A 57,671-nucleotide genomic window follows, 5' to 3' on the forward strand; every position below is an offset into this window, starting at 1 on the left:
GTCGATGGTGGTGGTGAACTGCGGCCAGCAGTTGAGCTGTGCCTCGGCGGCGCGCCAGTCGTAGGTGTGGCGCCAGTGGTGGACCAGCTCACGCAGATAGGCCGCCGGCACGCCGTAGGCCCAGCCGGTGCCGGGCAGCTCGTCCGGCCAGCGGGTCCGGTCGAGGCGGTCGTGCAGGTCGTCGAGGTCGCGCTGAGGGATGTCGAGGCGGAAGGGGCGGACCGCGTCCGGGGCCGTGCCCGTGTCCGTGCGGGATGACGTCATGTGCGGAGCCTAGAGGGGTACGGCGGCAGGGCCGTCTGGATTAATCGGCCGCCCCACCGATGAGTTCCGTGCCGAGGATCGGTCGACAGAGGTGAACGAGTTCCCACCCCAGGAGGTACCTCATGACCACCGACGGATTCACCACGTGTCTCTGGTTCGACGGCCAGGCCGAGGAGGCCGCGCACTACTACGTCTCGGTCTTCAAGAACGCCGGCGTCGGCCGCGTCGGCCGCAACGTCGAGGGGGGAGCGGGCCCGGCCGGTTCCGTGTTGGCCGTGGAGTTCACGGCCAACGGCCAGAAGTTCGTCGCGCTGAACGGCGGACCGCAGTTCAAGTTCAACGAGGCGGTCTCGTTCCAGATCTTCTGCAAGGACCAGGAGGAGATCGACTACTACTGGACCAGGCTCACCGAGGGCGGCGGCGAGCCCGGCCCGTGCGGCTGGCTCAAGGACAGGTACGGGCTGTCCTGGCAGGTCGTACCGGACAAGCTCATCGACATGATCAGCGACGCGGACCAGGAGAAGGCCGCGCGCACCACCAAGGCGTTCATGGCGATGGGCAAGTTCGACATCGCCGCTCTGGAGCGGGCCTACGCGGGCGAGTGACTGCCTGCGGCCCACATCCCGGGTCGCGGCCGGTCCGCCTTCCGCAGGGGAGAGGACGGACCGGCCGCGGCGCCTCGTCCGCTACGAGGAGGAGGCCGCCGCCAGCGCCGCCACCTCGGCACCGCTCAGCGCCCTGCCGTAGACCCGGAAGTCGTCCACCGCTCCCTTGAGGTACGGGTCGGCGTACTGCGACCTGCCGACGTACCCGGCACGGATGTGATTGCCGAAGTGCCGCGGCTCCACGGTGACGTTGGCGTTCCGGCCCGCCTCGGTGCCGTCGACGTACAGGACGGCGCTTCCGCCGCCGTACGTCACGGCCACATGCACCCAGCGGTCGGTGGGCAACGGCTCGGTGTCGATGCGCTGTTCGCCGCCCGCGCCGCCGGCGGTGATCGCGTAGCGCAGTGTGCCGTCGCCGCTGAGGGGGGTCAGGAACAGATTGGCGGTGACGCCGGTGCCGACGTCGAAGATCCGGCTCCAGGTCGCCGGCTTCCCGTCCAGCCGCACCCATGCGGCGAGGGAGTACGCGGACGCCCCGGCCAACAGGTCCTCGGCGAGGGCGACATGGCCGTCCGTGCCGTCCAGGGCGACCGCCCCGCCGATCCGCCCCGACGCCCACCACGAGGCTCCGCCTGCCAGTTGGGCCGCCTTGCCGTTGCCGGTCGCGTCCCCCGCAGTGGTGCCCGACGTCTCGTCGAAGCGGTGCCAGGCGGCGAACTCCGGCGGAGGGGGCGGGGGTTCGCCGGTGAGCCAGTACACCGAGTAGTGCTGGTGGTGGACCCGGGCGATCGGCAGCAAGGTCACGTCCTCGCCGTCGGCGCGCGCGGTGAAGCGCAGAGTGCTGCCGGACTGCTGCCGCACGGAGGCGGTGTCGAGCCGGGGCAGCCAGGGGTTCGTCCGGTCGCCGTACGTCCCGGCGAGCACCACCGGGCCGTGCAGCACCGCCTGCACGTCGGGGTCGTCAGGGGTCGCCTCGACGACCGTGCGCATCGGCAGGGACACCTCGACCCGGTCGCCGGTGCGCCAGTCGCGGTGCAGGGTGAGCAGGCTGCCGGGGGCCGGACGGTCGGGCAGCGTACGGCCGTTGAGGGTGGCGCGGGCGCCGGAGGTCCAGGACGGGATGCGGATGCGCAGCCGGTGGGTGGCACGCCCGGCGGTCACCGTCAGCGTGGTCGAGGAGCGGTCCGGGAAGCCGGTGGTCTGCCGCCAGGTGATGCCCTGCTCGCGCCAGACGACCTGGGACGGCACGAACAGGTTGACCAGCAGGTCGCGGTCGTCGTGCGTGTAGATCGTGTCGGCGAACTTGGCCTGCGTCTCCATGCCCGTGCCGTGGTCGCAGGAGAAGTTGTCGTAGTCGGTGGAGTAGACGTTCGGGTCGGTGCCCATGAAGGACGGCTGGCGCTTGAACGAGCCGGGTGCCAGACCGGTGTAGTAGATGTTGAAGCCGTGCGCGGAGTCCGGGTCCTGCTCGCCCAGCATCTGGTTGAACAGGGTGCGCTCGTAGTGGTCGAGCAGGTCGGTGCGCTCCGGAGCGTGGAAGTGCAGCAGCCGGGTCAGCTTCAGCATGTTGTAGCTGTTGCAGTTCTCGCAGGTGTTGTCCGACAACTGGCCCGCGACGACGTCCGGTTCGTGGAACGCCTCGCCGTTGCTGTTGCCGCCTATGACGTACGAGTGGTGGTCGGTGACGATCTGCCAGAAGTTGGCGGCGATGGTGCGGTAGCGCTCGGGCAGACCCTCCTCCCACAGCCTGAGGGCGCCCACCATCTTGGGTATCTGGGTGTTGGCGTGCAGTCCGGCGAGCCGGTCCTCGCCCCGGGCCAGCGGGTCGAAGACCCGGGCGTGCGTGAAGCGTTCGGCGACGTCGAGCCACCTGCCGTCACCGGTGAGGGCGTGCAGATCGGCGAGCACGTCGTTCATCCCGCCGAACTCGGTCTCCAGCACCCGCTGCATCTGCTCGTACGACAGCTTCGAGGTGCGCAGGTCGACCCACCGCGCCTGCTGGAGCACCACGTTCAGGGCCTGGTCGTTCCCGGCCAGACGGTACTGCTCGACCAGTCCGGCCATGATCTTGTGGATCGTGTAGTACGGCGCCCACACGCCGGTCCCGGCCTCCAGCCGGTCGAAGAAGCTCTCCGGGAAGGCGGACAGATAGCCCTTGTTGAAGCCGGCGGCCGGTGAGGCGGCCTGGCACTTGGCGAGTTCGGCTACGAGGGTGCGGCCCCTGTCGCGCAGGGCCCGCTCGCCGGTGTTGGCGTAAGCGAGGGCGAGGCCGGAGAGGAGATGGCCGGTGGAGTGGCCGCGCAGCTCGACGTCCGGCGCCTCCCAGCCGCCGCAGGGCTGGGCGCTGCTGGGCAGGCCGACGTTGGTGCGGAAGGTGTGCAGCAGCCGGTCGAGGTCGACGAAGCGCAGATAGGCGGAGTTGCGTCGCTGGTTGTCGCGGAAGGGGCTGTCGAGCAGGGTCACCGCGGTGAGCGGGAACGGCCGCACCTGCGGTGTCGCGGCCGGGGCGGCGCCGGGGGTCGCGGCGTGTGCCTGGCCTCCGCCCGCGAGGGCCAGGGCCGCCGAGGCGGTTCCGGTGGCGGCGATGAAATGGCGTCTGCCGAGGGGTGGGGTCATGACCGATGTCCTTCGCATGTCGAGGAGCCGGGGCGGTGGTGTCCCTCCACCGCTCCGCTCTTGTTCGAGATACCGAATGTTGTGCGACATGCTGTGCGCAGGACACGCTATGCGCCCGTTGCGTGATGTCAACAGCGCCTGGTGAGACGGAAGTGGCAATGCCCACGTCGGCGCGGGCTCGTGCGAAGCGAGGATGCCGCGTACATCGCACAGGCCCGCGCCGCGCGTGAGCGTGGGCGGTCAGACCCGGTCGGCGGCGATCAGCAGATACTGGAAGCTGCCGTTCTTGTACGCGGTCAGGAACGTGTCCTCGATGCCCGTGACCAGATGGTCGGCCTGCTTGCGCAACTCCCAGTAGGGGATGGCCTCGGAGGTCAGGTCCTCGACATGGACCGGGACGAGGCGGTTGCGGGCCATCGCGCGGAAGTACTCCGAGCGCGGGTGGATGTCGCAGATGTAGTGGGCATTGATCAGCGACACCTCGCGGGACGCCTGTCCGTAGGTGTCGTTGTAGCAGCCGGTGATCACCACATAGCGTCCGCCGCGGCGCAGCAGCCGGGCGTGCTCGGCGAACAGCAGGTCCAGCTCGACGTACATGGACGACTCGTTGTTCCATGACGCCGCGTACGCGCCGGTCTCGAAACCGGTGTCGAGCATGTTGCGGTGGTGGTAGCGCACATGGCCGTCGATGCCTCGCTTGCGCGCCTGCTCGTTGGCGAACGCGGCCTGCTTGGCGGAGATCGTCACGCCGTCGGCGTGGCAGCCGTGGCGCAGATGGGCCACGACGCTGCCGCCGCCGCGTCCGCAGCCCGCGTCGAAGACACGGTCGGTGGGGGAGAGCGGGCCGAGCCGGCCGGCCAGGAGTTCGGCCTGGGCGTGTTCCAGACGGTGCAGTTCGGCGGTGATCCGCTTCTGCCGCCGTACGGGATCGGGCTCGTCGAGCACGCTGTGGTCCGCGTCACCGATGCCGTAGTGATGGTGGTAGAGATCGTCGATCTTGCCGAGTTCGAGATTGACCGGGTTCTCCTCGGCGTTCCAGTACTCCGCGACGCGGTTCTGGTACGTGGACTGGGTCGGCACCGGTGCCGAAGTGGTGTCGGCGTCGGGGGCGATCGTCAACTATGACTCCTTGTGCTGTGCCTGACGAAGCGTCAGTAGTGCTGGATCTACCAGTAGTTGGGCAGGGAGTAGCGGTGGGTGTTGGTCGCGTGCCACTCGTGGTTGCCGGCGACCCAGTCGGACAGGCCCTGGGCGTAGCGCTCCACGAGGGGCGAGGTGGCGGACAGCAGGGCGGACTCGTCCTCGAAGGCGGTCATGATCCCGTTGTGGATCTCGACCGCCTTGAGGTAGGCGGCCTTCAGGCCGCACCGCTCGTTGGCGGCGACGACCTGCGGCAGATTGAGATGGGTGGGGTCGCTCGCCAGCTCCTTGGTGAAGGAGTACAGGTCGTTGACGATGGTGGTGGCGTTGCAGGCGAGCGCGGTGATGCGCTGGATCTCCGGGCGGGCGTAGACCGCCTCGGGCAGCTCGTAGCCGTCCACGGCGTCGACGATCGACAGACACGGGCGGAAGTTGTTGAACTGCCGCATCACCAAGTACTCCCAGACCTGCGGCACATGGCGGGTCTCCGCCCACGCCGCCTCGGCGAGATAACCGAGGTGCAGCCGGGCGATGTCGTGCACGAACCGGTCCGTCTGGCTGGGGGTGGCGAAGGCGGCGTAGTCCTTGAGCGCCCAGTGGTACGAGCGCAGCGGACCGTCGGCCTGCACACCGCGCGCCCACTGCTCCTGCAGTACGGGGGTGCCGTGGTACGGGTCGATCGCCGACTGGGCCAGGATCAGCCGGCCGCCCAGACCGCGGCGGGCGCCGCCCCTGCCCTCGTCCTCCTCGCAGTAGCAGCTGTCGACGAGGTTCTCGGCCAGCAGCAGCTTGCCCGCGGCGGTCAGCCGCTCCAGGTCGGCCGCCGCCGGATGCTGCAGGACCACGGCCCGGCCGAACTGGAAGCCGGAGAAGTCCCCCGACCAGGCCTTCGGGAACAGATCGAGACCGTGGGCCCAGGCTTCCAGGCGGCGGTCGACCTCCTCGACCCTGGCCGGGTCGGCGGGGGCGACGGCCCGGTGTCTGAGGCCGGGGATCGCCCCGGTGCGGCGGGCGCGCACGGTGCGGGCGAGGTTCGGTGGCCCCGGCAGCGGGGCCGGGGAAGCGGGCGCACTCATCGCGTACTCCACCCTCAGTCGGCCGTACGGCCGAGCTGGACGTTCTCCAGAATCCCGGCCGCGTCCGGCACGAGGATGGCCAGTGAGTAGTAGGCGGTCACCAGGTAGCGGACGATCGCGGCCGTGTCGATGCCCATGAACCGCACGTTCAGGCTCGGCTGGTACTCCTCGGGGATGCCCGTCTGGTGCAGGCCGATCACCCCCTGATCGGACTCGCCGACGCGCAGCGCGATGATGCTGCTGGTGTGCTGGGGGCTGATGGGGATCTTGTTGCAGGGGAAGATCGGGACCCCACGCCAGGCGGGGATCTCATGCCCCTCGACGGTCGCCGTACCCGGCACCAGGCCGCGCCGGTTGCACTGCCGGAAGAACGCGGCGATCGCCTTGGGATGAGCCAGGAACACCTTGGTCTTGCGTCGCATGGCGAGCAGTTCGTCCATGTCGTCCGGCGTCGGCGGGCCGGTGAAGGTGCTGACCCGCTGGCCGTAGTCCACGTTGTGCAGAAGACCGAACTCCCGGTTGTTGACCAGCTCCCACTCCTGGCGTTCGCGGATCTCCTCGACGGTCAGCCGCAGTTGCTGCTCGGTCTGGTTCATCGGGTCGTTGTAGAGATCGGCGACCCGGGTGTGCACCCGCAGCACGGTCTGTGTGAGCGACAACTCGTACTCGCGCGGGGCGAGTTCGTAGTTCACGAAGCCGCCGCCGATGGTCGGCTCGCCGACATGGCCGGCCTGCACGGGCACGTCGGCCTCGCCCTTGCGGTTCATCGGCAGCTTCTGCCGCTCCGCGAACGCCGCCAGGTGCGCGGCGAGGGACGGCACCCGGTCGGTGAACTCCGTGACCACGTCCCAGGGCAGCACCAGCAGCACCCCGGACGTCTCCGCCCGCACCGAGGTCAGCCACAGCGGATCCGGCTGCCCGATGGCCTCGTCGCCCAACTGGTCGCCGTCGGTGACCACCCCGACGATCTCCTCCTCGCCGTACTTGCCGGCGGCGAAGCGGGTGAACCTGCCGTGCACGACGAGAAAGGCCTCCGTGACCCGCTGCCCGGCCTCGTACAACACCTGCCCGGCCCGCACATGGCGGACCCGGAACCGGGTGGCGATCTCCTTGAGCACATCGGTGTCGGAGTAGCCGCGCAGCACCGGCAGTTCGGTGAGCGTCTGCGGGATCACCTTGATGTCGTCGGCGCCGTTCTGCTCGAACTGCACCCGCCCCCGGCCGATACGCAGCTGAAGACGCCGGTTGACCCGGTAGGTGCCGCCCTTGACGTCCACCCAGGGCAACGCCCGCAGCAGCCAGCGCGAGCTGATCGCCTGCATCTGCGGTTCGGACTTGGTCGTGGTGGTGAGCTGGCGCGCCGCCAGCGTGCTCAGACTGGTCGGCTGTGCCTGGCCGTCGGATGCGGGCAGGGGCTCGTCGGTGGCGGGTCCGGAGGCGCTTTCGGGCGCGGACACATTCCCTCCCTGGGGGTGGCTGACAGATACGCACCGCGTGTACAAGGCAAACAGCCGCGGCGAGGCGCCGGTACGGCGTGAAGGGGGCGACTTGACGATGCGGAGGCGCAAACTCCGCGGCCGAGGCAGTGCGCCGCCGGCGAAGTGATCGCACGCCGGTAACGGCACCCGAGTGCTCCCCGCGCCGGCCCGCTCAGGACAGGTCGTTCACCAGCACCGCCGCGCCGTCGAAGCGCCCTGCCTCGAGGTCCCGCAGCGCCTCGTCGGCCCGCGAGAGCGGATACGTGTGCGTGGTGGCCCGCACGTCATGCCGGGCCGCCAGCGCCAGGAACTCCCGTGCGTCCGCGCGGGTGTTGGAGGTGACGCTGCGCACCTGCTTCTCGTAGAAGAGCTCGCTCTCGTAGTGCAGCGGGGGAGTGTCGCTGAGGTGGATGCCGGCGATGGACAGCGTCCCGCCCCGGTCCAGGGCGCGCAGCGCGACCGGCACCAGGTCCCCGACCGGCGCGAACAGGATCGCGCTGTCCAGCGGCTCCGGCGGCATCGCGTACGCGTCCTGCGCGGAGGCAGCCCCCAGTTCGAGCGCCAGTCGCCGCGCCGCCGCCCCACGTGTGAGGACATGCACCCTAGCGCCCTCGGCCAGCGCCAGTTGCGCACACAGATGGGCGCTGCCCCCGAACCCGTACAGACCGAGCCGTCCGCCCGGCGGCAGCGCCGCCCGCCGCAGCGCGCGGTAGCCGATGATCCCGGCGCACAGCAGGGGCGCGAGCGCCACCTCGTCCAGGGAGGGCGGCAGCCGGTGGGCGAAGTCCGCGGGCACCGTCGTGTACTCCGCGTAACCGCCGTCCGCGTCCCAGCCGGTGTACCGGGAGGCCGGACAGAGGTTCTCGGCCCCGCGCGAGCAGTACCCGCAGGTGCCGTCCGTGTGCCGCAGCCACGCCACGCCCACCCGGTCACCGACGGCGAAGCCCTCCGCCCGCGCGCCGAGCCCGGCCACGACGCCCACCACCTCGTGCCCCGGCGTCACCCCGGCCAGGTGCACCGGCAGGTCCCCCTCAGTGACATGCAGATCGGTGCGGCACACCCCGCAGGCGCGCACATGCACCAGCAGCTCGTCGTCCGCCGGCACCGGAACCGCCTTCTCGACGAAGCGCAGGCCCCCCGTTCCGACCGGCCCGGGCCGCACCACCGACCATGCCCGCATGGTCCCTTCCGCCATCGCGCACCCCGTCCCGTCGCCGTCCGTCTCCCGCGCCCCCCGTACGCCGAAGCCCCTCTTTCCAGTGTGAAACGGACCCCCGCGTTCGGCGCGCGCTTCGACGGCGGGATGACTAGCGTGAGGAAACGGACCATCCACCTATTCGGGAGAGGGCCGAGTCATGGCCGTGCAACCTGAGGGAACTCCCTGCTGGGCCGATGCGATGTTCAGTGACGTCGAGGGAGCGAAGAGCTTCTACGGCGACGTCCTCGGCTGGACCTTCGGCGAGTCGTCGTCGGAGTACGGCAACTACACCCAGGCGTACGCGGACGGCAAGGCCGTCGCCGCCGTCGTACCGCCGATGCCCGGCCAGGAGGGGCACTCCCAGTGGTGCCTCTACTTCGCGTCGCCGGACGCGGCGGCGACCGTCGGCAGGATTCGTGAAAAGGGCGGCGAGGTGCTGATGGAGCCGATGCGGATCGGCGATTTCGGCATCATGTGCCTGGCCCGCGACCCCAGCGGTGTGGTCTTCGGCGTGTGGCAGGGGGGCCGTCACGAGGGGTTCGAGGCGTCGCCGCAGCAGACCGGCGCCTACTGCTGGGCCGAGGTCTTCACCCGCGCACCCGAGAAGTCCGACACCTTCTTCACCTCGGTCTTCTCGTACAAGGCGAAGCAACTGCAGGACGACGCGGTCGACTTCCGTATGTTCGAGCTCGGCGGCAACACCGTTCTCGGCAGGATGAAGATGACCGACGACTTTCCGCCCGAGGTGCCGCCGTACATCAACGTCTACTTCACCGTCGACAACTGCGACGACGCCGTCGCCCGCGCGACCAAGCTCGGCGGTGTGCTGCGGTTCGGGCCGATGGACAGCCCGTTCGGCCGGTTCGCCGCGATCAGCGACCCGCAGGGCGCGAACTTCTCGGTGATCGACCTCACGACGACCGCCGGAGAGATGCCGCAGACCACCGACGCCTCCTGAACCCGGGCCGGGCGGCCCGCACGGCCATGGCATGATCGGGCGCATGCGTGAACGTGTTGTGGCCGCGTGCGACGGGGCTTCGAAGGGAAACCCCGGGCCGGCGGCCTGGGCCTGGGTCATCGCGGACGGCTCGGAGAACCCGGCCCGCTGGGAGGCGGGACCGCTCGGCAAGGCGACCAACAACGTCGCCGAACTCACCGCCCTGGAACGGCTGTTGACGGCGACCGACCCGGACGTACCGCTCGAGGTCCGGATGGACTCCCAGTACGCCATGAAGGCGGTCACCACCTGGCTGCCCGGCTGGAAGCGCAACGGCTGGAAGACGTCCGCCGGAAAACCGGTCGCCAACCAGGAACTGGTCGTGCGCATCGACGCGCTGCTCGACGGCCGCTCGGTCGACTTCCGCTACGTCCCCGCCCACCAGGTCGACGGCGACCCGCTGAACGACTTCGCCGACCGCGCGGCCAGCCAGGCGGCGAAGGTCCAGGAGCCCGCGGGCAGCGCCCTCGGATCTGCCGAGCCGCCGCCCTCCCCGGACACCCCGAAGGCGGGCTCCGCGACCTCGGGCGGCGCCAAGTCGGGCGGCGCGCGCCGCAAGTCCGCGGGGGCACGGCAGGGCGGGGCCCCGTCGTCCCGCACCATCAAGGCGAAGTTCCCGGGCCGCTGCCTGTGCGGCCGGTCCTACGGCGCGGGCGAGCCCATCGCGAAGAACGCACAGGGCTGGGGACACCCGGAGTGCCGGACGGCGGAGGCGGCGGGTTAGCACCGCGCACACCGTACGTCCCCGCCCATCACCGTCACGCCGTGCCCGTGGAAAGGAATTGGGTGAATGGCTATTCACTGAGTAAGGTGAATAGGAATTCACCCCTTCTTCACATGCACGCGGGAGCGTCGATGGATCAGCCGGGCCCGATACCCCGCACCGCCGCGGCGGTGCCCCTGCGCGACCGGCTCACGATTCCGGTGCTGGCGTTCGGCGGCATCCTCATGGCCGTCATGCAGACCGTCGTCGTGCCGCTGCTGCCGGATCTGCCGCGGCTGACGGGCGCCTCCCCGGGCGCGGTCTCCTGGACGGTCACGGCGACTCTGCTGTCGGGCGCCGTGCTCACCCCGGTCCTCGGCAGGGCCGGCGACATGTACGGCAAGCGCAGGGTGCTGACGTCGGCGCTCGTCCTGATGACCATCGGCTCGGTGATGTGCGCCCTGTCGTCCGACATCACCGTGCTCATCACGGCACGCGCGCTGCAGGGCGCCGCCGCCTCCGTGGTGCCACTGTCGATCAGCATCCTGCGCGACGAACTGCCCCCGGAGCGCCGGGGTTCCGCGGTGGCCCTGATGAGCTCCACCGTCGGCATCGGCGCCGCCCTCGGCCTGCCGCTGGCCGCGCTGGTCGTGCAGTACTACGACTGGCACACCATGTTCTGGCTGACCAGCGCCCTCGGCGTGCTGGGCGTGTCGGCGGTGTGGTGGGCGGTCAAGGAGTCGCCCGTGCGCGAGCCCGGACGCTTCGACGTGCTCGGCGCGCTGGGGCTGGCCGCCGGTCTCGTGTGCCTGCTCCTCGGGGTGTCGCAGGGCGGCCAGTGGGGCTGGGGCAGCGCGCGGATCCTCGGCCTGTTCGCCGCCACCGTCGTGATCCTGGCCCTGTGGTGGTGGCAGCAGCTGCGCACCGCGAAGCCGCTGGTCGACCTGCGGCTGGTGTCGCGGCCGCGGGTGGGCCTGTCCCATGTGGCGGCCATGCTCACCGGCTTCGCGTTCTACGCCAACTCGCTGGTGACGGCCCAGCTGGTGCAGGCGCCGAAGGCCACCGGCTACGGCCTCGGACTGTCGATCGTGGAGACCGGTCTGTGCCTGCTGCCCGGCGGCATCACCATGCTGCTGTTCTCGCCCCTGTCGGCCCGGATCTCCGCGGCGCGCGGGCCGCGGATCACGCTCGCCCTCGGGGCCGCGGTCATCGCCTGCGGCTACGCCGTGCGCATCGCCGACAGCCGCGACCTGTGGATGATCATCGTCGGCGCGACGGTGGTGTCGACCGGCACCACGCTCGCCTACTCGGCCCTGCCGACCCTGATCCTGCGTGCCGTCCCGGCCGAGCAGACCGCCTCCGCCAACGGCGTCAACGTACTGATGCGCACCATCGGTCAGGCCACCTCCAGCGCCGCCGTGGCCGCCGTCCTCGTGCACCACACCAGCCTGGTCGGTGGTGCCCCCGTGGCCACCCTGCACGGCTATCTGCTCGCCTTCGGAATGGCCGGCGCGGTCGCCCTGGTGGCCTGCGCCGCCTCCCTGAGCATCCCCGGCGACCCCACCACGGGCGCGACACGCCGGGCCCGCGGCGCCTCCCGGGACAGCCGGGACGAAGCAATGGAGGGAGCATGAGTGCCGTGAGCACTCCTCCCACCGCGTCGAGTTCCACCGCGCCTGGTTCCAGCGCGTCGAGCTCCACCACCTCGCCCTCCACCGCGTCCGCACCCGTCCGCCGTGACGCCGAGGCGACCAAGGCGGCGATCCTCAGGGCCGCCCGCCATCTGCTGGCCCGGCACGCGCACGCCGACATCACGCTCAAGGCGGTGGCCGAACGCGCCGGTGTCAGCGCGCCGTTGATCCTGAAGTACTTCGGGAACAAGGACACCCTCTTCGCCCGCGTCATGTCCTTCGAGGCCGACGCCGACGCCCTGCTGGACGCCCCGCTGGACGCACTCGGCCGGCACATGGTGCGGCATGTACTGGTCAGCCAGACGCGGCAGGGTGCCGACCCGCTTTTGCGTATCGTGTTCGCGCCGCTGCACGGCGAACAGGGCGACATCCTGCGCGCCAACTTCCGCACCCAGGTCACCGAACGCCTCACCGCGCGCCTGGACGGCCCCGACGCGGGCCTGCGCGCGGAACTGGCCGTCGCCGGACTGCTCGGCCTCGGCGTGATGTTCGGCATCGCACGCACCGCCCATGTGCGCGGTGCCGCGCTGGAGGAGATCGTGGACCGGTACGCGCCCACGGTGCAGGCGCAGCTCACCCCCGGCGACGCCGGATGACAGACTGACGCCATGGAAGAGCGCACTTTCGGTAGGTCGGAGCAGCACGCGTCCGTGATCGGGCTCGGCACATGGCAGCTGGGCGCGGACTGGGGAGACGTGGACGACAAGCAGGCCCTGTCGGTCCTGGAGACGGCGGCCGAGGCGGGGGTCACCTTCTTCGACACCGCGGACGTGTACGGCGACGGGCGCAGCGAGCAGACCATCGCCGCGTTCCTCGCGGGACGGCCCGACCTGCATGTGCTGGTCGCCACCAAGATGGGCCGCCGGGTCGAGCAGATCCCGGAGAACTACGTCCTCGACAACTTCCGCGCCTGGAACGACCGTTCGCGGCGCAACCTCGGCGTCGACCGCATCGACCTCGTACAGCTGCACTGCCCGCCCACGCCCGTCTACTCCACCGACGAGGTGTTCGACGCCCTCGACACCCTGGTCGAGGAGGAGCGCATCGCGGCCTACGGAGTCAGCGTGGAGACCTGCGCGGAGGCCCTCACCGCGATCGCCCGGCCGAACGTGGCGAGCGTGCAGACCATCTTCAACCCGTTCCGGATGAAGCCGCTGCGCGAGGTCCTGCCCGCCGCGCGGGAGGCCGGAGTCGGCATCATCGCCCGCGTCCCGCTCGCCTCGGGCCTGCTCTCGGGCAAGTACACCAAGGACACCGTCTTCCCCGCCAACGACCACCGCACCTACAACCGGCACGGCGAGTCCTTCGACGTGGGGGAGACCTTCTCGGGCGTGGACTACACGACGGGCGTCGAGGCGGCCGCCGAGTTCGCCGCCCTCGCGCCCGAGGGATACACCCCGGCCCAGCTCGCCCTGCGCTGGATCGTCGAACAGCCCGGCGTGACCAGCGTGATCCCCGGAGCCCGCTCGCCCGAGCAGGCCCGCGCCAACGCGGCCGCCGCCCGGCTCCCGCGGCTGGACGACGGCACGCACGCCGCGATCCGCGACCTCTACGACCGCCGCGTCAAGGACCAGGTCGAGGGCCGCTGGTAACGCCGCCGGCCGCGCGGACCCGGTCCGCTCACGGCTCCAGGAGCAGCTGCCACTCCTGCTCCTGGTCGCCGGAGACCGAACCCTGGTCCTGCGCCGAGAAGGCCTGCGTGAGCGTGTCGCGTGCCGCCGCCACCGCCTCCGGCGAACCCTGCACGGTCAGCGTCACCGCGCCGGACAGGTGCCCGGCGCCGCGAGCGGGCCCGGACGGCCGGTGCTCCGGATCGTGCGCGAACCGCGCCGTGTGGACGGTGACGTCGTCGGCGGCGGGAAGGTCGTCCTGCGGCCTGCCGAAAGCGGGCTCCAGGACCTGCACCACCGCACGCGCGTCGGCGGCCGTGCCGCCGCTGACGGTGACCGTGAGCTCGGTGGCGGACACGGGCGGCTGGTTGCTCGAGTCGTCGTCATTCACCATGCGCTCCGTGTAACCGCCTCCTCATCGCCCAAACTGCCACTGATTCGCATGCGGACCGGTCGATCGGGCGCGGACGGGGAACACGGACCGCAAGGACATCGGGGACGACGCAAACCGGGAGGTTGCCGTGCCGGCCACGGACAAGGACGCGGGACTGAGCGAGTGGGGACGGCACGAGACCGAGGAAGAGCGCGCCGACCGGAAGTGGGGCGAGCTGATCCAGGAGGTCAGGGTCGCCCAGACAGGGGTGCAGATCCTGTTCGGCTTCCTGCTCACCGTGGTCTTTCAGCAGAAGTACAACTCGCTGGAGGACACCGACAAGACCATCTACATCGTGACGGTCGTCCTGGGCGCCGCCGCGACCGGAGCGCTCATCGGACCCGTCTCCCTGCACCGCCTGGTGTCCGGGCGGCGGGTCAAGGCCCAGGCCGTCGAATGGGCCTCCCGGTTGACCTTCGTCGGCCTGGCGCTGCTGTTCGCCACTATGGCCTGCGCACTCCTGCTGGTCCTGCGGGTCGCGACCCACAACGAGGCCGTGCCCTGGATCGTCGCGGGAGTCGTCCTGTGGTACGCGCTGTGCTGGTACGTCATCCCGCTGTGGACCCGGCACCGCGGTACCGAGAAGTGACGCCGAGCGCGTCGAGCTGCCGGTCGTGCGCGCGCGACAGCACCAGCACCGAGACCGTCGCTCCGATCAGCGCGCAGAACATGTCCCACTGCGTGTCCCAGACATCGCCCTGCGTGGCCAGGAACGCGTCCGCGGAGTGCCCGCCGACCACCGCGGCCAGCCACTCCAGCATCTCGAAGACGGCACTGAAGGCGAGGCACGCGCACACGGTCAGGGGGGCGAGCCAGCGACTGCCGCGCAACGGCGAGGTGCGGACGAGCAACTCCCGTACCAGCACCGCCGGGACGAAGCCCTGCATCAGATGGCCGAAGCGGTCGTAGGGGTTGCGGTCGAGATCGAAGGTGTCGCGCACCCAGTCGCCCACGGGCACCTGTGCGTAGGTGTAGTGACCGCCCACCGCCAGGACGAGCGCATGCACGGCCAGCAGAGCGCACAGCAGATTCGTCAGCGGGAACCGCCGCCACGTGAACAGCACCAGCGGCAGCCCGACCAACACCCACACCGTCTCCAGCAGCCAGGTGGTGCGCTCGCGCGGCGCCCACGCCGACACCGCGAGCCCCACAACCACGACGACGGCGAGCGCGGCGGGCAGCCGTCGTCGCGGGACGGCGGGGTGGACTGCAGCAGTCATGGGGACTCCTTCTCGTGGAGCCCCCATGCTGATCGCCCCGGTGGGCGGCGGCATGAGTACGCCTACTCAGCCCGGCCGGGTCGGCGGGCTCAGCCCCGGGTTCCGCGCAGCGCGGTCAGACAGCCGGCGATCGCCTGCTGGAGCTCCTCCAGGCGCTGCACCATGTCGTCCTCGACGAAGTCCTCCACATCGTCGAAGGTCAGCTCCTCGAACGCCTTGGTCGCCCGCTGAATGCTGCTGTAGAACTTGCTGCGCCGCTCCTGGACACGCAGTTCGGGGTCGGCCTCCACGGCCTCGGCGACCAGGGACTTCATGGTGTCGTAGGCCTCGGTGGCCCACTCGCCCGCGTTCTCCTCCTCGTCGAGCTCGTCGAGCAGGGACAGATGCCGTTCGGCTTCCTGGCGCAGGTCGACCGGCGCGTCGATGGTCTGCCCCGCGGGCGTCTTCACCTGGCCCGACTCGGCGATCTGGCGCACGTAGCCCATCCGGTCCGCCGACCGGCTCTCGGTCGCGACCGCCTTCTTCAGGCGGTCGCTCCGTACCACGTCGCGCGCCAACTCCGCCTGCAGGTCCGGGTCTTCACGGACGCGGTCGAGGAGCGCCTGGCGCGCCGCGCGGGCGGTGGAGGGGTCGGCGAGGATCGCGGCGCGCAGGGCCGTGGGGTTCTCGGCGACCTCCAGCGCCTTCGTCGGGCGGATGCCCTCGGCCTCGGCGGCCTCGGAGATGGCCGTGCCGCGCTCCGAGGTGGCGCTGTTGCGCGAGACGTAGTAGCTCAGCCACACGTCCGCGTCGGGCAGCTCCACCTCCTGGCCGGGGGCGAGGGCCTCGAAGTGCGGGACCATGCCGTCGTCGGCCGCCCGGTCCCAGGCCTTGTAGTAGCGCATGACGCGGTCCGGGGAGCAGCCCGCCAGCTCCGCGAATTCCTTCGCGGACACCTTCGGCGTCTCCTGCGCGCCCTGGCCACCGGGCCGAACGCTGCGCGCCACCATCAGGCCGAAGGCCCATCCTCCGGTCCGCGCGTAGACCCCGAACTCGCGTGCGTCCCGCGCGACGAGGTCGGACAGCGGGGCGGGGGACGGCTCGGACGGGACGATCGCTACGGTCACGGACGACTCTCCTGTGCGGGGCTGGTCGGGCTGCGAAAGTGCAGACGGGCAGCCTATCCGGACCCCGCCCGGCCGAGGATGCCGCTCCCGGTCAGCCGAAGGCGTCCCGCAGCGCGGGCAGCAATGTCTTCTCCGCCCAGTCCAGATACGCCATCTGCGACCCGCCGCCGATCTGCACGAGCGCGATCTCGCCGAACCCCGCTTCCGCATAGGGGCGTACGGCCTCCACGAAGTCGTCGGGGTCGTCGCCGCAGGGGATCGACGCGGCGACGTCCTCGGGCGTGACGAACTGGGTCGTCTGCTCGAACGAATCGGGGTGCGGCAGCTCGGAGTTGACCTTCCAGCCGTTGCCGAACCAGCGGAACTGCTCGTGCGCGCGCCGCACGGCCGCGTCCCGGTCGGGGTCGTGGCAGACGGGCAGCTGGCCCACCCGGGGCTTGCCCGCGCCGCCGTGCCGGTCGAAGGAGTCCAGCAGCTGCGCCTTGGGCTCCGTGGCGATGACGAGGTCCGCGAGGCGGCCCGCCAGCGCGCAGGAGCGCTCGCCCGAGACGGCGATGCCGATGGGCGGCGGCTCGTCCGGGAGGTCCCACAGCCGCGCCGACTCCACGTCGAAGTGCGTACCACGGCGGGTCACATGGCCGCCCTCGAACAAGTCCCGGATGATCTCCACCGCCTCTTCGAGCATCTCGTGACGTACGTCGACCGAGGGCCAACCGCCGCCCACCACATGCTCGTTGAGGTTCTCTCCGGAGCCGAGGCCGAGCCGGAAGCGGCCCTCGGAGAGCAACTGCATCGTCGCGGCCTTCTGTGCGACGACCGCCGGATGGTAGCGGGCGGTCGGGCAGGTCACGTACGTCATCAGCGGAATGCGCGAGGTCGCCTGGGCCGCGGCGCCCAGCACGCTCCACGCGTACGGCGAGTGCCCCTGCGAGCGCAGCCACGGAAAGTAGTGGTCCGAGGTCACCGAGAAGTCGTATCCGGCCTGCTCGGCGCGCACCACATGGTCGACCAGCTCACGCGGTCCGGCCTGCTCGGTCATCATCGTGTATCCGATTTGCACCATAGGGGGCGAGTCCCCGGTACGGGCGGCGGAAAACGGCGTGGACCGAGCGTGGATCCACCGTGGATCGACCGGGGATCACCGGGGGAGGATGCCTGCATGGATGCTCGTCCGCTGCCCTCCAGCGACCCCGCGGCCCAGGGCGTCGACGCCACCGGCGTCCACGCCTTCCTCGACGCCCTCGAAGCCGCCCCCGACATCGAGCCGCACAGCCTGATGATCCTGCGGCACGGCCGTCTGGTGGTCTCGGGCTGGTGGGAGCCGTACACCCCCGCACGCCCCCACCTGCTGTACTCCCTCAGCAAGAGCTTCACGGCGACGGCCGCCGCGCTGGCCGCGGCGGAGGGGCTGCTGCGCTTCGACGACCCCGTGCTCTCCTACTTCCCGGAGTTCGAGGCCGACATCACCGACCCGCGCAGCCGCGCGATGCTGGTACGGCACGTGGCGTCGATGGCGAGTGGACACGAGGCCGAGACGCTCGACCGAGCGCTCACCGCCGACCGCGCGGAGCTGGTGCGCGGCTTCCTGCTGGTCCCGCCGGAGCGGGACCCGGGGACCGTCTTCGCCTACAACCAGCCCACGACCTACAGCCTCGCTGCGATCGTCCAGCGCGTCACGGGCCGGCCGCTGACCTCGTATCTCCGCCCGCGCCTGTTCGACCCGCTCGGCATCGGGGAGGCGGCCTGGCTGCGCGACCGGTCCGGACGCGAACTGGGCTTCAGCGGGCTGCACGCCGCCACCGACGCCGTCGCCCGGCTGGGGCAGCTCTATCTGCAGGACGGCGTGTGGGAGGGCGAGCGGCTGCTGCCCGAGGGATGGGTGGCCGAGGCCACGCGCCCGCACATCGACAACGGCGACGGCACGCCGCAGGGCGCCCTCTCGGACTGGCAGCAGGGCTACGGCTTCCAGTTCTGGATGTCCCGGTACGGCTTCCGCGGCGATGGTGCGTTCGGCCAGTTCTGTCTGGTGCTGCCCGAGCACGACGCCGTGATCGCCACGACCGCGGCGACGGAGCGGATGCAGGAGATGCTGAACCTGGTCTGGGAGCATTTGCTGCCCGCGTTCGGGCCGCGACCGCTGCCCGGCCGGCAGGACGAGGACACGGCGCTGCGCGAGCGCATGGCCGCACTCACCCTCCCGCCGGCGCCCGGCAAGGCCGCACCGCCGCAGGGGGCCGGTGACTGGTCGGGTGCCGCGTTCACCCCGTACGGAGATGGCTGCGCGGACCAGCCCAAGCTGACCGGGGTCGTGGTGAGTGAGGGTGCGGACGGCTGGGGACTGCGGCTCACCGAGGACGGTCACGACCTGAACTTGCCGGTGGGGGACGGCGGTTGGACCGTGACCGAGGAGCCGCTGCCCGCCGCGGTCAGCGGCGGCTGGGCCGACGCGGACACCCTCGCCGTGGACATCCTGTTCCTGGAGACACCGCACCGGATGACCGTGACCTGCTCGCTGCCCGACCGGACGTTCACGGCGAAGTGGCACACGAGGCCCCTGCACAGCCCTCCGTTGAGGGCGATGCGCGCACCCCGGGCCTCAGTGTGACGACGGCCGGAACGTCCGCAGGAACGTCTGCAGGGCCTGCCGGTTCACGGAGTCGTTCCAGTCGTCGGCAGGCGTCGTCCAGCGCAGCGAGAAGCCACGGCCGCCGCCCAGCAAAAATCCGCGTCCGAACGTGCGCACCCGGGTGCCGTCGACATCGCTGAACCACTGCATGTCGGCGGCCTTGTGGCCCTGGTACGTCGTCGCCTCGATCTCGCCGATCCGCCGGAAGCCGTCCTCCTCGCGCAGCGTGGGCTCCACGTCGTCGCGCCATACGGCGACCGGGTCCGGGCCGACGACGGTGCTGTAGGTGATCGCGAGGGCACGGGGATCGTGGTGCGCGCCGAAGGTCACGCGGTACGAACGGTTGGCGGCCCGCGTGGTGTCCACCCGCTTCCAGCCCTCGGGCAGAGCGACGGAGAAGCCCTCGGGCGCCGTGTAGCGGGCGAAGCCCTGCGGGAGGGCATTGCCCGAGGGAGAGGGCTTCGCCGACGGTGAGGACGTCCGTGACGTGGTGGGCGAGGGGGATGACGACGGTGTGGAGTTGCCGCCGTCGGGGCGGCCGGCCGGTGGCGTGGCGGCCGCGGTCGGCCGGGGCCCGGCGTCGTTCGACGACGTCCCGGTGCCGGGCAGACGGCCGGTGGCGGCGAGCGCAGCGACCACCACGGTGACGACCGCCAGGGCCGTCCCGGCGGCCATCGTGCGCCGGGACCAGTTCGGGGCGGAATGCCAGGCGGCGGTGTAGACGCCACGCAGCCGGGGCCCGGGCACGCTGCCCATTGCTGCGGCGGGGTCCTCCGTGAGGGCCCGGGTGAGTGCCTCCCTGACCACCTGCCGGGTCAGCCGCTCCCTGGAGTTCTTGCGCAGCAGACCCTGCACGGTCTGGGTGAGCGGACCCGCCCGCACCGGCGTGCGCAGCGGCAGCCGGTCCACGCCCTTCAGGGTCGCCTCGGGCCGGTCACGGTCCCTGAAGGGCGGGCGGCCCTCGACCATCGTGTAAAGGATCGTGCCGAGCGCCCACAGGTCGGCCGCCGGCCCGATGCGCTCGTCCCGGGCCTGCTCGGGGGAGGCGTACGACGGCGCGGTGAGCCGCGGGGCCAGGGTCGCGCCGGCCAGCCCGAAGCCGGTGACCACGACCGCGCCGCGGTCCCGCACGAAGACCTGCCCCGGGCTGAGCTCGCCGTGGGTGATGCCCTCACCGTGCGCCGCCTCCAGCACATCGAGCAGTTGGAGGCCGATACGGGCCGCCCGCACGTAGTTGAACGTGCCCTGCTGGGCGATGAGTTCACTCAGTGGCGTACCGTCGATCCACTCGGTGACGATCCACAGGGTGCCGTCCTGCTCCACGGCGTCCACGACCGTGGCGACCGCGCCGGGGCACATCAGCCGCATGGTCTCGGACATCCGGATGATGCGCGCGCTCGCGGGGGGCGAGGCCTCGCCGTCCGGGTCGTGGGGAAGGTCGATCTGGGTGATAAGGAAGGGGCGTTGGCCGTTGATGTCCCTGCCGTACCAGCAGACCCGGTTCGCCTCGCGATGGACGACATCGACGAGTTGGTACCTCCCGGCGACCGACTCGTGCGTGAAGACATGCGCCTGGACCATGGTCATCCCTCGTAGAACCCGTGGGTCTCGCCTTTCACAGGAAGTACGGGGAGTACGGCGGCAAGTGTTCAAAGGATCCGCAAATCCACGGTGAGCGCGGGTATTTGTGCATGCGCCGTCGGGTGAATTCGCGGAAGTCCCCTTTACCTGACCGGATTCGAAGAAAACGTTTTCCAGGGACGTTCCGAGGAGTCGGTGCAGAAGTCGTGCAGGAACTGATGCAGTAGTCGGGCAGGAGTCAGCGCAGTCCGAAGCGTTCCGCCCAGCCCATGACGTCCCCGGTCGTGGCATTGCCCCCGCACACGACCAGGCCCAGCCGCGCCCCCTCGCCGACCCGGTCGAGGACCTGGCGGGCGGCGGGAAGCAGACAGCCGGCCGCGGGTTCGGCCCATACCTTGGCGTGCTCGGCGAGGTCGAGCGTGCCCTGCACCGCGTCCCGGTCCGGCACCACGAGCACCTCGTGGACCAGCGCGGACACATGGTCGTACGTCAGTTGCGACGCCGAGGGCGCGCTGAGGGTGGTCACGACGGAGGAGAGATCGACGGCGACCGGCCCGCCCGCCGCCAGCGCCTGCGACATGGCCTGCGCGCCCTCGGTCTCCACGCCCCAGATGCGCAGGTCGGGCCGCCGCGCCCGCATCGCCGTGGCCACACCGGCGATCAGTCCGCCGCCGCCGATGCTGACGAGGACATCGGTGAGTTCGCCCGCGTCGGCGGCGAACTCCACGCCGACGGTGCCCTGTCCGGCGATGACCAGCGGGTCGTCGAAGGGGTGGACCAGCGTGAGTCCCTCGTCCTGCAACCGGTCCACGAGCGCGAACGCCCCGGCCATGTCGTCGGTCAGCCGCACCGACGCGCCGGCGGCCCTGGCGATCTCGACCGACCGCGCGGGTGCCGTACGCGGCATGACCACCGTGGCCTTCACATCGAGCGCGGCGGCCATGACCGCGAGAGCGATGCCGTGATTGCCGCCGCTGACGGCCACGACACCGGCGGCCCGCTCGCCGTCGGTCAGCGACAGCAGCTTGGCGGTCGCCCCCCGCGCCTTGAACGAGCCGGTGCGCTGGAGCAGTTCGAGTTTGACGGTGACCGGGGCACCCAGCAGCGCGGTCAGTCCGGGGCTCGGCAGCGTCGGCGTCCGTACGACATGCGAGGCGATGAGGTCGGCCGCGGCCTCGACGTCAGAGATCCCGATCACGACACTCAACCTTCCGGGTTCTGGCTTCTGGCTTCTGGGTTCCGGCTTGCAGCGCGGGCGCTGATCCGCACCGCCTCGCACCCTTGCGTGTGCGGGGGGCGAGGTCAAATCGATGGCGGGGGAGGGGGAGGAACGGCCTCCGGCCGCCGTCACGTCTCCGGTGGCCGTCGCGCCTCCCGCAGCGCGTCACACCTCTGCGTCACGCCTCCCGCCCCCACGCCCCGCTCTCGTGTCACGCCTCCCGCCCCCAGGCCCCGCTCTCGTGTCACGCCTCCTGCACCGGCGTTCCGACGCTGCGTCACGCCTCCTGCCCCCACGCCCCGCCCCCGTGTCACACTTCCCGCCTCCCCCACGCGCCTCCCGTCGTCGTGTCACACTTCCCGTCTCCCCCACGCGCCTCCCGTCGTCGCGTCACACTTCCCGCCCCCGCGTCACACCTCCCGCCGCACCAAGTACTCCAGCAGCGCCCGCAGTTCGTCCACCGCTCGCGCCTCAAGGGCCGTGTCCGCGAGAGCGGCCTCCACCGCGGCGACGTGGCGGCGCGCCTCGGCCATGGCGGCCGTTCTGCCGCCCGCCGCCTCGATCAGTGCGGCGGCCTCCGCGGGGTCCCCGCCGGCGTCCAGCAGTGCGGCGAGCCGCCGGGACCGGGAGTCGCCGGAGTCGAGCGCGGCCAGCACCGGGAACGTCTTCTTGCGTTCGCGAAGGTCGCCGTGGACGGGCTTTCCGGTCACGGCGGGATCGCCCCAGATGCCCAGGACGTCGTCGACGACCTGGAAGGCGATCCCGAGGTGGCGTCCGGCGCGGTCGAGGGCGTCGACCGCCGGGGGCTCCGCGCCGCCGAGCAGGGCGCCGAGTGAGGCGGCGCAGCCGAGCAGCGCCCCCGTCTTGTGCTCGGCCATCGCCCGGTACTCTTCCGGCCGCACCCGCTGCGGCCCGGTCCACGGGCGGGTGGCGAACAGCAGGTCATCGGCCTGGCCGTGCACCAGGTCGCCGAGCGCCACCGACAGCACCCGCACGGCCCGCGGCCCGCCCGGTGCTACGGCCAGGGTCTCGACGGCCAGCGCGAACAGCGCGTCACCGGCGAGCACGGCGGGCCCGGTGCCGTAGGCCTTCCAGACGGTGGGACGGCGGCGCCGGGCCGCGTCGCCGTCCATGATGTCGTCGTGCAGCAGGGAGAAGGTGTGCACCAGTTCCACCGCCACCGCCGCGGGCACCCCGGCCGCCGCGGGCGCGCCCGCCGCCTCGGCCCCGAGCACGGCCAGGGCCTGCCGTACGCCCTTGCCGCCGGACGCGGCGGCAGGCGCGCCGCCCACCTCGCACCAGCCGAAGGAGTAGGCGGCCATCTCGCCCACCCACGGATGCATCCGGGCCACGGCCTCCGCCAGCGCGGGTCGCACCGACTCGCGGCAGCGGGACAGGATTTGATGAACATCGGCGCGCGCACGCAGCGCCGAGGGCAGCGCCGCCGTCACCGTGCCACCTCCGCGACCGGGGCGAACTCCTCCTGCGCACGGGCCACCATCTCGCGTGCGTGCTTCAGCCCGATGCGCTCCAACTCGTCGGCCAGGTCCGTGAGTTCGGCGGCCGTGTCGGCGCCGTCGCGTCCCAGCCGGGCCAGCGACTTGACCAGTCCGAGCCGGGCCAGCGCCGTTCCGCGCGGCTCGCTCATCGCCCGGAACTCCTCGAGCGCCTCCTCGTACAGGTCCCGGGCCTCGGCCCAACGGCTGGCGCGGTAGAGGACGTTGCCGCGCATCTTGTGGTTGTAGGCGAGCGCGCTGGACAGCTTCATCGCCCGGCACGTCGTCTCCGCCTCGGACAGCAGCCCGAGCGCCCGCTCCACGTCCCCGTCCCGTACCGACACGATGTCGGCGAGACCGCGCAGCGCCCAGGCGTGACCGCGCCGGTCGTCGGCGCGGGCGGCTATCTCGGCCGCCTCCTCGAACAGGGCGAACGCGGTGTCGTACGCGCCGGTGTTGCGGTGGATCTGCGCGATGCCCTCCAGTGCCCACACCGTGTGCCGCGCCTCGCCGCGCCGTCGTGCCTCGGCGAGCAACTGCTCGTGCAGTCTGCGAACGGCCTCGTAGTCGCCCTGGATGCGCCCGGTCTCGGCGAGTCCCGCGAGCGAGTATCCGCGTACGACGACATCGCCGCCGCGTTCGCCGAACTCGGCCGCGAGCCCCAGCAGTCGCCGGGCCAGCGGGAAGGCCCCCCGCTGCCGGGCCAGCGTGCCGCCGCTCCACAGCGCCCATGCCATGGCCGCCGTGTCCCCGGCCTCGCGGGCCGCGCGGTAGCTCGCCTTCCATGCCCGGTCGGCATCCGTGACCTGCCCGAGCCGACGGTGCGCCTCGGCGACCGCGAGCCCGGAACGAGCCGCCTCCCCGTGCTGCCCGGACCGCTCGGCCGCTCTCAACTCCCTTGTGCCGACGGCCAGTACGTCGGTCAGCGAGGAGTTCACGGAGAGTGTGGTGAGCGCGCCCTGGTACTCCGGGGCGAATGCCTTGCCGTACATGGATCCCTTTCGGTCCGTGCGAGGGCCAGCTATACACTGTGCGTATACGCGATATGTATACGTGATGCGTATACTTCCTGTGTATACATGGCGTGTATAGCGCGCCGGAAATGGGCCCCGGCCCAAAGGGCCAGGGCATCAGTTGTTGTGGATCAAGACGTCGTGGCCGCCGGGGAGGTTGCTTCTGAGGCGCAGATCACTTCGCGGGGCTCAGTGCTGCTGAGCCTTCTGGGGTGTCGCCTCGCTCGGGCGCACCACCACATACCCCTCGCCCTGCAGCATCAGCTGAACGGCTTCGCCGGAACCGCCGCGCAGCATCGAGCCGATCGACTGCGAACGGTGCAGCGAGGTCTGCAGTCCGGCCGTCCAGCCGACCACCGCGTCCGTGTCGACATACACCGGGTACTGCGCCGAGACCGGGATGACCAGCGGATTGCCCTCGCATACGAGGCCCAGTCGGCCCTGCCCGGTGAAGACGCTGTTGAACAGGCCGCCGCCGGCGATGCCCGCGCCCTTCACCGTCGAGATGCGGTACGTCAGGGAGGCGTCGAAGCACAGGACGTTGCGGCCGTTGACCGTGAACTCGTCACCGGGGTCCACGTCGACGATGAAGCAGTTCTGCGCCTCGTGCGCGAACCAGGCCTCGCCCTGCCCGCGCACCGCCATGAGCGGCAGCCCCTCCCCGGTCACCGCCCGCTTGAGCATGCCGCCCACGCCCTGGCCCTTGCGCTCGAACTGGAGGTTGCCGCGGTAGGCGATCATCGCGCCCTGGCGGGCGAGCATCTCGCCGTTCACCGCGTACTTGATGCATTTGGCGTTCTCGACGGCCATGCCCGCTTCGGTGGCCGGCTGGACCATGTGGTCGCTGGAAAAGAGGGAACCCTTCATGCGGGCATCCTGTCCCGGAAGTTTCCGTTCTGCCAAGATCGCGGGTGGGTCGGTCGGATTGGTGGAGCCCATAAACCCTTCAGGCGCCGAACAGCTGCGTCCAGTACGTGCCTGCCGGGCCGCCGCCCGCGAGGCCGATCCCGATGTGGGTGAAGTCGGGCTTGAGGATGTTGGCGCGGTGGCCCGGGCTGTTCATCCAGCCGTCGACGACCTCGGCGGGGGAGCGCTGGCCGCACGCGATGTTCTCGCCGATGGTGCGCCGGTGCGAACCCGCCGCCGCGGCCCGGTCCCAGGGCTGGCTCCCGTCCGGCGAGGTGTGCGAGTAGAACACGCGCGTCACCATGTCGGCGCTGTGCGCCTGTGCCGCAGTGGTGAGCAGGGCGTCGGTGGTCAGCGGAGGCAGACCGGCCCTGGCCCGCTCCCGGTTGGTGAGCTCGGTGACCTCGGCCGCCGTCCGCGCCAGGTCACCCGGCGTGAACGGCCTGGCCCACAGCGCGGTCCAGTACATGTCGCCGGAGCGGCTGTCGCTGACGTACCCCAGGCCCGCATGCGTGTAGGCCGGGTCGCACAGCGTGCGGCGCGCCTTCTCGTCGCCCAGGCAGTACTCGACGAAGTCGGCAGCCGTGCGCGGGCCGGAGACCAGGTGCTCGCCGACGGTGAGGTACGCGTATCCGGTGGCCGTCAGGCGCTGGTAGACGGAGACGCCGTCCGCGCCCTCGACCCCGAGTTGTCCGGCGGCGGCCATGGCGGAGGCGTGCGCACGGGCCGCCGACGCGAGGCGTCCGTCCAGGAAGACCGGCGGTGAACCGGCCCTGGCGCGGGCGGGGTTGACGAGAGCGAGGAAGCCGTCGGGGTCGGCCTGCGGTGGGTCGGCGGCATGGAGGTCGACGAGCGTCGGCGTGCGAACGACCGGTCGGCTCGCGGGCGCCGGCGGAGCCTGCGATGGGAGTGATGGTGCGGGGGCGTGGGCCGGTGCCGGCCCTGGCAGGTGTGCGGGCGGCGCCGGTGTGGCACCGGCCGCGTCGTCCTCGACGACGTCCACGCCGAAGTCCCGCGCGAGACCCGCGAGTCCGTCGGCGTACCCCTGCCCGACGGCCCGCAGCTTCCAGCCGGCGCCGCGCCGGTAGATCTCCGCGAGGAGCAGCACCGTCTCCTGTCGCGGGCGCGGCGGCGCGAACCGGGCGAGCGCTCGGCCGCCCTGAGCCGAGACATGGAGCGTGGGGGCGGGGAGGGCACCCGGGGGAGTGGCGGGATCGGCCGGGCTGACGACCACCGTCACCTTGGTGGCACCGGGGCGCAGCCTCGGCGGGTCGACGGTGAGGGTGTCGCCGTCCAGCCGGGCGCCCGGAGCGGACGGCTGGTTGTAGAAGACGAAGTCGGCGTCGTCCAGGACCTTGCCACCGTCGTCGGTGATCAGCGCGGACACGTCGAAGGGGCCGGGCACCCGGACGGTCAGGGCGCCGCCCGGAAGGGGCATGTTGCCTCCGGGGACCAACTCGTTCATCGCGCCGCCCTGGTGTCGTCGTCCCGTCGCGGTGGGCACGACCGCAGTGCTGCCTCGGTGAGCCCGCCCGGTCAACGTCCGCCGGGGCGGCACGGTTCCCGCGCTCCAGGCACCCTCCGAGAGGAGAGCCCTGGCGGATGCGATATGGGTCACATTCACACGAGGCAACTTTCTTCCGTCCCCTCACATCTCCACGGACAACGAACCGTTGGTGATCCGGCGATCACCGAATGATGGTTGTTTGCGAAGTATTGCCCTGTATCGACACGAAACCTGGTTTTTAGTCTTTACATGGACATGACTTGTCCGAAAGGGTTTCGTCCCGGGGCCCGACCAGCCCCCATGGCGCTCAACGGCGCCATGCGTCAGGGCGGTTGGCGTGTCCGGCCGCCTTGCGAGAAAGGAACCCCCACCAGTGCGCAGACCGCACATACGCAACGTGGCGGTCGCCGTCGCGGTGACGACGGCCGCCACGAGCCTTGCGGGCACCGCCTTCGCGACTCCCGCCACGGGGACGGAACACACCGCCGCCGAAGCCTCCACCACTGAAGCCGCCGCCGCGCCCGTGGTGTCCGCCGCGCGTGCCGCCGCGCTCGCCCACTCCTCGGCGACCGGTGTCTCCAAGGGCGACGAACTGCGGGCCGAGGACGTCATGATCGACCCCGAGGGCGCCCGGCACGTCCGCTTCACCCGGACTCATCAGGGCATGCCGGTGCTCGGCGGCGACCTCGTCGTCCACCTGACCGAGAAGCTGACGTACGCGGGTGTCACCCGCGCCGCGGGTCACACCGTCAGGCCGACCGCCGCCACCTCCGCGAAGCTCTCCGCGGCTCAGGCCGAGCAGAAGGCGGCGAAGGCCGCCAAGGGCGAGGCCGGCACCGCCGAACTCGTCGTGGACGCCCGGGACGGCGGGTCCGCCCTCGCCTATCGGGTACGGGTAGGCGGCAGCAGCGTGACCGAGGGCAGTGGCTCCAGCACCGTCGTCATCGACGCCGTCACCGGCAAGGTGCGCAGCAACACGCCCGACAGCGACGCGTTCCTCTCGCCGGAACTGGTCGACACCCTGCGCAAGCGCGGCGAGAAGCTCGAACCCGCCACGGTGTCCGGTGCGCAGTCCGCCCGAACCCTGGCGTCGGCATCGTCGCCGGCCGCCGCCCACTACCCGTCGACCGCCCACGGCACCGGCAAGTCCCTCTTCGTCGGGAAGATACCGCTGACCACCACCCGGACGGCGCGCACCAGTTACCTCCTCAAGGACCCCACCCGCTGGGGCACCGAGACCCGGGACGCCAAGGGGAAGGAACTGGAGACCTTCGCCCGCGGCAAGAAGATCACCACCAGCAATGACGTCTTCGGCAACGGCGCCACCTCCAGCAGGAACAGCGCCGCCGCCGACGCCCAGTACGGCATCACCAAGACCCTGGACTTCTACAAGAAGACCTTCGGCCGCAAGGGCATCAAGAACAACAGCAAGGGCGCCCACGCCCTGGTCCACTTCGGCAAGAAGGTGGCCAACGCGTTCTGGGACTCCGACTGCGACTGCATGCTCTACGGCGACGGTGACGGCGACATGTTCAAGCGGCCGCTCGTTGTTCTCGACGTCACCGGCCACGAACTCACCCACGGCGTCGTGGACGCCACCGCCAAGCTGGAGCCCACCCGCATCGACGCGCAGGGCAACCAGTACGGAGAGCCGGGCGCCCTCAACGAATCCCTCGCGGACATCTTCGGCTCCAACGTCGAATACTTCACCAACAACGCGAAGGACAAGCCGGACTACCTCATCGGCGAGAAGCTCGGCCTGGACCAGAAGTTCCTGCGCCGTCTCGACCACCCGTCCCTCGACAAGCTCGAGGGCACGATCGACTACTGGTCGCCGCAGGTCTACGACGCCGAGGTGCACTCCGGCTCCGGTGTCTCCTCGCACGCGTACTACCTGCTCGCCGAGGGCAGCGGCCACAAGACGATCGGCGGGGTGAAGTACGACTCGCCGACCTACGACGGCTCGACGGTCAAGGGCATCGGCCGCACCAAGGCGACCGCCATCTTCTACCGCGCCCTCACCCGCTACATGGTCTCCACGACCGACTTCCACGACGCTCGCATTGCGACGCTGAAGGCGGCCAAGGACCTCTACGGGCAGAGCAGCACCGCGTACAAGACGGTGGACAAGGCCTGGGCCGCGGTCAACGTCACCGCGGCCAACACCCCGGCCGAGCATCGCTGATCACGTTCGCCGCCACCTCCTGCGACACGGCGGACCCCGTGTCGCAGGAGGGCACCCGGACGCCACAGGGACCGCACAGAGAACCTTCAGGCGATTCCTGTCTCTTTTATTGACAGCGTAAATTAATGGCCCTAGGTTCCCGGCCATGCGCCCGACCCCGCCCGCCGAGACGTTCCCGGCTCATACGCCGGCCGCCTCGCAGATCTTCAGCACGGTGCTGTCCCAGGGCCCCCTCACCAGGCTCGAGGCCGCCCGCCGGGCCGGGTTGTCCGCCGCCGCCGTCACCAAGGCCGTCCGCCCGCTGCTGGCCGCCGGCTATCTCGTCGAGACCGCCGACGACGAGGCGCGCCCCGCTCTCGGACGGCCCGCGAGCCTGGTGCGCGTGGACGGCGGCCGCGCCCACTTCATCGGCCTCAAGGCCACCGGCAGTGAACTCATCGGCGTCCTGACCGACTTGTGCTGCCGGATCCGCGTCGCCCGGCGCGTCGCACTGACGGACCGCCAGGACACCACCGTGCTGGCGGCGATGGGGGAGCTGGTACGCCAACTGCGCGCCGAGGCGGCCGACTTCGGCACACCGGTGCTTGGTCTCGGCGTGGCCCTCTCCGGTGACGTCGACCGCACCGAAGGCGTCGTGCGGTACTCGCCCTTCCTCGACTGGCGGGACGTCCCCCTCGCCGAACTCGCTGCCAAGGTCATGGAGTTGCCGGTCACGGTCGACAACGACGTACGCGCCCTGACCGTCGCCGAGCAGTGGTTCGGGGCGGGCGCCGGTCTCTCCGACTTCGCCGTGGTGACCGTCGGAGCCGGCATCGGCTGCGGGCTCGTGGTGCACGGGCGCGTCGTCGCAGGCGCCCACGGCGTCGCCGGCGAGATCGGTCATGTCACCGTCGACCCGACCGGACCGCCCTGCCACTGCGGCAACCGCGGCTGCGTGGAGGCCATCGCGGGGGACGCCGCGATCCTCCGCCGCATCCGCGAGACGACCGGCGTCGAAGTGGCCGACACCGCCGAGGCCTTGGCACTGGCCCATCGAGGCGTCGCCGGGGCCCGTGAGGCGTATGCCAGGGCGGGCGAGGCGATCGGTCGCGGCATCGCGACCGTGGCCAACCTGTTCGGCCCGCAACGCGTGATCATCTCCGGCGAAGGGCTCGCCGGATACGACCTGTTCGCCGAGCAGATCCGCGACACCTTCACCCGTGCCGCCTTCGGCTCCGCCGCCCACTGCGACGTACGGACCCGCCCGCTCCCCTTCGAGGAGTGGGCACGCGGGGCCGCGGCCACCGCGATCCAGTCCTTCATCACCCCCGACGACCCGCCCCCGAGCCGCTGAACCAACTCCCCCTGGAGGCACGACCCATGCGGTCCTCCCCGTACTCCGCCATGCCCGTACGCACCCTGAGAGCCGCCGTGGTCCTGGCGCTCGCCGCCGGTGCCGTCACCGTCGCTCCCGTGGCCCATGCGAGGCCCGCGGCGCCCACCGTGTCCGTAGCTGCTGATGCGCCCGCGGCCAAGCCCTATATGGGCTGGTCGAGTTGGAGCATGCAGTCGTCCAAGTACCCCGGCCTCAACCCGGACGGCGACTACAGCTATCTCACCGAGGCCAACGTCACCCGGCAGACGGACGCCCTGGCCGCCAAGCTGAAGAAGTACGGCTACGAGTACGTCAACATCGACGCCGGCTGGTGGCGCGACAACGCCTGGAAGCCCGAGTACGACCAGTACGCCCGCCAGAAGGCCGACCCGAAGCGCTTCCCGCACGGCATGAAGGCCGTCGCCGACCACATCCACGCCAAGGGCCTCAAGGCCGGGATCTACCTTCCCGCCGGTCTGGAGAAGGAGGCGTTCGACGATGGCAGGGCGCCGATCCGGAACACCGACGGCTGCACCACCGCCGACATCGTCTACAGCGACCTGCGCACCACCAACGGCTGGGACAGCTCCTACAAACTGGACTTCTCCCGCCCCTGCACCCAGAAGTACATAGACTCCCAGGCCCAGTTGATAGCCGACTGGGGCTACGACTTCCTCAAGCTCGACGGCGTCGGCCCCGGTTCCGGAAAGAGCGGCGACCAGTACGACAACGTCGCCGACGTGGCCGCCTGGCACCAGGCCATCACCGCCACCGGCCGCCCGATCCATTTGGAACTGTCCTGGTCCCTGGACATCGGGCACGCCGCCGACTGGCAGAAGTACTCCCAGGGCTGGCGCATCGACACCGACGTCGAGTGCTACTGCAACACCCTTGCCAGTTGGGAGAACTCCGTCGACGACCGCTGGGACGACGTCCCCGCCTGGACCCGCCACGCAGGCCCCGGCGGCTGGAACGACCTGGACTCCCTCGACGTCGGCAACGGCGAGATGGACGGCCTGACCAAGGCAGAACGGCAGAGCTACGCCACCCTCTGGGCCATCGCCAAGTCACCGCTCTACACCGGCGACGACCTCACCCGCCTCGACTCCTACGGCCTGTCCCTCCTGACCAACAAGGAGGTCATCGCCGTCGACCAGGGCGACACCCCGCCCGCACACCCCATCACCCCGTCCGACCCGCAGCAGGTGTGGGCGGCGAAGAACCCCGACGGCAGCTACACCGTCGCCCTGTTCAACCTCGCCGACCGCCCCGCGTCCGTCTCCGCACCCTGGGCCACGCTCGGCTTCACCGGCAGGGCCGGCGTCCGCGACCTGTGGAACCACGAGAACCTCGGCAGCTTCAAGGACCGGATCACCGAGGCCCTGCCCGCCCACGGCTCACGCCTGTTCACCGTCACCCCGCACGGCAGCGCCCTCGACCTCACCGCCCACGAGGCGGAGGCGTCCTCCAACACGCTCGCCGGCAACGCCTCCGTCGCCGACTGCTCCGCCTGCTCCGGGGCGAAGAAGGTCGGCAATCTCTACCTCGGCGGCAAGCTCACCTTCAACGACATCGTCGTCCCCAAGTCCGGCACCTACCAGGTGAGGATCGCCTACGTCAGCGGCGACGCCCGCTCGGCGGTCGTCTCCGCGAACGGCGGCGCAGGGGCGAGCCACAAGTTCCCCTCGACCGGCGACTGGGGGACCGTAGGAGCGGTTACCGTGCCGCTGACCCTCAAGGCCGGCTCCAACACGATCACCTTCGACAGCGGCAACGGCTACGCACCTGACATCGACCGGATCGACGTACCGAAGTCCTCCTGACCCCTTCGTACTTCGTAGGAGCCGCCATGCACACCGATCCGTCCCACCTGCCCAGACGCGACCTGCTCGCCCTCGCCGCGACCACCGGCGTGGCGCTGGCCGGACTCCCCGCCTTCACCGCCCACGCGACACCGGAGCGACCCGATGACACCAACTCGCCCTCGCACATGAGCAGTTCACGGGACACGCTCTGGTGGCAGGCGCCCGCCGACGACGACTCCATGATCGAACAGGGCCTGCCCGTCGGCAACGGCCGCCTCGGCGCCCTCGCGAGCAACGATCCCGGCCGCGAGCTGCTCCTCGTCACCGACGCCACCCTGTGGACCGGCAACCTCAACGACACGCTCGACGCGGACGGCCAATTCCCCTACGACCGCGACAACTTCGGCTCCTTCACCCTGCTCGGGAAGCTGACCGTCGACCTGCCCGACCACGACCTCGGCGCCGTCTCCGGCTACCGCCGCACCCTCGACCTCGCGCGCGGCGTGGTCACCACGTCGTACGTCCGCTCGGGGGTGACGTATCAGCGGCAGATCTTCGCCAGCCGCCCCGACGACGTGATCGTCCTGCACTTCACCCAGAGCGGCGGCGGCCGCTACACCGGCACCGTCACGCTGGAGGGCACGCACGGGGAGGGCACGCACGGGGAGGGCACGGCGGTCGCCTTCGGGGCCGCGTTCGCCAACGGCCTGAAGTACGGGGCCGCCGTCACCGCCCACGGCACCGGCGGCCGGGTCACGGTCGGCGGCTCACGGATCGACTTCGCCGGCTGCAAGGACCTCACCGTGGTGCTGAGCGGCGGCACCGACTACGCGCCGGACGCCGCCAAGGGCTTCCGCGACCCCTCCCTCGACCCCGAGCAGCTGGCCCGTACGAAGGTCCGCGACGCCGCAGCCCACTCGGCGGACACCCTGCTGAGAACCCATGTCGCCGACCACAGCGCCCTGTTCGGGCAGTTCGACCTCGCGCTCGGCACGTCCTCCGACGGCCAGCGGTCCCTGGACACCTGGGAGCGGATCAAGGCACGCACGGAGACCGGCGACCCGGACCCCGAACTCGAGGCCGCCTACGTGCAGTTCGGCCGCTATCTGATGATCTCGGGATCGCGCGGCAGCCTGCCGCTCGGCCTGCAGGGGCTCTGGCTCGACGGCAACGACCCGGCCTGGATGGGCGACTACCACACCGACATCAACATCCAGATGAACTACTGGATGGCCGACCGCGCGGGACTGTCCTCCTGCTTCGACGCACTCACCGACTACTGCCTCGCTCAGCTCCCCTCCTGGACCGACCTCACCCGCCGCCTGTTCAACGACTCCCGCAACCGCTACCGCAACTCCAGCGGAAAGAACGCCGGCTGGACCATCGCCATCTCCACCAACCCCTACGGCGGAGGCGGCTGGTGGTGGCATCCCGCGGGCAACGCCTGGCTGTGCAACAGCCTGTGGGAGCACTACGAGTACACGCGGTCACGGGCCCATCTGGAGAAGATCTACCCCCTCCTCAAGGGCGCCTGCGAGTTCTGGGAGGCGCGGCTGCTGACCACCACCCTGCCGGGCAGCTCGCGCGAGGTCCTGATCGCCGACAGCGACTGGTCGCCCGAACAGGGCCCGCTCGACGCCAAGGGCATCACCTACGCCCAGGAACTCGTGTGGGCGCTGTTCGGCAACTTCTGCACTGCGGCGACCGAGCTGCGGTGCGACAATAGTGCCGCGGCGAGGATTTCTGGCCTCCGCAAGCGGCTGTACCTTCCGCAGGTGAGCCCGAAGACCGGCTGGCTGGAGGAGTGGATGAGCCCCGACAACCTCGGTGAGACCACCCACCGTCACCTGTCGCCGCTCGTAGGACTGTTCCCCGGAGACCGCATCCGCCCGGACGGCTCCACCCCCGACGACATCGTGGCCGGCGCCACCGCCCTGCTCACCGCGCGCGGCATGAACAGTTTCGGATGGGCCAACGCCTGGCGCAGTCTGTGCTGGGCCCGTCTCAAGGACGCCGACAAGGCCTACCAGCTGTTCGTGAACAACCTCCGCCCCTCGACCGACGGCAGCAACGGCACCGCACCCAACCTCTTCGACATCTACGAACTGGGACCGGGCGACGGCGCCTTCCAGATCGACGCCAACTTCGGCACACCCGCCGCCGTCGTCGAGATGCTCCTGTACTCACGCCCCGGCCATCTGGAACTGCTGCCGGCCCTCCCCGACGCCTGGGCGAAGTCCGGATCGGTGCGGGGCGCCGGGGCGCGCGGCGGCTTCGTCGTCGATCTGAGCTGGCGGGACGGAAAACCGACCGAAGTGCGCATCCGCAGCGTCGGCGGCCGCACCACCACCGTCGCCCACGGCGGCACCTCCAGATCCGTGACCCTCCGGCCCGGCGCCTCGGTCACGCTGAGGGACTTCGCCCGGTGAGGGCCCGCCTCGCCCGGGCCTGCCGACTCGGGGCGCTCCTGCTGCTGGCGGGCACCGTCCAGGCCACACCGGTGCACGCGTCCGCCGAACAGCCCGCGTTCACCGTGGCGGGAGCCCCCGCCGACCGCCGCGACGTCGTCACCTGGGGCGCGAGCGCCGACCGTATGAGCAACGCGGTCGCCGACCGCGGCTACCGGCTGATCGTCCACACCAGCGTGGCCGGACGCGCGCTGCGGATCCGGCTCTCCAACGCCTTCGGCGACCGTCCGGTGACCTTCGACAACGTCTACGCCGGCGTCCAGAAGACGGGCGCCGAACTGGTCCACGGCAGTAACCGCCCGCTCACCTTCGATGGCGCCCGCTCCGTCACCGTCCCCGCGGGCGGCGCCGTCCTGACCGACCCCCTGCCGGGCAGGATCCCCGCCGCGACCAACCTCGTCGTCAGCATCCACTCACCGGACGCGGCGGGCCCCGCCACCGGCCACTGGATGGCCATGCAGACCTCCTACGCAACCCAGGGCGACCACACCGCCGAGGAGGGCGCCGACCCCTGGACGGAGGTGATCGGCTCCTGGTTCTACCTGGACGCCGTCACCGTGCGCCCCCTCGCCGGCACCGGGGCCGTGGTCGCCCTCGGGGACTCCATCACCGACGGCTGGGACTCCTCCAGCGACCTCAACCGCCGCTGGCCCGACTACCTGGCCCGCCGGCTGCACGCCGCCGACGCCGAAGTCCAGGGCGTGGCGAACGAAGGGATCTCCGGCAACAAGATCCTGGCGGACGGCGGCGGGCAGAGCGTCCTGAAGCGACTGCAGCGCGATGTGCTGTCCCAGTCGGGCGTGCGCACCGTCTTCTTCTTCGAGGGCGTCAACGACATCAAGGCCCACTCCGGGGTCACCGCCCAGGACCTCATCGCCGGCTACCGCCAGGTGGCGGAGCGCGTCCACGCGGCCGGCAAGTGCGTCGTCGGCGCCACCGTCGGCCCGTACAAGGGCTGGTCGGAATGGGACGCGGCCGGTGAGAAGGTACGTCAGGAGGTCAACGCCTATATCCGCGACAGCGCTGACTTCGACGCCGTCACCGACCTCGACCGCATCCTCCGCAGCCCCTACGACCCCGAGCGCATGCTGCCCGCCCTCGACAGCGGCGACCATCTGCACCCCAACGACAAGGGCATGCAGGCCATGGCCGACGCCGTCGACCTGAAGAGCCTCGACTGCGACAGCCACGGCCGGGCCGGCCGAGGTCAGCCCGAGGCCGACGGCTCCGGTGCGATCAGCCCCTGACGGTAGGCGATCGCCACCGCCTCCGTACGGCTGGAGGCGCCCAGCTTGGCCAGGATGTTGGAGACATGCACGCTGGCCGTCTTGCCGCTGATGAACAGCTCCTCGCCGATCTGCCGGTTGCTGCGGCCGCGCGCGAGCAGCCGCAGCACGTCCTGCTCGCGGGCCGTCAGCGGCGAGGGGCGCGCCCCCCGCGAGGGGGCGTCGGCGAGACGGCCGCGCCGTACGAGATCGTCGATCCGCTCCAGCAGGGGAGCCGCACCGAGCCGCTCCGCCACCGCTCTCGCCTCGTGCGCCTGGACGGCCGCCTCCTCGCGCCGCTCGGCGGTCAACAGGGCCTCGGCGAACCGCACCTGGCTGCGCAGATGCTCGTACACGTCCCCGAAGCCGAACGCGTTCATCGACTTCTCCCAGGCCTCCGCGTCCGGCCCGGAGACCACGCGCAGCCACTCCGCCTCGGCACGCGCCAGCCAGGCCATTCCCTCCGGACCCTGCGGGCCGCCGTGCTCGCCGTGCCGGGCCGTCTGCCGGGCCAGTTCGACCAGTTCGTCCGCTGTGTCCTTCCAGCGGTGCGCCTCACCGCCGGCCGCGCGCAGCTCCACCGCCGCGTCGGCGACCGCCGCCAGGGCCAGCGCCGCCAACCGGACCGTCACGTCGGGGCGATTGCCCGAGTCGTCGGTCAGCGCCGCGACCGTGGCACGCGTGCGCTCCACCGCCGCTTCCGGCTCGCCCCGCAGCACCGCGGCCTCGGTCAGCGCGAGGCCCGCGACCAGGGTGGCCATCCAGTCGAAAGGCCCCTCCAGCAGGGCCTGGGCCCGCTCGACGGCACGCAGGTCGCCGCGGGCCAGCGCCACATACAGCGCGGGCCCCATGGTGTAACCGCCCGCCGCCGGCAGGACGGCCGCGTCCGCCGCCGCGGCCCGGGTGCACTCGTCCCAGCGGCCCAGTGTGTACAGCACCAGCAGATGCAGATAGCGCATCTCCAGCGGATACGGCGACGACAGCAGCCCGGCGCGGCGGGCCCGGTCCAGGCCCTCCGTCACCCACGGCAGACAGCCCTCCAGATTGCCCGCCTCGAAACAGCCGACCGCCAGATTGAACAGGGCGCGCATCTCCACCGGGGTGTTGCCCGCCTGCCGCGCCAGCTCGCGGGCCTCCTCCAGCCGCTCCTGGTTCTCGGGGCTGCGCCGTCCGTCGCCCTCGAGGATGGCCAGCGAGACCAGCAGATCCGCCCGCGCGTCGGTGACCCGCAGCTGCTCCGCGACCTGCAGGGCCTGGCGGGCGACCCGCAGGGCCGTTTCGTTCTCCCCTATGTGGCGGGCCGCGATGACATGCGTGGCCGCCGCCCACACCCAGGTCCGGCTCGGCGGCTCGGCGGGGATCATCGCGAGCGCCTCACTGCTGTAGGCGAACGCGGCCGTCAGGCTGTCGACGCTCATCAGATTGCCCGCCAGCGTGTAGCGCACCCGGGCGGCGAGCTCGTGGTCGGTGTCCTGGCCGGTGCTGGCGAGCGCGGCCCGGGTCAGTGACACCGCCCGGTGCGACTCACCGGCGTGCGCGGCCGCGGCCGAGGCACGCAGCGTGAGCGTCACCCGGTCGACGCCGTCGCCCGAGGGACGCGCCGCGGGATCCACCGACTCCCACAGGTCGAGCGCGGTCTCCAGGTGGCGCAGCTCCTCGGCGGGCGCGCCCACCCGCTCGGCATGTCCGGCCGCCTCCAGGGAGGCGGCGAGTGCGTCGGGCAGGTCATGGCTCTCGCGGTAGTGGTGGGCGCGCTCGGCCGCGCTCTCGGCCGGATGGCCACGGCCCGCGAGCAGCCGCGCGAACGTGCCGTGCAGCCGTGACCGTTCCCCCGGCAGGAGATCGGCGTACACCGCCTCGCGGGCCAGGGCGTGCCGGAAGGCGTAGGTGTCGTTGCCGCTGGGGACCAGGAGCTGGCGGCCGATCGCCTCCCGCAGCGCCGCCTCCAGTTCGTCCTCGGGCAGTCCCACCGCGTCCCGCAGCAGGTCGTGCTCCACGCGCCGCCCGGCGACGGCGGCCGTGCGCAGCACCTGCTGGGCGGTGTCGGACAGCTGCTCGATCCGGATGAGGAGGACGTCGGCCAGCCCGCTGGGCACACCGCCCGCCTCCGTGTCGGTGGCCGCGAGCAGCTCCTCCGCGTAGAAGGCGTTGCCCTCGGCGCGCTCGACGATGCCGCGCACCGTGGCGTCCGGCAGGGGGCGGTCCTGCAGTGCCCGCACCAGGCGGGTCACCTCGGCGTCGGCCATGGGCCGCAGCTCCACCCGCTCGACCGCGGGCAGCCGCACCAGCTCGGCGAGCAGGGGACGCAGCGGATGCCGGCGGTGCAGGTCGTCCGCGCGGTACGAGGCGAAGACCGCCAGCCGGTGCGTGGGGGCGCCGCCGGCGGACCGCTGCAGGATCCCGCGGCTGAGCAGGAAGCGCAGCAGGTCCCGGGAGGACTGGTCGGCCCAGTGCAGGTCCTCCAGGACCAGCAGCAGCGGAGCGATCTCCGAGAGGTCGGCCAGCAGTGCCGCCATGCTCTCGAAGAGCTGGAGCCGGCCGCCCAAGTCCCGCCCGGCGTCCGTGGCCGCGCCGCGCAGCCGGCCGACCACCGGATGCGACGCGAGGACCTCGGCGAACCGTTCGTCGCCGCCCAGCACGCCCAGCACCTCGGTGAACGGCAGATACGGCAGGCCGACGTCACCGAGGTCGACGCAGTGACCCGTGAGGACGGTCATCCCGTCGCGGACGGCCCGCCCGGCGAGCTCGTCCAGCACCCGGGTCTTGCCCACGCCCGCGTCCCCGGCCAGCAGCACGGCCCGAGCCTCCCCGGCGCGGGCGCGCTCCAGCACCCCGGAGAGCCGGGCGACTTCCTCGTCCCGGCCGATGAGCGGCGTGGTGAATACGGTCTGCGGCACGCATCCATCCTGGCACGCGGCACTGACACGGCCCCGGGGATTGTTCAGCGGGCGTGAGCGTCAGCGCCCTTCGCTGCGTTCGCGTCCGGTGCTCAGGACCGCAGCGTCTTCGTCCAGTCGGCCGGCACCCGCCCCGCGGGGCCCGGCGCCGGCTGGTCCGCCGGGTGGCTCTCCGGCGGCGCGAGAGCGGGACCGGACTCGTACAGCTGCGAGCTGTCGAAGTCCCAGAACCAGCTCTCGCCCGGCTCGAAGCTCTGGATCACCCGGTGGCCGGTGGCCTTCCAGTGGGCGGTGGCATGCTTGCCGGGGGAGTCGTCGCAGCAGCCGACGTGACCGCACTGGGCGCACCGCCGCAGATGGAACCACCAGCCGCCCGCCTCGTCGCACTCGGTGCATCCGGTGCCGCTCGGCGGGACGCTCGCGTCGATTCCGTTGGCGCTGGTCATACGGGCTCCTCGGAGGGTTCGTCGGCCGAGGCGGTCAGCGGCAGCAGGACCTGGAAGCGGGTGTCGCCGGGTTCGGACTCGACCTGGAGGGTGCCGTGGTGCTTGTTGACGACGATCCGCCAGGAGATGTCGAGGCCGAGCCCCGTGCCCTCGCCCACCGGCTTGGTGGTGAAGAACGGGTCGAAGATACGGCCGCGGATCTCCTTCGGCACGCCGGGGCCGGTGTCGCGGAACTCGACGAGCAGCATGTCGTGCTCCATGCCCGTCCGCACGGTCAACGTGCCTTCTCCACCGGCGCTGTTGATGGCCGAGACCGCGTTGTCGATGAGGTTGGTCCACACCTGGTTGAGCTCGGCCGGGTAGGCGGGGATCTTCGGCAGCGTACGGTCGTAGTCCTTGACGACGTCGATCCGCGGGCCGATCTTGCCGCCAAGCATCAGCAGGGTGCTGTCGAGCAGTTCATGGACGTCGGCGTCCTGGAAGGGGGCACGGTCGAGCTGCGAGTACTGCTTGGCGGCGTCGACGAGATGCGAGATGCGGGTGGTCGAGTCGTTGATCTCGTCCATCAACAGCTCTGTCTCGACGGTGTAGTTGAGCCAGCCGATCGCGTTCGGCAGGATCTCCTCGTCCACGGCGGCCGCGATCTGGTCCAGCCAGTCGACGTCGAGACCGGCCTGCACGAAGGTGGGCGCGATCCGCCAGCCCTCCTGGATGTCGTGGTCGTCCAGCCAGTCGGTGACCGTGTCCTCCCGGTCCGACGCCTCCAGCGGGCTCAACGTGGGTGCCTTGGCGACGCGTTCGGCCGTGCGCTCCTGGATGTCGATGAGGTTGGCCATGACCTCGGGGCTGTACGAGCCCTGCGCGATGATCGCCAGCTTGTGGCGCATCTTGCCCACCCGCTCGCGCAGCGTGGCGGTGGCCCGCACGGCCGCGGCGGCCGGGTTGTTGAGCTCGTGGGTGAGCCCGGCGGACAACGAGCCCAGCGCCAGCAGCCGTTCACGCTGGCCGATGGCGCGCTGCGTGTTCTTCGAGCCGAAGAACAGCCCCTCCAGCAGATGCACCGCCATCGGGAACCACTCCTGCATGATGGCCGCGAAGGTGTCCGCGGGCAGCACGAAGAACCTGGTCGGCTCCGTGACGCGCATGGAGTTGTTGTAGACCTGGCGGACCCGGTCCCCGATGTAGGCCTGCATGGCGCCCGAGTACACCCCGGGCTGTGAGGTGCGGGTGACCTCCACGTCGTCGCCGCCGACCCGCCGCGACAGCACGACGGTGCCTTCGACCATCACGTAGAAGCAGGTGGCGGGATCGCCCTCGGTGTACACCGGGCCCGCCTCGAACCGCTCCACCCGCCCCTCGCTGCACAGCCGCCCGAGCTGCTCCGGGGTGAGCTTCTCGAACAGGAACAGCGAACCGATCTCCTGCGGGCTGCAGGGCATCAACTGCCCGCTCACGACTGCTCCAGATACCGGTGGACGAGCATCACGGCCATGGCTCCCTCTCCGACGGCGGACGCGACGCGCTTGGCGGAGTCGGCGCGTGCGTCGCCCGCCACGAACACGCCGGGAATATTGGTCTCCAGGTGGTACGGCGGCCGGTCCAGCTCCCAGTCCGCGGGCGGCCGCCCGTCCGCGGTCAGGTCGGGCCCGGCCAGGATGAACCCGTGGTCGTCCCGCAGCACCGTGCCGTCCAGCCAGCCGGTCAGCGGGGCGGCGCCGATGAACACGAACATCCACTGCGCGTCGACGAGTTCGGTCTCGCCGGTGTCCACGTCCCGCAGCAGCAGCTGCTCCAGACGGCCGGAGCCGTGCGCCGCCTCGACGACGGTACGCGCGCGTACCGTGATGTTCGGCGACTCGTTGATCTGCTGGATGAGGTAGTACGACATAGACGCGGACAGGTCGGCGCCGCGCACCAGCAGGGTGACCGACTTGGCGCCCCGGGCGAGATACATGGCCGCCTGACCGGCGGAGTTGGCGCCGCCGACGATGTACACGTCCTGCCCCTGGCAGGAGGCCGCCTCGGTGAGCGCCGAGCCGTAGAAGACCCCGCACCCGGTCAGGTCGTTGCAGCCGGGCGCCTCCAACTGCCGGTAGGAGACGCCGGTCGCGAGGATCACGCTGTGCGCGGCGACCGCCGAGCCGTCGGAGAACCGCACCGTCCGCGCGGCTCCGTTGACCTCGAGACCGGTCACCTCGCGCGTGGTGAGGATCTCGGCGCCGAACTTGCCGGCCTGCCGTCGCGCCCGCTCGGTGAGCTGCGCCCCGGACACGCCGTCGGGGAAGCCGAGGTAGTTCTCGATCCGTGAGCTCTGGCCCGCCTGCCCTCCGGTCGCCGACCGCTCCACGAGCACGGTCCGCAGCCCCTCTGAGGCGCCGTACACCGCGGCACCGAGCCCCGCGGGCCCGCCGCCGATGACGACGAGGTCGTAGAAGTCGGCCGCGGGCGTCGTCGCCAGGCCCACCCGCGCGGCCAGCTCCGGAGCCTCCGGCTGCACCAGCGGCGCCCCGTCCGGGGTGATCACCAGCGGCAGCCGCTGCCCGTCCTGCCCGGCCGCCGCCAGCAGCCGCTGCCCCTCGGGTTCCTCGGCCGAGTACCAGCGGTAGGGCACCTGATTGCGCGCCAAAAACTCCCGTACGTCCGACGAGCGCGCCGACCAGCGGTGCCCGACCACCTTGGTGCTGGTCACCGGGCGGAAGTCGCTGCGGCGCCACGCCTCGAGCAGGTCGTCCAGGACCGGGTAGAGCTTCTCCTCCGGTGGGTCCCAGGGCTTGAGCAGATAGTGGTCGAGGTCGACGACGTTGATCGCGTCGATCGCCGCGTTGGTGTCGGCGTACGCCGTCAGCAGGACCCGCCGGGCGCCCGGATGGACGTCGAGGGCCTGCTCCAGGAACTCGATGCCGTTCATCTGAGGCATGCGGTAGTCGGCCAGGATCACGGCCACGAGATCACCGCGCAGCTTCAGCTCCCGCAGTGCTTCCAGCGCCGACTCGCCGGACTCCGCGCGGACGATCCGGTACGACTCGCCGTAGCGGCGCCGCAGGTCGCGGGCGACGGCCCGGGACACCCCGGGATCGTCGTCCACCGTCATGATGACAGTCCGCGCTGCGTCGGACGCCTGTGCCATACGTCTCCCACCCCGTGTGGTCGGACCGACGGCTCGACGAGCGCTGTCGCTCAGGCGGTCGCCGCGCCGGCTCCCGCCCATCGTATGTTCGATCGTCCCGCTTCGCTCCGCCATAAGGCTTGCGTTCGCTGTGGGCAGGGCAGCCGGGCCCCGCGGGGGAGGAGGTCAGCGGCGTCGCGAGGAGAGCACGCAGAACTCGTTGCCCTCGGGGTCGGCCAGCGTCACCCAGGGGACGTCGTCGCCCTGTCCGACGTCCACGTGCCGGGCGCCGAGGGCGAGCAGCCGGGCCACCTCCGCGTCCCGGTCGTCCGGGCGGAAGTCCATGTGCAGCCGGTTCTTGACCGTCTTGCCCTCCGGGACCTGGGCGAAGATGAGCCCGGGCAGCGTGTCCTTGTCGGGGCGGATCTCGAACTCGCCGGGGTCGTCGTTGACCACGACCCAGCCGAGCGCCTCGGTCCACCAGCGGCCCAGCGCGACGGGATCGGCGGCGTCGACGTTGAGTTGCTCCCATTCCAAGGCCATGGGACAAGCGTAGTGAAGACTGACGTCCAGCGAAGCGACCATGACGACGGAGGCAGCCACATGACGCGCCCGATCACCGCGGGGGTCGACGGAACCGAGGAGAGCTTCGCCGCTCTGGACTGGGCGGCGAGGGAGGCGGTGCGCCGGGGCCTGCCGCTGCGCGTGGTGCAGGCCTGGAGCTTCCAGCCGTACGAGGCGATCGACGCCGCTGACCCCGACACCCAGGCCGGATGGGTGCGCGACGCGCTCGACGAGGCCGTACGCGGTGTCACCGGACGGCACACCGGTCTCGACGTCGCCGCCGACGTGGTATCGGGGGACACCGTCGAGACGCTGCTCGACGCGGCCGCGAACGCGGAGATGTTGGTGCTCGGATCGCGCGGCCACGGCCCGGTCGTCGGCTTCCTGCTCGGCTCCGTCGGCCAGCAGGTGATCGTCGGGACGAAGCGGCCGGTGGTGCTCGTCCGCGCCGGGGACCAGCCGACGGCGGAGGCGGCCGGCCGTGAGATCGTCGTCGGCCAGCAGGGCGAACCTGAGGACAGCGTCGACGCGCTGCGGTTCGCGTTCGAGACGGCGGCCCGGCGCGGCGCCACCGTGCGTGTGGTGCGGGCCTGGTCCCTGCCGCCGGTGTTCGCCTACAGCCCGGGTTCGATGGAGCTGCTCGACGAGGCGGGCGGCCTGGAGCCGTTCGAGAAGAAGGCGCTCGGCGCCGCCCTGCAGCCGATGCGGGAGCTGTTTCCGGACGTTCCGGTGATCGAGCACGTGGAGATCGGCAGCGCGGGTCAGGTGCTGCTGTCGGTCGCCGGGCGGGCCCAGTTGATGGTCGTCGGCCGGCGCGCCCACCGCACGGCCGTGGGCGCACGCATCGGATCGGTCGCGCACGGGGTGCTGCACCACGCGCCCTGCCCGGTGGCCGTGGTCCCGAACACCGACTGAGTCACTCGCCCGACATGGGCTGCAGCGTCTCGCGGGCCTTCGGCAGGATGTTTTTGATGTAGTCGTCGACCGCGGTGTCCAGGCCGATGTCGTGCTGTGCGCGCTCGGACAGGTACCAGCGGTGCTCCAGCAGCTCGTGGTAGATCTCCGCGGAGTCCATCGTGCCGCGCAGTTCGACGGGTACGGCGCGCACGGTGGGGCGGAAGACGTCCCGCACCCACCGGTGCGCCAGCACCTCGGGGCGAGCGGCAAGCGGGTCCCCTGGCGCGTAGTCGTCCTGGGTGGCCATCCAGCTCTCCAGGTCGTTCAGCAGCCGCCGGGCCTGGTTCTCCTCGGCGTCCAGGCCGGTCAGGCGCAGCAGTTGGCGCTGGTGGTGACCGGCGTCGACGACCTTGGGCACGAAGGTGACGGTGTCGCCGTTCGAGGAGTGCGCGATCTGCATCTCGGCCACGTCGAAGCCGAGGTCGTTCAGACGGCGGATCCGGCGCTCTATGTAGTGGTACTTGCCCGCCGGATACACGGAGGTCCGGGTCAGCTCCTCCCACAGATCGCCGTAGCGGGCGCAGATCTCCGTGCCGAACTCGATCGGATCCACGGACGGGTGCAGCGCTCCCGAGGCCTCCAGGTCCAGCAGCTCGCCGCTGATGTTCACCCGGGCCAGATCGAGGTCGTATTCCCGCTGACCGGAGCTGAGCGCGGGATGCAGGTCGCCGGTCTCGGCGTCCACCAGGTAGGCGGCGTAGGCGCCCGCGTCGCGCCGGAAGAGCGTGTTGGACAGCGAGCAGTCGCCCCATGCGAACCCCGCCAGGTGCAGACGCACAAGGAGCACGGCCAGGGCGTCCATCAGGCGGTGCATGGTGGCCGGGCGCATGGTCGTCTCGAACATCGAGCGGTACGGCTGCGAGCCGCGCAGATGCCGGGTGATCAGCACCGGCTCCAGCGGCTCCCCCTCGGCGTCGGAGCGCCCGGTGACCACGGCGAGCGGGTCGACCGCCGGGATGCCGAGCCGGTCGAGGTCGCGCAGCAGCCCGTACTCGCGCTGGGCGGGCCGTTCGGCGAGCTCCTTGACGGCGATGACCTCGTCGCCGGCGCGGGCGTAGCGCACGACGTGCCGGGATATGCCGCGCGGCAGCGGGACCAGGTACTCGTCCGGCCACTGTTCCAGGGGCAGCTGCCACGGCAGCGCCAGCAGGAGCGCGGGATGCTCCGGGTTCGTCGCGCTGATCTGCAGTGCCATGGCTCGCGTGTCCTCGCCCTCGCGGTGATCGTCACCTCACCCTAAAGGGCACGCTCCTTGGCCAGAAGTGCTGCCTCACGCAACGGACCGCGGTGTGCGGGACCGTGTCCGGGCAGCATCACGTCGCCGTCCAGTGCGGCCAGAACGTCCAGCGAGGCGATGGCGCGGGCCCGTTCGTGGTGGAACATGTCGGGCAGCAGCTGCGGCCCCTTGATCCTCGAAGTGGGGTGGCCGCTGGCCAGGGCGTCGCCCGAGATCAGCACCCCGGCCTCCGGCAGGTGGAAGGCCGCGTGGCCGTCGGTGTGACCGGGCGTGTGCACCGGAACGGGCCGGCCGGGCAGGTCCAGCGCGCCCGCCGCTGGGAAAGGTTCCGGCGCGGCGACCGGCACATGGGCCGTGCCGCCGGAGCGCAGGGCGTGCACCGACCAGGGCAGCACCCCGGGCCGCCAGCTGTTCCTGACGACCTGTCCGACGGTCACCTGGTGCAGGAAGTCCCGGCGCGCGTGTGGGACTTCGGCCTCGTGCAGGTAGACCGGCGTGCCGTAGGTGCAGCGCAGGAACTCGGCGGAGCCCAGGTGGTCGTTGTGGGCGTGCGTGATCAGTACCGCGGCGACCGCCTCCGGTGAGCCGCCCACCAACTCCAGGGAGGCGAGCAGCAGTTCACGGTCTCCGGGGTAGCCCGTGTCGACAAGAGTGATCTCGTTGCCCTCGGTGAGGATCACCCAGTTGGTGTTGCTGCCGTGCACCAGGTGGATGCTGTCGGCGACTTGCCGTACGTCTGCCCGCATGTTTGCCCCGCGTGGTGAGGTCCTGCCCGACGGCACCAGCAAAGCAGACCGGCGGGCCACCGGAACCGGCGGGTCCGCGCCAATCGGCACCCGCACAGGGGAAGGGCTGCCTCCGGCACCGTCCGCCGGAGGCAGCCCCCTGCGCGCAGCCGAAGCGGCCGCCTCTCCGCCTCACTGCACGCCGTGCGGGCGGAACTGGATGCTGATGCGCGGTCCCGCGGCGCGAGTGGTCTTCGGTACGCAGTGCTCCCAGGTCCGCTGGCAGGAGCCGCCCATCACGATGAGATCGCCGTGCCCCAGCGGGCGCCGCACGCTCTCGCCGCCCCGCACCGGACGCAGCAGCAGATCGCGGGGCGCGCCCACGGAGACGATGGCCACCATCGTGTCCTCGCGGGCGCCCCGCCCGATCCGGTCGCCGTGCCAGGCGACGCTGTCCCGCCCGTCGCGGTAGTAGCAGAGCCCGGCCGTGGTGAACGGCTCGCCCAGTTCGTCGGCGTAGTGCGCGGACAGGGCGCCGCGGGCCTCGTCCAGGACGGGGTGCGGAAGGGTGTCGTCCGCGCCGTAGAAGCAGAGCAGCCGGGGTACGTCGACGACCTGGTCGTACATCTTCCGGCGCTCCGCACGCCACGGGACCTCGGCGGCGAGGCGTTCGAACAGGGCGTCCGCGCCGCCGAGCCATCCGGGCAGCACGTCGATCCAGGCGCCGAGCCCGAGCCACGTGCGCCGGATCCCGCCGAGGGAGCCGAGCCGCAGCTGGTCGGTCTGGTCGAAGAGCGAGCCCTGGAGGTGCGTGGTCATGGGACCAGCGTACTCCTCGATTCGAAAATTTGTTCCCCTCGGCTTTTTCGGTCCTGCGGCTCTCGCGGTCCTGCGGCTCTCGCGGTCCTGCGGCTCTCGCGGTTCTCCGGCCCTCTCGGTCCTCCGGCTCTGTCGATTCCGAAGCCCTTTCGATACATTGCTGTATCGGATACATTCCCGTATCGAACGGAGGTACGGGCATGGTGACGGAGGAGAAGGCCGAGCGGCGCGTCACGCGGCGCAGGGTCCGGACGCGGGCCAACCTGCTCGACGCCGCCTTCGCCGTGTTCGCCGCCAAGGGCTTCGGACGGGTCTCGATCGAGGAGGTCTGCGAGGCCGCCGGGTACAGCAGGGGCGCGTTCTACTCCAACTTCGACAGCCTGGACGAGTTGTTCTTCGCCCTCTACCGCGAGCGCGCCGACCTCATCGCGGACCAGGTGTCCGGCGCCCTCGCCCAGGACGTGCCCGACCTCGACGTGCCCGCCGCCGTCGACCGGGTCACCGAGGTGCTGCTCCTCGACCTGGACTGGCTCCTGGTGAAGACGGACTTTTTGGTCCACGCCGCCCGCGCCCCGCAGGTCGCCGGGACACTGCTGGAGCACCGGGCGCGGCTGCGCCGTGCGATCGCCGAACGGCTCGCCCGCGCACAGGGTTTCGGCGAACTGCCCGCCGTGCTCGGCGACGCCGACGGCGCGGCCCACGCCGTGGTCGCCGCCTACGACGGCGTCACCACCCAGCTTCTGCTGGACAAGAACGTCGAGGCCGCGCGCGCCTGGCTCACACAATTGCTCACCGCGCTGCTGACGGACGGCAGCAGCCCTCAGTCTGACCCCCATTGAGAGAAGGATCGGTCGCCATGGATGCGGACGTCATCGTCGTCGGAGCGGGCCTCGCGGGTCTGGTCGCCGCGCACGAGCTGACCAGTCGGGGCCGGCGGGTCGCGCTGGTCGACCAGGAGAACGCCGCCAACCTCGGCGGCCAGGCGTTCTGGTCCTTCGGCGGCCTCTTCCTCGTCGACACCCCGGAGCAGCGGCGCCTGGGCATCAAGGACTCCTTCGAGCTGGCCTGGAGTGACTGGCAGGGCAGCGCCCAGTTCGACCGCGCGGACGACGAGGACTCCTGGGCGGTGCGCTGGGCGCGCGCCTATGTCGAATGGGCGGCGGGGGAGAAGCGGTCCTGGCTGGAGGGGCACGGCATCAAGGTGCTGCCCACGGTCGGCTGGGCCGAGCGGGGCGACCTCAGGGCGGACGGACACGGCAACTCCGTGCCCCGCTTCCACATCAGCTGGGGCACCGGCACCGGCGTCGTCGAACCCTTCGTCAACTACGCCAAACAGGCCGCGCGCGACGGCCTGTTGACCTTCCACCACCGCCACCGGGTCGACGAGCTCGTCATCGAGGAGGGCACGGCACGCGGCGTACGCGGCACGGTCCTCGCCGAGGACCACTCCGCCCGTGGCGTGGCCTCCAACCGCGACCGCATCGGCGACTTCCAACTCACCGCGAAGGCCGTCGTCGTCACCACCGGCGGCATCGGCGCCGACCACGACATCGTCCGCCGCTACTGGCCCGAGCGCCTCGGCACCCCGCCCGCCGAGATGGTCACCGGCGTGCCCGCGTACGTCGACGGCCGCATGCTCGACATCAGCGCCGAGGCGGGCGTACGTCTGGTCAACCGCGACCGCATGTGGCACTACACCGAGGGCCTGCGCAACTGGGATCCGATCTGGCCAGGACACGGCATCCGCATCCTGCCCGGCCCGTCGTCGATGTGGCTCGACGCCCTCGGCCGCCGCCTTCCCGACCCCTGCCTCCCGGGCTACGACACCCTCAGCACGCTCAAGTACCTGCGCGCCACCGAGGACATCGCCGAGCACAGCCACTCCTGGTTCATCCTCACCCGGAAGATCATCGAGAAGGAGTTCGCGCTGTCGGGCTCCGAGCAGAACCCCGACATCACCGCCAAGGACAAGGCGGCGGTGCTGAAGAACCGCTTCGGCAAGGGCGCCCCCGGCCCGGTGGACGCCTTCCTGCGCAAGGGCGCCGACTTCGTGACGGCCCCGACGCTGGAGCAACTGGTCACGAAAATGAACGAGTTGACGGACAAGCCGCTGCTGGACGCCGCCGAAGTGCGCCGCCAGATCGAGGCCCGCGACCTGCAGATGGCCAACCCGTACAGCAAGGACTCCCAGATCCAGGGCATCCGCAACGCCCGCCGCTACATCGGCGACCGCCTCGGCCGCGTCGCCACCCCGCACCGCATCCTCGACCCGGCGGCGGGACCGCTGATCGGCGTCAAGCTGAACATCCTCACCCGCAAGACCCTCGGCGGCATCCAGACCGACCTCGACTCGCGCGCCCTGAACGCCGACGGCGAGCCGATCGAGGGCCTCTACGCGGCCGGTGAGGTCGCGGGCTTCGGCGGCGGAGGCGTCCATGGCTACAACGCCCTGGAGGGCACCTTCCTCGGCGGCTGCCTCTTCTCGGGCCGTGCGGCCGGCCGGGCGGCGGCACGGCAGACCGCCTGACCAGGACGGAAGCGCACCAGGGGCGGCCGGTGACAGCGACCGGCCGCCTCTTCGGCGCCGGCATGTGAACGACGGGGCGCAGAAGGGGGGTTGACCGTCGGTGGACCGCGCTGGTTGAGTGGATGAGCCACTCAGCCACGTCGCACATGCACACCACCCGTGTCGGTACGTATTCAGGAGGCATCCGTGGAGGCCCTGCCCCGCGAGACGATCGTGGACGTCCTCGAATCCAGGCTGCGCGAGGACATCCTGGCCGGACGCCATCCGGCGGGCAGCTATCTGCCTCCGGAACGCCAACTGGCCGACGGATACGGCGTCACCCGCACCACCCTCAAGCACGCCTTCGGCCGCCTCGTCCAGGCCGGCCTGCTGGAGACCCGGCACGGAGTCGGCACCAGGGTGCGCGACTACGCCCGGCTCGGCGGCGCCGACCTCCTGCCGATGCTCGTGCGCCACGACGCCAAGTGGGTCCGGGAGATCTTCGAAGTACGGCGCGCCGTGGGCGCGTTGATCGCCGAGCGGGCCGCGGCACGGGCCACCTCGAAGCAGCACGCCGAACTGCACCGGCTCCTCGACGCCGTACGGGAGGCCGAGGGCGCGGACGCCGTGCAGCTGGCCGACGTCGAGGTGCACCGCGCCCTGGCCCGGGCGACCGGCAACCGGGTCTACGTCCTGCTGACCAACACGCTCTTCAACGCGTATCTGCCCGTACGCGCAGCCCTGAGCGGGCCGTTCACCGATCCTGCGACGGCCCATCGGCGGCTCGCCCCCGTGGTCGAGGCGGTGGTGTCCGGCGACGGCCGGAAGGCGCACGCGGCCGCGGACGCCTATCTGCGCGACACCGAGAAGATCATGTTGGAGGGTCTGGCGTGAGGGGCACGACGTTCACGGAGACGATGCTCGGCACGGTCCGGTTCGACGCCGGGGACCCGGTCCGCCGCATCCGTCTGGACCTGCGGGCCGAGTGCGAGGAGATCCTGCGTCCGCACCGCACCACCCGCGCCCGCGTCCACGGCCGCCTCCGTATCGCCGGACTGGCCGACGACCCTGACGCCACAGGGGAGTTGGAGATTTCCCCGCTCGCCCGGCGCCGCATCCGCTACCGGCTGACGTTCACCGCCGACGGCCGCTCCTTCACCCTGGACGGCTGGAAGTCGGTGAGCCCGCGTCACCCGGTGAGGTCGATGACCGTCCTGCCGTTCACGCTCTACGAGGACGGCGTGCGGGCCGGACAGGGCACCCTCCGCTTCCCCGTCACGACCGGGCTGGCCCCTTTCCTGCTGAGCTTCCGCTTCCCTCGGCGCGAGGACGCCGCCCGGTACGCCGTGCCGCGCTGGGACGGCAGCCCCGGCCGTACCGAGGTCTGGTACACCACCCTGACCGACCCCGCGACCGGCACCGGCATCTGGCTGCACCACGAACTGGTCGCGCCCGCCGACGGATCCGAGCCCCACGCGCACGGCTGGGCGGCGACCTTCCCGCCCGAGGGAAAGGTGCGCCACGTCCGCTTCGGACCCGCCCCCTGGCACAGCCCCACCCACGGCTTCACGGCCGAGGGCGTCGACGCGGGCCCGGGACAACTGACCGGAAGCGCAGGCGACTTCCACTGGAACCTCACCGAACAGCCCCTGGCCGATCCTCTGTTCACCTTTCCCCGCTGGTCCTGGCGGCGCCCCCTGCTCCCCGCGACGCACATGCTCCCCGCGGCACGGGCCGCCTACGACGGAACGTTCAGCGACGGTGAGCGCACGCTGACCCTGCGCGCCGCCCCCGGAGCCTCCGCCCGCATCAACGGCCGTGGCAACGCCCGCCGTTGGGCCTGGCTGCACGCGGACCTGGGCGGCTCGGACGTCCTCGAAGTGGTGGCGGCGGTGTCGACGCGGCCCGTGCTGCGGCGGCTGCCCCCGCTCGTCTTCCTGCGCCTGCACCGCAACGGGCGCACCTGGCCGCGCCGGCCCGAGCGCACCGCGGTCGGCGTGTTCGGTGCCGGACGCTTCCGCGCCCGCATCGGCCTGCCCACGTGGACCGTGACCGGCCGTACGCTGCTGCGCCGCATCCGCGTCGAAGTCACCCAGCCCGAGGAACGCACCCTCGCCCTGGACTACCGCGACCCGGACGGCGCCGCCGCCGTCTGCCGCAACAGTGAGAGTGCCGACGCGACCGTCCTGTTGGAGCGCTGGTGGGGTCGCTGGCGCGGCGAGGCGTCATGGACTCTGCGGGCCAGCGCACATGCCGAGGTGGGGGACCGATGAGCGCGCGTGGACTGGTGGCCGCGCTGCTGGCCGACACGGGGGACGAGGAGTGGGTGGCGCGTGTGCCCGCGCGGCTGGGCACGTTCCTGTCGGCACTGCCCGGGCCCGTACGTGCCGGAGTGCGTGCCGCCGCCACCGCCGTCGACGCATACGCCCTCCTGCACAGCGGGCGCCGCCTCGCCGCCCTTACCCCGGAGGAGCGCGAGAGCGTGCTCGCGTCGCTCGCCGCACGCCCCGGGCTCGTACCGGCGCTCGACCTCCTCAAGGTCCCCGTGCTGCTCGCCGCCGCCACCGAGCGGACGCCGCTTGCGCGGGCGGCGGCGGTTCCGGAGGACCCGCCCCTGGACTGCACCCCCGCCGAGGAGTGGCCCGACCGCGCCACCGCCGACGCCGTCGTGGTGGGCTCCGGCGCCGGAGGTGCCATGGCTGCGCGGACGCTGGCGCGCGCCGGGCTGTCCGTCGTGGTGCTGGAGGAGGGCGAGCACCACACCACGGCGTCCTTCGGTCGCCGCCTGCCGCTGGACCGCTTCACCGATCTGTACCGGGACGGCGGCGCGACGGCCGCGCTGGGCAATCCGCCCCTGCTGCTGCCCGTCGGACGAGCCGTGGGCGGCACCACCGTCGTCAACTCCGGTACCTGCTACCGCACTCCGGACCATGTCCTGGACCGCTGGAGCCGGCGCCACGGCTTCCGTGTCGCCGACGATCTGCCCGCGCACCTCGACGAGGTCGAACGCACCCTGCGCGTCGCCACCCAGCCGCTCGACGTCCTCGGCGCCAACGGCCTGCTCGCCCTGGCCGGCGCCGAACGGCTCGGCTGGCGGGCGGGGCCGCTGCGCCGCAACGCGCCGGGCTGCAAGGGCTCCTGCCAGTGCGTCGTGGGCTGCCCCACCGGCGCCAAGCAGAGCGTGCAGCTGTCCGTGCTGCCCGAGGCGTGCGCCACCGGAGCGCGGATCGTCACCGGCGCACCGGTCCTGCGGATCCTGCTCGACCACGACCGTCCGGGCCCGCCCCGGGCGTCCGGCGTCCGGGTGCGCCGGGCCGACGGCAGCGAGCTGGAGATCCTCAGCCCCCTCGTCGTCACGGCAGCGGGAGCGCTGCAGACCCCGCAGCTGCTGCGCCGCTCGGGCCTCGGCGGCCACCCCCGGCTCGGCCGCAACCTCAGCGTCCATCCGGCGACCAGCGTCGCGGGCCGCTTCCCCGAACCGGTCACCTCCTGGAAGGGCGTCCTGCAGAGCGCCGGCATCGAGGAGCTGCACGAGCACGGCATCCTGATCGAGGCGACCGCGAGCCCGCCCGGCATGAGCAGCTTCGTGCTGCCCGGCGTCGGCCGCTCCCTGCGACGCGAACTGGAGGGAGCCGACCGGCTGGCCGTCCTCGGCGCCATGATCGCCGACCGTCCCTCGGGCCGCGTCCTGGGCCGCGACCGCACCCTGGTCCGCTACCGCCTGGACCCGCGCGACGGCGAGCGGCTGATGACGGCCGTACGCGCCATGGGCCGTCTCCTGTTCGCGGCAGGGGCGGAGGAAGTCCTCACCGGCATCCCCCGAGCACCGCGCGCCCGCACCCTCGGCGAACTCGACGCCCTGCTCGCAGGCATCACCGCGCGCGATCTGCATCTGTCGGCCTTCCACCCGACCGGCACCGTCGCCGCGGGCGGTGATCCGCGCCGGGCGCCCGCCGATGCCGAGGGCCGGCTGCGCGGCGTCGACGGCGTGCTCGTCGCCGACGCCTCGGTACTGCCGGGCTGCCCGGAGGTGAACCCCCAACTCAGCATCATGGCAGCCGCATTGGCCGTCACCGGGCGCTACGTCGAGCGCTCCTCCAGCAGCCGGAGCAGCACGGCGGCGTGACTCGTGTCCGGTTCCTTGGCGGCGGTCAGCAGTGTCACCGCCCCCTTGGCGGCCAACTCCCGTACGTGATCCAGGAGTTCGGCCGCCTCGGGGGCGTCCAGCTCCGACTCGTAACGGCCGGCGAACTCCTCGTAGGACCCCTCGCCCGCGTGGTACCAGCGGCGCAGCTCGGTGGACGGTGTCATGGCCTTGGGCCACTCGTCCACCTGCGCGGACTCCTTGGACACCCCGCGCGGCCACAGCCGGTCGACCAGGACGCGGACTCCGTCGTCCGGCTCGGGTGATTCGTAGACACGACGCACGCGAACACTCATGCCCGGTCCTTCCTGGATGAGGGGATACGTCCCTGTAGTGGCAGTTGATGCCGAGCGTAGACCGTCCGTCCCCGATTCTCCGTTCACCTGGTGGTTGTACTGTTCAGGAAAGTCGAACAGCGCCCGAAACCTGACGAGTTCCTCACATGAGTCGGTCACAGTCGATCCGTGATCATGATTAGACCCCGTTTCGCGCTGCTCGCCGCGTGCCTGCTCCTGACGGGCTGCGGCAGCGGAGCCGTGGCGTCGACGGGCCATGCGCCCGGCGCCCCGGCCGATCCGGGTACCCCCACCACCAGTGCGGCCGTCGCGTCGAGTCCGGCGGTCACGCCCTCACCCGAGATGTCCGCCCAGGGCGCCCCGCTGAACCTGCCGGGGCTGGGACCGAAGACCCGCGCCCAAGTCCCCGCCGACGCCCGCCAGGCGGTCGTCGTGACCGGGCGTGGCAAGAACTCCCCACGATCCACCGTCGTCCTGTACCGGCGCACGGCGGAGGGCTGGCACGCCGACGCCACCTGGCCCGCGCACAACGCGCTCAAGGGCTGGTCCGACCACCACATGGGCAACGACCTGCGCTCGCCCATCGGCGTCTACGGCCTCACCGACGCCGGCGGGCTGCTCGCCGACCCCGGCACCCGGCTGCCGTACCACCACTCCCACGGGTTCGTCTCGCCCGGCACGGGGTTCGAGGGCGAGCCGCTCGCCGGCTCCTTCGACTACGTGGTGGCGATCAACTACAACCGCAAGCCGGGTACCACCCCGCTCGACTGGACCCGCCCCCTCGGGGCCAAGCGCGGCGGCGGCATATGGTTCCACGTCGACCACGGCGGCCCCACCCACGGCTGCGTCAGCATCTCCGAGCGGCACATGAAGGACCTGCTGCGTGCGCTCGACCCCGCCCTCCATCCCATCGCCGTCATGGGGGACGCCAAGTCCCTCGCACGCTGACCATCTAGGATCCGCCGCGTGTGCGCACATGTACTGGTCGCCGAGGACGACGAGATGCAGGCCGAACTCATACGCCGTTCCCTGCTGGCAGAGGGCCACACGGCCACCGTGGTCCACGACGGCGCGGCCGCGCTGGACGCCGCCCGCAGGCTACGGCCCGACCTGGTCGTCCTCGACCTCATGCTGCCCGTCGTCGACGGCTTCGGGGTGTGCCGGGTGCTGCGCGGCGGCGACCGGTCCGGGGCCGACATCCCCGTGGTGATGCTCACCGCACGCTCCGAGGAGGACGACGTCCTGCTCGGGCTGGAACTGGGCGCCGACGACTACATGACCAAGCCGTACAGCCCGCGCGAGCTGATGGCCCGCATCCGCACCGTGCTGCGGCGCAGCGGCCGGGCCGTCGACCTGCGGGAGGATCCCGTCGTACGGGCGGCAGGGCTCACCGTCGACCCGGAGCGGCACGAGGTGCGCTGCGACGGCGAACCCGTGGAGTGCACACCGGCCGAGTTCCAGATCCTGCTGGCCATGGTCGCCGAGCCGGAACGCGTCTTCTCCCGGCGGCAGTTGCTGCAGTGCACCCACGGCTTCGACCGGGCGTCCACCGAGCGCGCCATAGACGTCCACATCATGAACCTGCGCCGGAAGATCGAAGCCCACCCGCGGCACCCGGTGCGGCTGCTGACCGTGTTCGGGGTCGGCTACAAGCTCAGCGGCGGCCGTCCGTGAAACGCCGCATCCCGCTGCGCAAGCGGCTGCTGGTACGGCTGCTGATCACCTCGGCACTCATCGCGGTCTGCTCGGTGGCGGCGACGGCCTGGCTGGCGGTGGAGACCACCACCCGCGCCCTGCGCGAGGAACAGGGACAGGACCTCGCCGACGACATGAAGATCCTGGCCGAGCTCAGCGGCTACGCCGCCACCCACCCCCAGTGGAACGGCGTCCAGCCCGTCGTACGGCACCTGGCCGCGCGGACCGGCCGGCGCATCGCGCTGACCACCACCGACCGCACCCTGATCGCGGATTCCGCCCGCAAGGGCACCGCCCTGCCGCTCGGCGCGGCCGCGACCGTCGACCCCCTGCACAGCGACACCTACAGCGAGACCGGCGCACAGCTCAGCGGGATCGACCCCCGAGCGGTGGGCCCGTACAAACTCACCGCACACGAACGCCGCACGCTGCAGACCATCGCCGAGAAACAGCGGTCCTGCTACGCCCGCTTCAGCATCGACACCCGGATCGAGATGACGCCGAGCGGCCGCCCCGCCATCCTCGACCCGGACGGCACCGCCGCGTCCGACTACATGCCCGAGGAGTGCGGATACGGACAGCTCGGCGTGCCCACCCGCACCGAGAGCAAGGCTTTGCGGGCGCTGACCGAGGGTGCCCGCGGCTGCCTCAAGAACCACGGCCTCGGCTCCGACGAGCCGCTCTACCTCATGCTCAACCCCAACGCGGCGGCTCCGTCGAGCAGATACGTCATCGCCAAGTACGCCAAGATGGGCGACTCCTCGGCGATGAAAACCGTACGCAGCTGCACGGACGACGCGCTGCGTGCCCAACTCGACCCCTACGTCGCGCCCGTGGCCGAGCTCTACCTCGGGGACGACGAGACCACGCCGCCCCGCTTCGACATGTCCCCGGCCAACAAGGCCAAGATCGTCGGCGCCGCCGGGCTGGTGCTCGCCATCACCGTCGTCGTCACGGCCGTCGTCGCCACCCGCCTCGTACGGCCCCTGCGCGCGCTGACCGAAGCGGCCCAGCAGCCGCCGGACATGCATGTGCGGGTGCCGGTGACCACGCGGGACGAGACCGGCATCCTGGCCGAGGCGTTCAACGACCTCACCGAGCGCCGCGAACGCCTGGAGTCCCAGCGCAGGGCCATGGTCAGCGACATCGCGCACGAACTGCGCAGCCCGCTGACCAACATCCGCGGCTGGCTGGAGGTCACCCGGGACGGCGTCGTCGACCCGGATCCCGCGCTGCTGGCCTCCCTGCACGAGGAGGCGCTGGTGCTCCAGCGCGTCATCGACGACCTCCAGGATCTCGCCGCCGCCGACGCCGGCACCCTGCGGCTGCACCGCGAACCGGTGCGCGCCGACGAGCTGCTGGACCAGGTCGCCGCCGCCCACCGCGTCGCCGCCGACGCGGCCGGGGTCACCGTACGCACCGAGGGCGACGGCGCGGCCTGGCTCGACGCCGACCCGGTGCGCATGCGGCAGGCGCTCGGCAACCTGGTCTCCAACGCCCTGCGGCACACACCCGCCGAAGGCACCGTCACCCTGGCGGTACGCCGCGACGGCGACGAGGTCGTCTTCACCGTGGCGGACACCGGCAGCGGTATCGCGCCGGAGGATCTGCCGCATGTCTTCGAACGGTTCTGGCGGGCCGAGAAGTCGCGCAGCCGGCGAACCGGCGGCAGCGGTCTCGGCCTGCCGATCGTCCGTCATCTGACCGCAGCGCACGGCGGAACGGTCGTCGCAACCTGCGAACCCGGCTCGGGCGCCGTGTTCACCCTGCGCATACCGAGCGCCCCGGCACCCGAGGGCTGAGTTCGTTCAGCCCCGAGTCCGTGGTGTCAGTGGCGTGCGTCGGCGGTGTCGGTCGTACGCATCGCCGTCGTCAGGTGCGTGCGTCGGCGCGTTGCCGCTGCCGCAGCGCCCGCCGTTCGGTCTCGCTCGTGCCGCCCCAGACACCCATGCACTCCGTGGTGTCCAGCGCCCAGCGCAGACACCGCTCCCGGACGGGGCAGCGCCGGCACACCGCCTTGGCCTGCTCGGTCTGCATCAGCGCCGGGCCCGACGTGCCGATGGGGAAGAACAGGTCGGGGTCCTCGCTGCGGCACGCGGCCCGGTCTCGCCAGTCGTCCATCAATGTCACCTGCGATCGAAGTCGTACGTGCCCTCGCCGATGGCTTACTCGATTGCGGGTCACCTGTCGATGCGTGTGTGAAACAACGGAGTCCTGGAGAACGCCACGGGCCCTTCCGGTCACTGCTCCCGCATACCCCACGGGGAGCCGTACGCGGTGAGCAGTTCGAGGAAGGGACGCGCCGGGAACGCCTCGGGACCGAGCACGCCGGAACCGGACCAGGCGCCGGTGGCGACCAGTTCGAGGGCGACGACCGGGTTGACGGCCGTCTGCCACACCACCGCCTGGCTGCCGTACTCCGCCATGGACCACTGGTTGTCCACCACGTGGTAGAGGTACACCTCGCGCGGCGCACCGTCCTTGGTGCCCCGCACCCAGGTGCCCGCACAGGTCTTGCCGTGCATGCGCTCGCCCAGCGTCGCCGGATCGGGCAGACACGCGGCGACGACGTCCCGGGGCGAGACCGCCACGGCGCCCGCCGCGCTCGGCACGGTCACCGGGTCGGTGCGGTCGAGCCCTACCAGATGCAGCGTCCGCAGCGTCTCGATGAACTCCTGTCCCAGGCCGTACTTGAAGGTGACCCGGCGCGCCTTCAC

The 57,671-nt window shown here is 71.5% G+C and carries 49 protein-coding genes (2 of these 49 only partly in view); 22 read left to right on the top strand and 27 right to left on the bottom strand.

Annotated elements, in window-relative coordinates; all coding sequences use genetic code 11:
* Window positions 1-264, bottom strand: partial view of an epoxide hydrolase family protein gene (locus JYK17_RS05560; protein ID WP_128804063.1) — the beginning only. 954 nt of this gene lie to the left of the window's left edge; 264 of the gene's 1,218 nt are visible here — the first part of the coding sequence; the start codon lies at window positions 262-264; the stop codon falls past the left edge of the window.
* Window positions 265-386: 122 nt separating this feature from the next.
* On the opposite strand from JYK17_RS05560, the gene JYK17_RS05565 reads away from it, so the two are divergent.
* On the top strand, window positions 387-869 hold the full coding sequence (locus JYK17_RS05565) for a VOC family protein (RefSeq protein ID WP_108012844.1): 483 nt from the start codon (window positions 387-389) through the stop codon (window positions 867-869).
* 81 nt (window positions 870-950) lie between these two features.
* On the opposite strand, the gene JYK17_RS05570 is transcribed toward JYK17_RS05565, so the two are convergent.
* The 5 genes from JYK17_RS05570 to JYK17_RS05590 all read right to left on the bottom strand — a co-directional run bounded on the left by JYK17_RS05570 (window position 951) and on the right by JYK17_RS05590 (window position 8,359).
* The gene (locus tag JYK17_RS05570) at window positions 951-3,485 is read right to left on the bottom strand and encodes a glycoside hydrolase family 127 protein (protein ID WP_222809893.1); all 2,535 of its coding nucleotides are present in this window, start codon (window positions 3,483-3,485) and stop codon (window positions 951-953) included.
* Window positions 3,486-3,725: 240 nt separating this feature from the next.
* Complete coding sequence (locus JYK17_RS05575) at window positions 3,726-4,604, bottom strand: geranyl diphosphate 2-C-methyltransferase (protein ID WP_222809894.1); 879 nt, start codon at window positions 4,602-4,604, stop codon at window positions 3,726-3,728.
* Window positions 4,605-4,651: 47 nt separating this feature from the next.
* Window positions 4,652-5,701 carry a family 2 encapsulin nanocompartment cargo protein terpene cyclase gene (locus tag JYK17_RS05580; RefSeq protein WP_222809895.1) on the bottom strand — a complete coding sequence of 350 codons (1,050 nt, stop codon included), beginning with the start codon at window positions 5,699-5,701 and terminating at the stop codon, window positions 4,652-4,654.
* Window positions 5,702-5,715: 14 nt separating this feature from the next.
* Window positions 5,716-7,158, bottom strand: a complete 1,443-nt coding sequence (locus JYK17_RS05585) for a family 2B encapsulin nanocompartment shell protein (RefSeq protein WP_222809896.1) — start codon at window positions 7,156-7,158, stop codon at window positions 5,716-5,718.
* Between the two features lie 193 nt (window positions 7,159-7,351).
* A complete protein-coding gene (locus JYK17_RS05590) occupies window positions 7,352-8,359 on the bottom strand; it encodes a zinc-binding alcohol dehydrogenase family protein (RefSeq protein ID WP_181362495.1) in 1,008 nt (335 codons plus the stop codon).
* A gap of 175 nt (window positions 8,360-8,534) precedes the next feature.
* Between JYK17_RS05590 and JYK17_RS05595 the strand changes: the two genes are divergently transcribed.
* From JYK17_RS05595 to JYK17_RS05615, 5 genes are all read left to right on the top strand, one after another.
* A complete protein-coding gene (locus tag JYK17_RS05595) occupies window positions 8,535-9,335 on the top strand; it encodes a VOC family protein (RefSeq protein ID WP_108012849.1) in 801 nt (266 codons plus the stop codon).
* A 31-nt stretch (window positions 9,336-9,366) separates the two neighbouring features.
* Entirely contained in the window at window positions 9,367-10,098 is a 732-nt protein-coding gene (locus JYK17_RS05600) for a ribonuclease H family protein (protein WP_222809897.1), read from the top strand.
* Between the two features lie 131 nt (window positions 10,099-10,229).
* On the top strand, window positions 10,230-11,711 hold the full coding sequence (locus JYK17_RS05605) for an MFS transporter (protein ID WP_128804066.1): 1,482 nt from the start codon (window positions 10,230-10,232) through the stop codon (window positions 11,709-11,711).
* Window positions 11,708-12,364 (top strand): TetR/AcrR family transcriptional regulator, encoded by a 657-nt coding sequence (locus JYK17_RS05610; RefSeq protein WP_108012852.1) that lies wholly within the window; start codon window positions 11,708-11,710, stop codon window positions 12,362-12,364. The genes JYK17_RS05605 and JYK17_RS05610 overlap by 4 nt, the downstream gene beginning before the upstream one ends.
* Window positions 12,365-12,376: 12 nt before the next feature.
* Window positions 12,377-13,360 (top strand): aldo/keto reductase, encoded by a 984-nt coding sequence (locus JYK17_RS05615; protein WP_128804067.1) that lies wholly within the window; start codon window positions 12,377-12,379, stop codon window positions 13,358-13,360.
* Window positions 13,361-13,388: 28 nt separating this feature from the next.
* On the opposite strand, the gene JYK17_RS05620 is transcribed toward JYK17_RS05615, so the two are convergent.
* A complete protein-coding gene (locus JYK17_RS05620; protein ID WP_108012854.1) occupies window positions 13,389-13,772 on the bottom strand; it encodes a hypothetical protein in 384 nt (127 codons plus the stop codon).
* A gap of 127 nt (window positions 13,773-13,899) precedes the next feature.
* On the opposite strand from JYK17_RS05620, the gene JYK17_RS05625 reads away from it, so the two are divergent.
* Entirely contained in the window at window positions 13,900-14,400 is a 501-nt protein-coding gene (locus JYK17_RS05625; RefSeq protein ID WP_108012855.1) for a DUF6328 family protein, read from the top strand.
* Here the strand turns inward: JYK17_RS05625 and JYK17_RS05630 are convergent.
* From JYK17_RS05630 to JYK17_RS05640, 3 genes are all read right to left on the bottom strand, one after another.
* On the bottom strand, window positions 14,360-15,031 hold the full coding sequence (locus JYK17_RS05630; RefSeq protein WP_108012856.1) for a DUF2238 domain-containing protein: 672 nt from the start codon (window positions 15,029-15,031) through the stop codon (window positions 14,360-14,362). The two genes, JYK17_RS05625 and JYK17_RS05630, sit on opposite strands and share 41 nt — an antisense overlap.
* Before the next feature lie 89 nt (window positions 15,032-15,120).
* On the bottom strand, window positions 15,121-16,137 hold the full coding sequence (locus JYK17_RS05635; protein ID WP_222809898.1) for a hypothetical protein: 1,017 nt from the start codon (window positions 16,135-16,137) through the stop codon (window positions 15,121-15,123).
* A gap of 91 nt (window positions 16,138-16,228) precedes the next feature.
* Window positions 16,229-17,200, bottom strand: coding sequence for an LLM class F420-dependent oxidoreductase (locus JYK17_RS05640; protein WP_108012857.1), 972 nt, complete (start codon window positions 17,198-17,200; stop codon window positions 16,229-16,231).
* A 96-nt stretch (window positions 17,201-17,296) separates the two neighbouring features.
* Between JYK17_RS05640 and JYK17_RS05645 the strand changes: the two genes are divergently transcribed.
* Complete coding sequence (locus JYK17_RS05645; RefSeq protein WP_222809899.1) at window positions 17,297-18,742, top strand: serine hydrolase domain-containing protein; 1,446 nt, start codon at window positions 17,297-17,299, stop codon at window positions 18,740-18,742.
* On the opposite strand, the gene JYK17_RS05650 is transcribed toward JYK17_RS05645, so the two are convergent.
* The 6 genes from JYK17_RS05650 to JYK17_RS05675 all read right to left on the bottom strand — a co-directional run bounded on the left by JYK17_RS05650 (window position 18,734) and on the right by JYK17_RS05675 (window position 26,443).
* Complete coding sequence (locus tag JYK17_RS05650; RefSeq protein WP_222809921.1) at window positions 18,734-20,344, bottom strand: serine/threonine protein kinase; 1,611 nt, start codon at window positions 20,342-20,344, stop codon at window positions 18,734-18,736. The genes JYK17_RS05645 and JYK17_RS05650 overlap by 9 nt on opposite strands.
* Before the next feature lie 238 nt (window positions 20,345-20,582).
* On the bottom strand, window positions 20,583-21,542 hold the full coding sequence (locus JYK17_RS05655; RefSeq protein WP_222809900.1) for a threonine/serine dehydratase family protein: 960 nt from the start codon (window positions 21,540-21,542) through the stop codon (window positions 20,583-20,585).
* A 431-nt stretch (window positions 21,543-21,973) separates the two neighbouring features.
* Window positions 21,974-23,014: a polyprenyl synthetase family protein gene (locus tag JYK17_RS05660; RefSeq protein ID WP_234547350.1), complete on the bottom strand. Its 1,041-nt coding sequence runs from the start codon at window positions 23,012-23,014 to the stop codon at window positions 21,974-21,976.
* Window positions 23,011-24,051, bottom strand: a complete 1,041-nt coding sequence (locus tag JYK17_RS05665; RefSeq protein WP_108012862.1) for a tetratricopeptide repeat protein — start codon at window positions 24,049-24,051, stop codon at window positions 23,011-23,013. Before JYK17_RS05665 ends, JYK17_RS05660 begins: the two co-directional genes overlap by 4 nt.
* Before the next feature lie 210 nt (window positions 24,052-24,261).
* Entirely contained in the window at window positions 24,262-24,939 is a 678-nt protein-coding gene (locus JYK17_RS05670; protein ID WP_108012863.1) for an AIM24 family protein, read from the bottom strand.
* Between the two features lie 79 nt (window positions 24,940-25,018).
* Window positions 25,019-26,443, bottom strand: coding sequence for a CAP domain-containing protein (locus JYK17_RS05675; protein ID WP_222809901.1), 1,425 nt, complete (start codon window positions 26,441-26,443; stop codon window positions 25,019-25,021).
* 415 nt (window positions 26,444-26,858) lie between these two features.
* On the opposite strand from JYK17_RS05675, the gene JYK17_RS05680 reads away from it, so the two are divergent.
* The 5 genes from JYK17_RS05680 (at window position 26,859) to JYK17_RS05700 (ending at window position 35,544) form a co-directional block, all read left to right on the top strand.
* Window positions 26,859-28,670: a M4 family metallopeptidase gene (locus tag JYK17_RS05680; protein WP_222809902.1), complete on the top strand. Its 1,812-nt coding sequence runs from the start codon at window positions 26,859-26,861 to the stop codon at window positions 28,668-28,670.
* Window positions 28,671-28,815: 145 nt separating this feature from the next.
* Window positions 28,816-30,003, top strand: a complete 1,188-nt coding sequence (locus tag JYK17_RS05685) for an ROK family transcriptional regulator (RefSeq protein WP_108012866.1) — start codon at window positions 28,816-28,818, stop codon at window positions 30,001-30,003.
* A gap of 26 nt (window positions 30,004-30,029) precedes the next feature.
* A complete protein-coding gene (locus tag JYK17_RS05690; RefSeq protein WP_128804074.1) occupies window positions 30,030-31,847 on the top strand; it encodes an alpha-galactosidase D in 1,818 nt (605 codons plus the stop codon).
* Window positions 31,848-31,873: 26 nt separating this feature from the next.
* Complete coding sequence (locus JYK17_RS05695; RefSeq protein WP_222809903.1) at window positions 31,874-34,258, top strand: glycosyl hydrolase family 95 catalytic domain-containing protein; 2,385 nt, start codon at window positions 31,874-31,876, stop codon at window positions 34,256-34,258.
* Window positions 34,255-35,544, top strand: a complete 1,290-nt coding sequence (locus JYK17_RS05700) for an SGNH/GDSL hydrolase family protein (protein WP_222809904.1) — start codon at window positions 34,255-34,257, stop codon at window positions 35,542-35,544. The genes JYK17_RS05695 and JYK17_RS05700 overlap by 4 nt, the downstream gene beginning before the upstream one ends.
* On the opposite strand, the gene JYK17_RS05705 is transcribed toward JYK17_RS05700, so the two are convergent.
* From JYK17_RS05705 to JYK17_RS05725, 5 genes are all read right to left on the bottom strand, one after another.
* Complete coding sequence (locus JYK17_RS05705; protein ID WP_222809905.1) at window positions 35,505-38,459, bottom strand: helix-turn-helix transcriptional regulator; 2,955 nt, start codon at window positions 38,457-38,459, stop codon at window positions 35,505-35,507. The two genes, JYK17_RS05700 and JYK17_RS05705, sit on opposite strands and share 40 nt — an antisense overlap.
* A 92-nt stretch (window positions 38,460-38,551) precedes the next feature.
* Window positions 38,552-38,905, bottom strand: coding sequence for a UBP-type zinc finger domain-containing protein (locus JYK17_RS05710; RefSeq protein WP_108012871.1), 354 nt, complete (start codon window positions 38,903-38,905; stop codon window positions 38,552-38,554).
* Window positions 38,902-40,359, bottom strand: a complete 1,458-nt coding sequence (locus JYK17_RS05715) for an ATP-binding protein (protein ID WP_222809906.1) — start codon at window positions 40,357-40,359, stop codon at window positions 38,902-38,904. The genes JYK17_RS05710 and JYK17_RS05715 overlap by 4 nt, the downstream gene beginning before the upstream one ends.
* Window positions 40,356-42,032 carry an NAD(P)/FAD-dependent oxidoreductase gene (locus tag JYK17_RS05720; RefSeq protein ID WP_128804079.1) on the bottom strand — a complete coding sequence of 559 codons (1,677 nt, stop codon included), beginning with the start codon at window positions 42,030-42,032 and terminating at the stop codon, window positions 40,356-40,358. Before JYK17_RS05720 ends, JYK17_RS05715 begins: the two co-directional genes overlap by 4 nt.
* Before the next feature lie 165 nt (window positions 42,033-42,197).
* The gene (locus tag JYK17_RS05725) at window positions 42,198-42,554 is read right to left on the bottom strand and encodes a VOC family protein (RefSeq protein WP_108012874.1); all 357 of its coding nucleotides are present in this window, start codon (window positions 42,552-42,554) and stop codon (window positions 42,198-42,200) included.
* A 60-nt stretch (window positions 42,555-42,614) separates the two neighbouring features.
* Here JYK17_RS05725 and JYK17_RS05730 point away from each other — a divergent pair, with 60 nt between their 5' ends.
* Complete coding sequence (locus JYK17_RS05730) at window positions 42,615-43,490, top strand: universal stress protein (protein ID WP_108012875.1); 876 nt, start codon at window positions 42,615-42,617, stop codon at window positions 43,488-43,490.
* Between the two features lies 1 nt (window position 43,491).
* Here the strand turns inward: JYK17_RS05730 and JYK17_RS05735 are convergent, their stop codons facing one another.
* From JYK17_RS05735 to JYK17_RS05745, 3 genes are all read right to left on the bottom strand, one after another.
* Entirely contained in the window at window positions 43,492-44,727 is a 1,236-nt protein-coding gene (locus JYK17_RS05735; protein WP_108012876.1) for a DUF4032 domain-containing protein, read from the bottom strand.
* Window positions 44,728-44,768: 41 nt separating this feature from the next.
* Window positions 44,769-45,515, bottom strand: a complete 747-nt coding sequence (locus tag JYK17_RS05740) for an MBL fold metallo-hydrolase (protein ID WP_108012877.1) — start codon at window positions 45,513-45,515, stop codon at window positions 44,769-44,771.
* A gap of 171 nt (window positions 45,516-45,686) precedes the next feature.
* Window positions 45,687-46,313, bottom strand: a complete 627-nt coding sequence (locus tag JYK17_RS05745) for an alpha-ketoglutarate-dependent dioxygenase AlkB (protein WP_128804080.1) — start codon at window positions 46,311-46,313, stop codon at window positions 45,687-45,689.
* 200 nt (window positions 46,314-46,513) lie between these two features.
* Between JYK17_RS05745 and JYK17_RS05750 the strand changes: the two genes are divergently transcribed.
* The 5 genes from JYK17_RS05750 to JYK17_RS05770 all read left to right on the top strand — a co-directional run bounded on the left by JYK17_RS05750 (window position 46,514) and on the right by JYK17_RS05770 (window position 52,945).
* Window positions 46,514-47,152 (top strand): TetR/AcrR family transcriptional regulator, encoded by a 639-nt coding sequence (locus JYK17_RS05750; protein WP_108012879.1) that lies wholly within the window; start codon window positions 46,514-46,516, stop codon window positions 47,150-47,152.
* A gap of 17 nt (window positions 47,153-47,169) precedes the next feature.
* Window positions 47,170-48,840 carry an FAD-binding dehydrogenase gene (locus JYK17_RS05755; protein WP_128804081.1) on the top strand — a complete coding sequence of 557 codons (1,671 nt, stop codon included), beginning with the start codon at window positions 47,170-47,172 and terminating at the stop codon, window positions 48,838-48,840.
* A 186-nt stretch (window positions 48,841-49,026) separates the two neighbouring features.
* The gene (locus JYK17_RS05760) at window positions 49,027-49,713 is read left to right on the top strand and encodes a FadR/GntR family transcriptional regulator (protein WP_108012881.1); all 687 of its coding nucleotides are present in this window, start codon (window positions 49,027-49,029) and stop codon (window positions 49,711-49,713) included.
* The gene (locus JYK17_RS05765) at window positions 49,710-51,092 is read left to right on the top strand and encodes a tocopherol cyclase family protein (protein WP_222809907.1); all 1,383 of its coding nucleotides are present in this window, start codon (window positions 49,710-49,712) and stop codon (window positions 51,090-51,092) included. Before JYK17_RS05760 ends, JYK17_RS05765 begins: the two co-directional genes overlap by 4 nt.
* Window positions 51,089-52,945: a GMC family oxidoreductase gene (locus JYK17_RS05770; RefSeq protein WP_222809908.1), complete on the top strand. Its 1,857-nt coding sequence runs from the start codon at window positions 51,089-51,091 to the stop codon at window positions 52,943-52,945. Before JYK17_RS05765 ends, JYK17_RS05770 begins: the two co-directional genes overlap by 4 nt.
* Here JYK17_RS05770 and JYK17_RS05775 read toward each other — a convergent pair.
* Window positions 52,900-53,259 (bottom strand): DUF488 domain-containing protein, encoded by a 360-nt coding sequence (locus JYK17_RS05775; RefSeq protein WP_108012884.1) that lies wholly within the window; start codon window positions 53,257-53,259, stop codon window positions 52,900-52,902. The genes JYK17_RS05770 and JYK17_RS05775 overlap by 46 nt on opposite strands.
* A 174-nt stretch (window positions 53,260-53,433) precedes the next feature.
* Between JYK17_RS05775 and JYK17_RS05780 the strand changes: the two genes are divergently transcribed.
* Genes JYK17_RS05780 through JYK17_RS05790 form a run of 3 tightly spaced genes read left to right on the top strand, consistent with a single transcriptional unit; the run spans window position 53,434 to window position 56,756 of the window.
* Window positions 53,434-54,207, top strand: a complete 774-nt coding sequence (locus tag JYK17_RS05780; protein WP_128804620.1) for a hypothetical protein — start codon at window positions 53,434-53,436, stop codon at window positions 54,205-54,207.
* An 18-nt stretch (window positions 54,208-54,225) separates the two neighbouring features.
* The gene (locus JYK17_RS05785; protein ID WP_222809909.1) at window positions 54,226-54,933 is read left to right on the top strand and encodes a response regulator transcription factor; all 708 of its coding nucleotides are present in this window, start codon (window positions 54,226-54,228) and stop codon (window positions 54,931-54,933) included.
* Window positions 54,930-56,756 (top strand): sensor histidine kinase, encoded by a 1,827-nt coding sequence (locus JYK17_RS05790; protein ID WP_222809910.1) that lies wholly within the window; start codon window positions 54,930-54,932, stop codon window positions 56,754-56,756. The genes JYK17_RS05785 and JYK17_RS05790 overlap by 4 nt, the downstream gene beginning before the upstream one ends.
* Window positions 56,757-56,826: 70 nt before the next feature.
* Here JYK17_RS05790 and JYK17_RS05795 read toward each other — a convergent pair whose 3' ends face one another.
* A complete protein-coding gene (locus JYK17_RS05795; RefSeq protein ID WP_128804084.1) occupies window positions 56,827-57,075 on the bottom strand; it encodes a WhiB family transcriptional regulator in 249 nt (82 codons plus the stop codon).
* A 119-nt stretch (window positions 57,076-57,194) separates the two neighbouring features.
* Window positions 57,195-57,671, bottom strand: the end of a protein-coding gene (locus JYK17_RS05800) for a saccharopine dehydrogenase family protein (protein WP_222809911.1). Its footprint extends 738 nt past the window's final position; 477 of the gene's 1,215 nt are visible here — the last part of the coding sequence; its start codon lies off the right edge, out of view; it ends in the stop codon at window positions 57,195-57,197.

This window comes from Streptomyces plumbidurans, assembly GCF_019857225.1.
GTDB classification, from domain to species: Bacteria; Actinomycetota; Actinomycetes; order Streptomycetales; family Streptomycetaceae; genus Streptomyces; species Streptomyces plumbidurans.

Bases quoted from the DNA above. Each gene is read 5' to 3' on its own strand.
- JYK17_RS05565 (WP_108012844.1), top strand. From the start codon at position 387: ATGACCACCGACGGATTCACCACGTGTCTCTGGTTCGACGGCCAGGCC.
- JYK17_RS05570 (WP_222809893.1), bottom strand. From the start codon at position 3,485: ATGACCCCACCCCTCGGCAGACGCCATTTCATCGCCGCCACCGGAACC.
- JYK17_RS05580 (WP_222809895.1), bottom strand. From the start codon at position 5,701: ATGAGTGCGCCCGCTTCCCCGGCCCCGCTGCCGGGGCCACCGAACCTC.
- JYK17_RS05590 (WP_181362495.1), bottom strand. From the start codon at position 8,359: ATGCGGGCATGGTCGGTGGTGCGGCCCGGGCCGGTCGGAACGGGGGGC.
- JYK17_RS05595 (WP_108012849.1), top strand. From the start codon at position 8,535: ATGGCCGTGCAACCTGAGGGAACTCCCTGCTGGGCCGATGCGATGTTC.
- JYK17_RS05600 (WP_222809897.1), top strand. From the start codon at position 9,367: ATGATCGGGCGCATGCGTGAACGTGTTGTGGCCGCGTGCGACGGGGCT.
- JYK17_RS05605 (WP_128804066.1), top strand. From the start codon at position 10,230: ATGGATCAGCCGGGCCCGATACCCCGCACCGCCGCGGCGGTGCCCCTG.
- JYK17_RS05610 (WP_108012852.1), top strand. From the start codon at position 11,708: ATGAGTGCCGTGAGCACTCCTCCCACCGCGTCGAGTTCCACCGCGCCT.
- JYK17_RS05615 (WP_128804067.1), top strand. From the start codon at position 12,377: ATGGAAGAGCGCACTTTCGGTAGGTCGGAGCAGCACGCGTCCGTGATC.
- JYK17_RS05620 (WP_108012854.1), bottom strand. From the start codon at position 13,772: ATGGTGAATGACGACGACTCGAGCAACCAGCCGCCCGTGTCCGCCACC.
- JYK17_RS05630 (WP_108012856.1), bottom strand. From the start codon at position 15,031: ATGACTGCTGCAGTCCACCCCGCCGTCCCGCGACGACGGCTGCCCGCC.
- JYK17_RS05640 (WP_108012857.1), bottom strand. From the start codon at position 17,200: ATGGTGCAAATCGGATACACGATGATGACCGAGCAGGCCGGACCGCGT.
- JYK17_RS05645 (WP_222809899.1), top strand. From the start codon at position 17,297: ATGGATGCTCGTCCGCTGCCCTCCAGCGACCCCGCGGCCCAGGGCGTC.
- JYK17_RS05650 (WP_222809921.1), bottom strand. From the start codon at position 20,344: ATGGTCCAGGCGCATGTCTTCACGCACGAGTCGGTCGCCGGGAGGTAC.
- JYK17_RS05665 (WP_108012862.1), bottom strand. From the start codon at position 24,051: ATGTACGGCAAGGCATTCGCCCCGGAGTACCAGGGCGCGCTCACCACA.
- JYK17_RS05670 (WP_108012863.1), bottom strand. From the start codon at position 24,939: ATGAAGGGTTCCCTCTTTTCCAGCGACCACATGGTCCAGCCGGCCACC.
- JYK17_RS05675 (WP_222809901.1), bottom strand. From the start codon at position 26,443: ATGAACGAGTTGGTCCCCGGAGGCAACATGCCCCTTCCGGGCGGCGCC.
- JYK17_RS05685 (WP_108012866.1), top strand. From the start codon at position 28,816: ATGCGCCCGACCCCGCCCGCCGAGACGTTCCCGGCTCATACGCCGGCC.
- JYK17_RS05690 (WP_128804074.1), top strand. From the start codon at position 30,030: ATGCGGTCCTCCCCGTACTCCGCCATGCCCGTACGCACCCTGAGAGCC.
- JYK17_RS05695 (WP_222809903.1), top strand. From the start codon at position 31,874: ATGCACACCGATCCGTCCCACCTGCCCAGACGCGACCTGCTCGCCCTC.
- JYK17_RS05710 (WP_108012871.1), bottom strand. From the start codon at position 38,905: ATGACCAGCGCCAACGGAATCGACGCGAGCGTCCCGCCGAGCGGCACC.
- JYK17_RS05720 (WP_128804079.1), bottom strand. From the start codon at position 42,032: ATGGCACAGGCGTCCGACGCAGCGCGGACTGTCATCATGACGGTGGAC.
- JYK17_RS05725 (WP_108012874.1), bottom strand. From the start codon at position 42,554: ATGGCCTTGGAATGGGAGCAACTCAACGTCGACGCCGCCGATCCCGTC.
- JYK17_RS05730 (WP_108012875.1), top strand. From the start codon at position 42,615: ATGACGCGCCCGATCACCGCGGGGGTCGACGGAACCGAGGAGAGCTTC.
- JYK17_RS05735 (WP_108012876.1), bottom strand. From the start codon at position 44,727: ATGGCACTGCAGATCAGCGCGACGAACCCGGAGCATCCCGCGCTCCTG.
- JYK17_RS05740 (WP_108012877.1), bottom strand. From the start codon at position 45,515: ATGCGGGCAGACGTACGGCAAGTCGCCGACAGCATCCACCTGGTGCAC.
- JYK17_RS05745 (WP_128804080.1), bottom strand. From the start codon at position 46,313: ATGACCACGCACCTCCAGGGCTCGCTCTTCGACCAGACCGACCAGCTG.
- JYK17_RS05750 (WP_108012879.1), top strand. From the start codon at position 46,514: ATGGTGACGGAGGAGAAGGCCGAGCGGCGCGTCACGCGGCGCAGGGTC.
- JYK17_RS05755 (WP_128804081.1), top strand. From the start codon at position 47,170: ATGGATGCGGACGTCATCGTCGTCGGAGCGGGCCTCGCGGGTCTGGTC.
- JYK17_RS05770 (WP_222809908.1), top strand. From the start codon at position 51,089: ATGAGCGCGCGTGGACTGGTGGCCGCGCTGCTGGCCGACACGGGGGAC.
- JYK17_RS05775 (WP_108012884.1), bottom strand. From the start codon at position 53,259: ATGAGTGTTCGCGTGCGTCGTGTCTACGAATCACCCGAGCCGGACGAC.
- JYK17_RS05780 (WP_128804620.1), top strand. From the start codon at position 53,434: ATGATTAGACCCCGTTTCGCGCTGCTCGCCGCGTGCCTGCTCCTGACG.
- JYK17_RS05795 (WP_128804084.1), bottom strand. From the start codon at position 57,075: ATGGACGACTGGCGAGACCGGGCCGCGTGCCGCAGCGAGGACCCCGAC.